This is a genomic window from Levilactobacillus namurensis DSM 19117, from assembly GCF_001434785.1.
Classification (GTDB): domain Bacteria; phylum Bacillota; class Bacilli; order Lactobacillales; family Lactobacillaceae; genus Levilactobacillus; species Levilactobacillus namurensis.
This window is the reverse complement of sequence record NZ_AZDT01000011.1, coordinates 1-45,598: the sequence shown is the minus strand read 5'-3', so window position 1 is coordinate 45,598 and position 45,598 is coordinate 1. Positions and strand designations below refer to the sequence as shown.

General features: G+C 51.5%; 48 protein-coding genes, 1 other RNA gene, 1 pseudogene and 1 riboswitch. Of the genes and pseudogenes, 34 read left to right on the top strand and 16 right to left on the bottom strand.

What is annotated here, in order from left to right; genetic code table 11:
* Window positions 1-120 precede the first annotated feature (120 nt).
* Window positions 121-1,524: an APC family permease gene (locus tag FD30_RS02810; protein WP_056943809.1), complete on the top strand. Its 1,404-nt coding sequence runs from the start codon at window positions 121-123 to the stop codon at window positions 1,522-1,524.
* 50 nt (window positions 1,525-1,574) lie between these two features.
* On the opposite strand, the gene yeiL is transcribed toward FD30_RS02810, so the two are convergent.
* The gene (gene yeiL / locus FD30_RS02805) at window positions 1,575-2,252 is read right to left on the bottom strand and encodes a transcriptional regulator YeiL (RefSeq protein WP_056943808.1); all 678 of its coding nucleotides are present in this window, start codon (window positions 2,250-2,252) and stop codon (window positions 1,575-1,577) included.
* A 104-nt stretch (window positions 2,253-2,356) separates the two neighbouring features.
* Here yeiL and rihB point away from each other — a divergent pair, with 104 nt between their 5' ends.
* Both rihB and FD30_RS02795 read left to right on the top strand, forming a co-directional pair.
* Window positions 2,357-3,286 carry a ribosylpyrimidine nucleosidase gene (rihB, locus tag FD30_RS02800; RefSeq protein WP_056943807.1) on the top strand — a complete coding sequence of 310 codons (930 nt, stop codon included), beginning with the start codon at window positions 2,357-2,359 and terminating at the stop codon, window positions 3,284-3,286.
* A gap of 104 nt (window positions 3,287-3,390) precedes the next feature.
* Window positions 3,391-4,209 carry a Cof-type HAD-IIB family hydrolase gene (locus FD30_RS02795; RefSeq protein ID WP_056943806.1) on the top strand — a complete coding sequence of 273 codons (819 nt, stop codon included), beginning with the start codon at window positions 3,391-3,393 and terminating at the stop codon, window positions 4,207-4,209.
* 139 nt (window positions 4,210-4,348) lie between these two features.
* Here FD30_RS02795 and FD30_RS02790 read toward each other — a convergent pair whose 3' ends face one another.
* Entirely contained in the window at window positions 4,349-4,750 is a 402-nt protein-coding gene (locus FD30_RS02790) for an aggregation-promoting factor C-terminal-like domain-containing protein (RefSeq protein ID WP_024746358.1), read from the bottom strand.
* 241 nt (window positions 4,751-4,991) lie between these two features.
* On the opposite strand from FD30_RS02790, the gene nudC reads away from it, so the two are divergent.
* Complete coding sequence (nudC, locus tag FD30_RS02785; RefSeq protein WP_056943805.1) at window positions 4,992-5,813, top strand: NAD(+) diphosphatase; 822 nt, start codon at window positions 4,992-4,994, stop codon at window positions 5,811-5,813.
* A 94-nt stretch (window positions 5,814-5,907) separates the two neighbouring features.
* Here the strand turns inward: nudC and FD30_RS02780 are convergent, their stop codons facing one another.
* A complete protein-coding gene (locus FD30_RS02780; protein WP_056943804.1) occupies window positions 5,908-7,248 on the bottom strand; it encodes an amidohydrolase family protein in 1,341 nt (446 codons plus the stop codon).
* Window positions 7,249-7,477: 229 nt separating this feature from the next.
* Between FD30_RS02780 and FD30_RS02775 the strand changes: the two genes are divergently transcribed.
* On the top strand, window positions 7,478-7,960 hold the full coding sequence (locus FD30_RS02775) for a GNAT family N-acetyltransferase (protein ID WP_056943803.1): 483 nt from the start codon (window positions 7,478-7,480) through the stop codon (window positions 7,958-7,960).
* A gap of 401 nt (window positions 7,961-8,361) precedes the next feature.
* Here the strand turns inward: FD30_RS02775 and FD30_RS02770 are convergent, their stop codons facing one another.
* Both FD30_RS02770 and recU read right to left on the bottom strand, forming a co-directional pair.
* Window positions 8,362-10,686, bottom strand: a complete 2,325-nt coding sequence (locus FD30_RS02770; protein WP_056943802.1) for a transglycosylase domain-containing protein — start codon at window positions 10,684-10,686, stop codon at window positions 8,362-8,364.
* 40 nt (window positions 10,687-10,726) lie between these two features.
* Window positions 10,727-11,332, bottom strand: a complete 606-nt coding sequence (gene recU / locus FD30_RS02765; RefSeq protein WP_056943801.1) for a Holliday junction resolvase RecU — start codon at window positions 11,330-11,332, stop codon at window positions 10,727-10,729.
* Window positions 11,333-11,520: 188 nt separating this feature from the next.
* On the opposite strand from recU, the gene FD30_RS02760 reads away from it, so the two are divergent.
* The 5 genes from FD30_RS02760 to FD30_RS02745 all read left to right on the top strand — a co-directional run bounded on the left by FD30_RS02760 (window position 11,521) and on the right by FD30_RS02745 (window position 14,632).
* On the top strand, window positions 11,521-12,090 hold the full coding sequence (locus FD30_RS02760; RefSeq protein ID WP_024746352.1) for an SLOG family protein: 570 nt from the start codon (window positions 11,521-11,523) through the stop codon (window positions 12,088-12,090).
* Window positions 12,091-12,144: 54 nt separating this feature from the next.
* Complete coding sequence (gene gpsB / locus FD30_RS02755; RefSeq protein WP_024746351.1) at window positions 12,145-12,498, top strand: cell division regulator GpsB; 354 nt, start codon at window positions 12,145-12,147, stop codon at window positions 12,496-12,498.
* 20 nt (window positions 12,499-12,518) lie between these two features.
* An RNA gene (gene rnpB, locus FD30_RS11395) (RNase P RNA component class B) lies at window positions 12,519-12,892 on the top strand.
* A 212-nt stretch (window positions 12,893-13,104) separates the two neighbouring features.
* Window positions 13,105-14,262 (top strand): THUMP domain-containing class I SAM-dependent RNA methyltransferase, encoded by a 1,158-nt coding sequence (locus tag FD30_RS02750; RefSeq protein ID WP_056943800.1) that lies wholly within the window; start codon window positions 13,105-13,107, stop codon window positions 14,260-14,262.
* A complete protein-coding gene (locus FD30_RS02745) occupies window positions 14,255-14,632 on the top strand; it encodes an HIT family protein (RefSeq protein WP_056943799.1) in 378 nt (125 codons plus the stop codon). Before FD30_RS02750 ends, FD30_RS02745 begins: the two co-directional genes overlap by 8 nt.
* Window positions 14,633-14,693: 61 nt before the next feature.
* Here the strand turns inward: FD30_RS02745 and FD30_RS02740 are convergent, their stop codons facing one another.
* Window positions 14,694-15,503 (bottom strand): alpha/beta fold hydrolase, encoded by an 810-nt coding sequence (locus FD30_RS02740; RefSeq protein WP_056943798.1) that lies wholly within the window; start codon window positions 15,501-15,503, stop codon window positions 14,694-14,696.
* Window positions 15,504-15,815: 312 nt separating this feature from the next.
* Between FD30_RS02740 and FD30_RS02735 the strand changes: the two genes are divergently transcribed.
* The 4 genes from FD30_RS02735 (at window position 15,816) to FD30_RS02720 (ending at window position 18,518) form a co-directional block, all read left to right on the top strand.
* Window positions 15,816-17,144 (top strand): ammonium transporter, encoded by a 1,329-nt coding sequence (locus FD30_RS02735; protein WP_056943797.1) that lies wholly within the window; start codon window positions 15,816-15,818, stop codon window positions 17,142-17,144.
* A 125-nt stretch (window positions 17,145-17,269) separates the two neighbouring features.
* Entirely contained in the window at window positions 17,270-17,455 is a 186-nt protein-coding gene (locus FD30_RS02730) for a hypothetical protein (RefSeq protein ID WP_024746346.1), read from the top strand.
* Between the two features lie 108 nt (window positions 17,456-17,563).
* Window positions 17,564-18,037, top strand: coding sequence for an 8-oxo-dGTP diphosphatase (locus tag FD30_RS02725; RefSeq protein ID WP_056943796.1), 474 nt, complete (start codon window positions 17,564-17,566; stop codon window positions 18,035-18,037).
* Window positions 18,038-18,176: 139 nt separating this feature from the next.
* On the top strand, window positions 18,177-18,518 hold the full coding sequence (locus FD30_RS02720; RefSeq protein ID WP_034544796.1) for a hypothetical protein: 342 nt from the start codon (window positions 18,177-18,179) through the stop codon (window positions 18,516-18,518).
* Window positions 18,519-18,599: 81 nt separating this feature from the next.
* Here the strand turns inward: FD30_RS02720 and FD30_RS02715 are convergent, their stop codons facing one another.
* Window positions 18,600-19,265 carry a CPBP family intramembrane glutamic endopeptidase gene (locus tag FD30_RS02715; protein ID WP_056943795.1) on the bottom strand — a complete coding sequence of 222 codons (666 nt, stop codon included), beginning with the start codon at window positions 19,263-19,265 and terminating at the stop codon, window positions 18,600-18,602.
* Window positions 19,266-19,456: 191 nt separating this feature from the next.
* Here FD30_RS02715 and FD30_RS02710 point away from each other — a divergent pair, with 191 nt between their 5' ends.
* From FD30_RS02710 to FD30_RS02700, 3 genes are all read left to right on the top strand, one after another.
* On the top strand, window positions 19,457-20,023 hold the full coding sequence (locus tag FD30_RS02710) for a TetR/AcrR family transcriptional regulator (RefSeq protein WP_082604779.1): 567 nt from the start codon (window positions 19,457-19,459) through the stop codon (window positions 20,021-20,023).
* Window positions 20,024-20,124: 101 nt separating this feature from the next.
* Complete coding sequence (locus tag FD30_RS02705; protein WP_024746342.1) at window positions 20,125-20,727, top strand: nitroreductase family protein; 603 nt, start codon at window positions 20,125-20,127, stop codon at window positions 20,725-20,727.
* A 144-nt stretch (window positions 20,728-20,871) separates the two neighbouring features.
* The gene (locus tag FD30_RS02700) at window positions 20,872-21,996 is read left to right on the top strand and encodes an NAD(P)/FAD-dependent oxidoreductase (protein WP_056943794.1); all 1,125 of its coding nucleotides are present in this window, start codon (window positions 20,872-20,874) and stop codon (window positions 21,994-21,996) included.
* Here FD30_RS02700 and FD30_RS02695 read toward each other — a convergent pair.
* On the bottom strand, window positions 21,972-22,379 hold the full coding sequence (locus FD30_RS02695; protein ID WP_056943793.1) for a ribonuclease HI family protein: 408 nt from the start codon (window positions 22,377-22,379) through the stop codon (window positions 21,972-21,974). The two genes, FD30_RS02700 and FD30_RS02695, sit on opposite strands and share 25 nt — an antisense overlap.
* A 38-nt stretch (window positions 22,380-22,417) precedes the next feature.
* Here FD30_RS02695 and FD30_RS02690 point away from each other — a divergent pair, with 38 nt between their 5' ends.
* Both FD30_RS02690 and FD30_RS02685 read left to right on the top strand, forming a co-directional pair.
* Entirely contained in the window at window positions 22,418-22,837 is a 420-nt protein-coding gene (locus FD30_RS02690; protein WP_056943792.1) for an EbsA family protein, read from the top strand.
* Window positions 22,837-24,495: a formate--tetrahydrofolate ligase gene (locus FD30_RS02685; protein WP_056943791.1), complete on the top strand. Its 1,659-nt coding sequence runs from the start codon at window positions 22,837-22,839 to the stop codon at window positions 24,493-24,495. The genes FD30_RS02690 and FD30_RS02685 overlap by 1 nt, the downstream gene beginning before the upstream one ends.
* 91 nt (window positions 24,496-24,586) lie before the next feature.
* Here the strand turns inward: FD30_RS02685 and FD30_RS02680 are convergent, their stop codons facing one another.
* Window positions 24,587-24,814 (bottom strand): hypothetical protein, encoded by a 228-nt coding sequence (locus tag FD30_RS02680; protein ID WP_056943790.1) that lies wholly within the window; start codon window positions 24,812-24,814, stop codon window positions 24,587-24,589.
* A 153-nt stretch (window positions 24,815-24,967) separates the two neighbouring features.
* On the opposite strand from FD30_RS02680, the gene lspA reads away from it, so the two are divergent.
* The 5 genes from lspA (at window position 24,968) to FD30_RS02655 (ending at window position 30,706) form a co-directional block, all read left to right on the top strand.
* Window positions 24,968-25,441 carry a signal peptidase II gene (gene lspA / locus FD30_RS02675; RefSeq protein WP_024746336.1) on the top strand — a complete coding sequence of 158 codons (474 nt, stop codon included), beginning with the start codon at window positions 24,968-24,970 and terminating at the stop codon, window positions 25,439-25,441.
* Window positions 25,431-26,354, top strand: a complete 924-nt coding sequence (locus FD30_RS02670) for an RluA family pseudouridine synthase (protein ID WP_056943789.1) — start codon at window positions 25,431-25,433, stop codon at window positions 26,352-26,354. Before lspA ends, FD30_RS02670 begins: the two co-directional genes overlap by 11 nt.
* Window positions 26,355-26,488: 134 nt before the next feature.
* Window positions 26,489-27,025 carry a bifunctional pyr operon transcriptional regulator/uracil phosphoribosyltransferase PyrR gene (gene pyrR, locus FD30_RS02665; protein ID WP_024746334.1) on the top strand — a complete coding sequence of 179 codons (537 nt, stop codon included), beginning with the start codon at window positions 26,489-26,491 and terminating at the stop codon, window positions 27,023-27,025.
* Between the two features lie 33 nt (window positions 27,026-27,058).
* A complete protein-coding gene (locus FD30_RS02660) occupies window positions 27,059-28,132 on the top strand; it encodes a carbamoyl phosphate synthase small subunit (RefSeq protein WP_024746333.1) in 1,074 nt (357 codons plus the stop codon).
* Window positions 28,133-28,135: 3 nt separating this feature from the next.
* Window positions 28,136-30,706 (top strand): carbamoyl phosphate synthase preATP-grasp domain-containing protein, encoded by a 2,571-nt coding sequence (locus tag FD30_RS02655; protein ID WP_056943788.1) that lies wholly within the window; start codon window positions 28,136-28,138, stop codon window positions 30,704-30,706.
* 100 nt (window positions 30,707-30,806) lie between these two features.
* Here the strand turns inward: FD30_RS02655 and FD30_RS02650 are convergent, their stop codons facing one another.
* The gene (locus tag FD30_RS02650; protein WP_056943787.1) at window positions 30,807-32,522 is read right to left on the bottom strand and encodes an NFACT RNA binding domain-containing protein; all 1,716 of its coding nucleotides are present in this window, start codon (window positions 32,520-32,522) and stop codon (window positions 30,807-30,809) included.
* Window positions 32,523-32,719: 197 nt separating this feature from the next.
* Here FD30_RS02650 and FD30_RS02645 point away from each other — a divergent pair, with 197 nt between their 5' ends.
* From FD30_RS02645 to ribH, 9 genes are all read left to right on the top strand, one after another.
* Window positions 32,720-33,154, top strand: a complete 435-nt coding sequence (locus tag FD30_RS02645; RefSeq protein WP_024746330.1) for a MarR family winged helix-turn-helix transcriptional regulator — start codon at window positions 32,720-32,722, stop codon at window positions 33,152-33,154.
* A gap of 16 nt (window positions 33,155-33,170) precedes the next feature.
* Complete coding sequence (locus FD30_RS02640; protein WP_056943786.1) at window positions 33,171-34,457, top strand: alkaline phosphatase family protein; 1,287 nt, start codon at window positions 33,171-33,173, stop codon at window positions 34,455-34,457.
* Between the two features lie 10 nt (window positions 34,458-34,467).
* On the top strand, window positions 34,468-35,715 hold the full coding sequence (locus tag FD30_RS02635; RefSeq protein ID WP_056943785.1) for an MFS transporter: 1,248 nt from the start codon (window positions 34,468-34,470) through the stop codon (window positions 35,713-35,715).
* Between the two features lie 63 nt (window positions 35,716-35,778).
* Complete coding sequence (locus FD30_RS02630; protein WP_056943784.1) at window positions 35,779-36,645, top strand: DegV family protein; 867 nt, start codon at window positions 35,779-35,781, stop codon at window positions 36,643-36,645.
* A 442-nt stretch (window positions 36,646-37,087) separates the two neighbouring features.
* Complete coding sequence (locus FD30_RS02625) at window positions 37,088-37,519, top strand: GtrA family protein (protein WP_024746326.1); 432 nt, start codon at window positions 37,088-37,090, stop codon at window positions 37,517-37,519.
* 227 nt (window positions 37,520-37,746) lie between these two features.
* Window positions 37,747-37,884, top strand: a riboswitch (FMN riboswitch).
* A gap of 116 nt (window positions 37,885-38,000) precedes the next feature.
* On the top strand, window positions 38,001-39,080 hold the full coding sequence (gene ribD, locus FD30_RS02620) for a bifunctional diaminohydroxyphosphoribosylaminopyrimidine deaminase/5-amino-6-(5-phosphoribosylamino)uracil reductase RibD (protein WP_225426471.1): 1,080 nt from the start codon (window positions 38,001-38,003) through the stop codon (window positions 39,078-39,080).
* Window positions 39,061-39,657, top strand: coding sequence for a riboflavin synthase (locus FD30_RS02615; RefSeq protein WP_056943783.1), 597 nt, complete (start codon window positions 39,061-39,063; stop codon window positions 39,655-39,657). Before ribD ends, FD30_RS02615 begins: the two co-directional genes overlap by 20 nt.
* On the top strand, window positions 39,654-40,862 hold the full coding sequence (locus tag FD30_RS02610; protein WP_056943782.1) for a bifunctional 3,4-dihydroxy-2-butanone-4-phosphate synthase/GTP cyclohydrolase II: 1,209 nt from the start codon (window positions 39,654-39,656) through the stop codon (window positions 40,860-40,862). The genes FD30_RS02615 and FD30_RS02610 overlap by 4 nt, the downstream gene beginning before the upstream one ends.
* A 5-nt stretch (window positions 40,863-40,867) precedes the next feature.
* Window positions 40,868-41,335, top strand: coding sequence for a 6,7-dimethyl-8-ribityllumazine synthase (gene ribH, locus FD30_RS02605; protein WP_056943781.1), 468 nt, complete (start codon window positions 40,868-40,870; stop codon window positions 41,333-41,335).
* Window positions 41,336-41,382: 47 nt separating this feature from the next.
* Here the strand turns inward: ribH and FD30_RS02600 are convergent, their stop codons facing one another.
* The 4 genes from FD30_RS02600 to FD30_RS02585 all read right to left on the bottom strand — a co-directional run bounded on the left by FD30_RS02600 (window position 41,383) and on the right by FD30_RS02585 (window position 44,173).
* Window positions 41,383-41,904 carry a VanZ family protein gene (locus tag FD30_RS02600; RefSeq protein WP_056943780.1) on the bottom strand — a complete coding sequence of 174 codons (522 nt, stop codon included), beginning with the start codon at window positions 41,902-41,904 and terminating at the stop codon, window positions 41,383-41,385.
* A 226-nt stretch (window positions 41,905-42,130) separates the two neighbouring features.
* Window positions 42,131-43,174 (bottom strand): AI-2E family transporter, encoded by a 1,044-nt coding sequence (locus FD30_RS02595; RefSeq protein ID WP_056943779.1) that lies wholly within the window; start codon window positions 43,172-43,174, stop codon window positions 42,131-42,133.
* 118 nt (window positions 43,175-43,292) lie between these two features.
* A complete protein-coding gene (locus FD30_RS02590; RefSeq protein ID WP_056943778.1) occupies window positions 43,293-43,742 on the bottom strand; it encodes a DUF3021 domain-containing protein in 450 nt (149 codons plus the stop codon).
* Entirely contained in the window at window positions 43,739-44,173 is a 435-nt protein-coding gene (locus FD30_RS02585) for a LytTR family DNA-binding domain-containing protein (RefSeq protein WP_056943777.1), read from the bottom strand. Before FD30_RS02585 ends, FD30_RS02590 begins: the two co-directional genes overlap by 4 nt.
* A 232-nt stretch (window positions 44,174-44,405) precedes the next feature.
* Here FD30_RS02585 and FD30_RS02580 point away from each other — a divergent pair, with 232 nt between their 5' ends.
* Complete coding sequence (locus FD30_RS02580) at window positions 44,406-44,633, top strand: hypothetical protein (RefSeq protein WP_056943776.1); 228 nt, start codon at window positions 44,406-44,408, stop codon at window positions 44,631-44,633.
* A gap of 85 nt (window positions 44,634-44,718) precedes the next feature.
* Here the strand turns inward: FD30_RS02580 and FD30_RS02575 are convergent, their stop codons facing one another.
* Window positions 44,719-45,192, bottom strand: a complete 474-nt coding sequence (locus tag FD30_RS02575; RefSeq protein WP_056943775.1) for an HIT family protein — start codon at window positions 45,190-45,192, stop codon at window positions 44,719-44,721.
* A pseudogene (locus FD30_RS02570) lies at window positions 45,185-45,538 on the bottom strand (cytidine deaminase family protein); the annotation flags it as partial. The gene FD30_RS02575 and the pseudogene FD30_RS02570, both read right to left, overlap by 8 nt.
* Window positions 45,539-45,598: the final 60 nt, after the last annotated feature.

The window sequence follows — 45,598 nt, the reverse complement described above, 5'->3', positions numbered from 1 at the left end:
GTTTTTGAAAAACATGAAAACTGACGACTTTTTTGAAAGGTATGAATAATTCAGGACAATTAAATTAGATTAAGGTTAGAAAATTGGACATTGAAAATTTTGCAAATCGGGAGGCCAAGTATGAAAGATATCTTTAAAAAGGAGTCAGTCAGCACCTATTTAAAAGCTGATTCACGGTTAACCAAAACCTTACGGGCCCGGGATTTGGTGGCGTTAGGAATCGGTGCGGTCATTGGAACTGGGATTTTCATTCTGCCCGGACATGAAGCTGCGTTGCACGCGGGTCCCGCGGTGGCCATCGCGTTTCTGTTAGCGGCCTTGGTGTCTGGAATCGTGGGCATGGCCTACGCGGAGTTCTCATCAGCGATGCCGGTGGCGGGGTCGGCCTATTCATTCGGGTCAGTCATCTACGGTGAAGTGGTAGGCTGGATCCTGGGCTGGGCCTTGATTCTCGAGTACTTCCTAGCGGTTTCTGCGGAAGCGACCGGATTTGCGGCGTACTTCAATAACAACATCCTGGCAGCCATGGGTATTAACCTCCCCAAGACCCTGCAAGCGGGTCCCATGGAGGGCGGGGTAATCAACCTGTCCGCTACGTTAATTGTGTTGGTCATTGCGTTGATTATCGCGCAAGGGGCGAATTTGTCGAAGAAGGTCGAGAACTTCGCGGTCGTGGTGAAAGTAGCCATTATTATTTTATTTATTGTGGTTGGGGCATTTTATATTAAGACCGAAAACTACGTGCCGTTTTACCCTAAGCAGTTCCGGACCACACCGTTTGGTTTAGGGGGCATTTCGACCGCTGCGGCGACCGTATTCTTTGCCTTTATTGGGTTTGATGCCCTCGCAGCCAATTCCGCAGAAACCATCGAGCCCGAAAAAAACGTGGTTCGGGGAATCTTGGGCACGGTCTTGGTTTCGGTGATCCTGTACGTCGCGTTCTCGTTTGTTTTGACCGGAATCGTTAACTATAAGCAATTGAACGTGGACGATCCTGCGGCTTACGCGCTACAGCTGATTCACTTGAACACCTGGAATAAGCTGATTACTATCGGGGCTTTGATTGGGATTTTTACGGCTATGATTACCATGTTCTTCGGGGGATCACGCTTGGTCTACGCTTTAGGGCGAGATGGATTGTTACCCGCTAAGATGGGAAAGATCAGTTATAAACATGTCGTTCCGTTAAACGCCATCATTGTTGCGACCATTGTGCAAGCCTTCTTTGCGGGATTGGTCCCCTTGACCCAGTTGGCTTCCCTGATTAATGCCGGAACTTTACTGGCCTTTGCCTTTATTTCCTTTGGCGTTATTCCGTTACGGCGACGGCATGATTTGCCGAATAAGGGCTTTAAAATGCCATGGTATCCCTTCTTGCCTATTTTGGCTGGTCTCTCCAGTCTATACTTTATTGTGATGCTGCCGAACATCACGAAGGTCTCAGTGGGACTGTGGTTACTGTTAGGTCTCGTGATTTATTTTGTTTATGGCTTGAAACACTCCAAGCTGCAACAGAGTGCTTAATTGTGTTAAGCGTCATTGTTACCAAAATTATCGGTGACGCTGGCGCTTTTTTAGGAATGTTGGACATCGTAAGCAAGAGATCGAAGGTATTGGTGATTAATGATGTGGTATCCAGGATGCGTTCGGGTTAAGCTACCATCCTTAACTAGTTGGGAAAAGACATAGAGTAAATGCCGATAAGAAACGCCTAGGTATTCAGCCACCTGGGTGTTTTTTTCGGTATATTGGTCATTATGCGCCGTCAACAAGATAAAAGCCGCTAGTCGTTGGACTAAGGGAAAACTTTGATTTCGGGTAGCTGTTTGGATATTTCGATAATTTTTATGTACAAAGTATTGGCAAAGTTGTTGAAGAAAGTGTGAGTCCTGAAGGAGTCTTTGGCGATAGGGCGCTACAGGTAATCGAAAGCACCAGCAGTCGCTCAGAGCAGTGACCGTAAAGGTGTAAGTAGGTTGGTGATCAATAAATTCCATCTCACCAATGAAACAAGGTGTTGTAAAGAAATCAATTAGCGCGATTTTGCCATTGGCTAGGGTGGTTGTTAGTTTAGTACGCCCCCGGGCTAAGTACCATAAAGTATCGGCTGCTTTGCCTTGTGTCACGACTTGGTCCCCTGCAGAAATCAGGACTAGGTCCGCTTTAGTCGCTAGATTTGTTGAGAATTGATGATTGAATTGGCTAGTGGTTGCTAGTTGCTGAATTAATGTGGTGTTTTTTAATTGGTGCATCATTTTAGCCTCCTAGGTGAGAAATCTCATACTTAGTATAGCAAACGGTTTCATATAATAGATGTTGTTAAAGTTAGTTGTGAATTTTATAGGAGGTTAGGCAGATGACACCACGAAAAATTATTTTGGACTGTGATCCTGGACATGATGATGCGATTGCTTTATTGATGGCGGCGGCTCACCCAGCAATTGAGCTATTAGGCGTGACGATTGTGGCGGGAAATCAGACGTTAGAAAAAACAGTTCGTAATGGGTTGAATGTTGCACAGTTACTGGGGATTTCAACTAAATTTTATGCAGGAATGCCTCAGCCATTGGTTCGACAACAGGTGGTAGCTGGAAACGTTCATGGTGAGACGGGGTTAGACGGTCCAACTTTTGATCCGTTACAGCGACAGGTGGAGTCCAAAAATGCGATTCAGTTTATTATTGAGACTTTAATGGCAAGTGATGGTGACATTACATTAGTGCCTACAGGGCCGTTAACGAATATTGCTGTAGCGATGCGGTTAGAACCCCGCATTATTCCTAAAGTTAAAGAAATTGTGTTAATGGGTGGTGCTTATGGTACAGGAAACTTTACCCCGTCTGCAGAATTTAATATCTTTGCTGATCCTGAAGCGGCGTATGATGTCTTTAAATCGGGTGCTCCAATAACCATGATGGGACTTGATTTAACGAATCAAACAATCTGTACAGAAGATATTATTAAACGAATGGCCGCTGTCGGGAACGTTGCAGGAACCCTATTCAGCGATTTGATGAGTTTTACGTTAAAAACTCAGTTTGAGGCCTTTGGCTTAAAGGCTGGTCCGGTGCATGATGCAACTACGATTGGTTACCTTATTAATCCAAAAATGTTTCAAGTTAAGCCCATGTACGTTACGGTTGATATTAATCGGGGACCATCGTATGGACGAACGGTGTGTGATGAACATCATGTGCTGGAACATCAGCCGAATGCAAATGTTGGTATTTCCATTGATACGAATCGGTTTTGGGATTTAGTTGAATTCTGCCTACGAAAGTATTGAGTAAGATGGTCAGGGAATTTTTCCCTGACCATTTTTGGCATAGACCAGTTTATTTGAACCAGTGAGCTATGGTATAGTGGAACTATTCAGATGAGAAGGGACGGATGACGGTGTATAAAATCATCACCAGCGACTTAGACGAAACGCTTTTACGACAGGACGGGAGTATTTCACCGGCTAACGTTGAGGCGATTAAGCGGGCAACCCAGCGTGGGGTCAAGTTCGTTCCTAACACGGGGCGGAGCTTTCTCAGTGTGCAGAACCTTTTAAAGCAATTGCACTTGTATCAGCAACCTAATCAATACGTGGTGTCCTATAACGGTGGCGTGGTGGTCGAGAACCAGGGGAACCAAGTCGTGGTGAGCAATGCGATGCCGTATGATGAGGCAGCGCAAGTCTTCGCCATTATGCGTCAGTTCGATGTCGATATTCACGTTTATACGTTAGATCATCTCTATATTGATCGCTTAAGAGCGGATGACCAAGCTTACTTGGCGACTCGCGGTGTGCAGTTCACCGAAATGGTTGGCGATTTCACGCAGTTCAAGAATCAGCAGATTATGAAGGTCATCTGCATGAACCCTGATTTGAAAGTCCGGCAGGCAGTCTATCAGGCCGTGACCCAAGCGTTTACCCAGATCAACTGCACTTATTCGTCGGGCATCTACATGGAAGTGAATCATGCGGGGGTCGATAAGGGCAATGCCATCTTAGCGTTAGGACGTAAATTAGGGGTGACTGCCGCGGAGATCATCGCCATCGGGGACAATGCCAATGACCTGGGGATGTTGACCAAGGTGGGGATGCCTGTCTCGGTAGCTAATGGCATCCCGGAAGTTCAACGGGTGGCCAAGTTGGTGACGCCACACGACTATGAACGTGGTGTGGCAGATGCGATTGAACAGTTGGTATTGAGCGACTAGTGAGAAAGATTTCCCATTGCTGGGGAATCTTTTTTAGTTCATGGCGAAGAGGTTCTACCGAATATTAATGGCCATCGAAATTACGACAAAAAAATACCGTTCTCTAGGAGAACGGCGGGAAAATGATTTGAATTAAGCATTAGTACCAGTGGTGGCTCTGCCAGAACTTCTTAGCCTTGGTCCAGGAACCATACCGACCAGCAACGTACTTGTTGGCCATCTTTTCTTGGTTAACGGGGGAATAGTTCCCGTGTAGGTAGGCCTTTAAAAGTTGGTAACGGCCGTAACAGGAACCGTTGGATGCCGTGTAGCTGTAACGAGATTCACGATAGGCAATCCACTTTTTAGCAGCCTTTTGTTTCTTAGATAATGAAGCATTGATTTTAGCGATTTGTTTTTTCTGACGCGCGGATACTTTACTCGACGCTTGCGCCGTGGTTTCGACTTGAGGCATTACGCTGGTCGCCACGTCGGTGACCATTCCGAATGAAAAGCCAAACAGTAGTAACGCCGCAGCGATTTTCAGTTTAAGTTTTGACATCTTTTTAAATAACTCCCTTTGGTTTATCATCAGTGAGTAGCATACTAGATGAGTATGACAAAGAGATTACTAACTAATTACTAGGGTATTAAATAGCTGTCACACGCCGTAAAATTAGGCTAAACGGGGGATAAATTCAAGGAAATCCCGAAAAAGCGAACAATAGTTTTAGACAAATGTCCTTAATTGGCTAAATGATACGTTAGGGTTAAGGACCTAAGCTAAAAGGAGATGGGCATCAGTGTTTCAAGATATTCAACCAAAATTTTTGGATAATCACTATTCACGGCGCCGTCAGCCAACCCAAGATGACGTTGTCGTACTGTACCGGAACCACCAGGTCGTGACCTGTTCGGGTCAGTTGCCGACCTATCAGAAGATTGCGGCGGACTGGGAGTTTCCCCTAGCGGCCTACACGTACCTGCTGACCATCGATCAGACGGCCTTTTACCTGTTGACGGCGCCGGCGACGCTGCCTGTGGGGTACAGCTTTACACCGGTTAAACGCTTGGAGCATCTGGTTCCCCAGTGGCTGGGGTTTGGCGCAGCGACCGCGGCTCAGTTGGGGGAATGGTATGCGAATAACCGGTTCTGTGGCCACTGCGGTCACGGAATGGTCGCGGATAAGCAGGAACGGGCCTTACGGTGTCCGAATTGCCACCGAATCGTATTCCCGACCATTGCGCCGGCCATCATTGTAGGCGTGACGCAGGGTAACCGTATCCTGATGACCAAGTTCTTGCGAGGCTACCAGAAGTACGCCTTGATTTCAGGTTACGCGGAGATTGGGGAGACGTTGGAGGACACGGTTCGACGTGAAGTCCAAGAAGAAGTAGGCTTGACCGTACATCACTTACAGTACTTTGGGAGCCAGCCCTGGGCATTCTCGGGGTCGTTATTGGTCGGCTACTTCGCGGAGCTGGACCAAGACTTACCGATCCACTTGGAAAAAGACGAGTTGTCGCAGGCCAAGTGGTTCTCCCGGGAGAAGATTCCCCACGATGATAGTACGTCGAGTCTCACGTGGTCGATGATTGAGGCTTTCCGCAACCACCAAGTTTAAGCGTACGTGAATTTAAGTAAACGGCCACCTTTCCTGGTACGGAGAGGTGGCCGTTTAAACGTGAGTGCGTAAAAGCTCTAGGGCAGTGTAGCGACTAACCGATGACTTGGCGGCCGCGAACGAATACAGTGGCGATTTCCGCGGGGGTGGTTTGGTACATCAGGCGTTCGAAGACACTGTGAGCGTCGTTGGGCATTAGAGTTCCCAAGCGATCCGTGACAATCTGCAAGTCGGCAGCGAAGCCGGCGCGTAGTTGTCCGGTCTGGAGGTTTAGTCCCTTAGCCCCGCCCTTAGTGGCCAGGTAGAAAGCCGTGGTCGCAGAGATACGGCCCGTTCCCCGTCCCCGTTGTGCCGGTGCTACTTGAGCGTCAACACCATCTTGTAACTGTTGCGAAGACATCACGGCTTGTTGCAGGTTACGGTAGAGACTGGGGGTGAAGCCACCGGACAAATCACTACCTAAGCCCACGTTGACCTGGTGGTTGAGGGCTTGTTGGACGGGGAATACGGCGTTACCGAAGTAGCAATTTGAGATGGGGCAATGGGCCACAGTCGTTTGTCGGTCGGCGAAGAGGGTCAAGTCGTCGGCATTCAGCTGAGTACCATGGGCCATCACGGAGCGTGGCGTCAGGAGTTGGAACTGGTCTAAAACGGCCGCATCGCGCTGATGATAGGTCAATTCCGCGTACTGTTCTTCCCAGTTGCTTTCACTGCAGTGCGATTGAATCGGCAGATCATTACGGTGGGCTAAGCCCCCTAACCCACGTAGAGTTTCGACCGTACAGCTAGGGACGAACCGGGGCGTGATGACGGGGGTCAGTGCGGCGCCAGTGGTTTTAGCCAGGCACTGTAGCTGAACGATGAAACGCTCCGTGGTTTGCAGGGCTTCTTGGGAGGAGGTTTGGCGGTAAGTGGCGGGGGTTTGGTCAGGATTGTCCATCGCTAATTGGCCGATGAAGCCCCGTTGTCCCTGTTGGGCACATTGGCGGGCCAGGGCTAAGTTGGCGTCGAGATGGAGGGTACCGAAGTACATGGCGGTTGTGGTGCCATTACGGAGTAGTTCATGAACCAGATGGTGGTAGACCTTGGTCGCGTAGGTAGTGTCCGCAAACTTGGCTTCTAAGGGAAACGTATAGGTGTTGAGCCACTGGTCTAATGGTCGATCCAGCGCTAATCCGGCTTGGGGCCACTGAGGCGCGTGGACATGGAGGTCGATAAAGCCCGGGAGAATGTACTGATTATGGGGCAGCTGCCAGAGGTGATCTAAGCGTTGAGCAGTCTGCTGAACGTCCGAATAGTCGGTATCCGTTGCGCGAACGATACGGGCAATCGTTCCCGTCGAGTCAATACAGACTAAGGCTTGGCGGAGAAATGTGAATTCGGTGGGCGAGACGGGCGTAAACAGAGAACCTTGGATAACCAGTTCGGAAGACATGGACTGGACCACCTTTCAGAAAAATTGTTTAGGCTTAACCTAGCATGTTCCCTAGAGCCTGTAAACGGACTCTGAGGAAGAACCAAGTTAAAACGATTTAACGTGCACTTTTAAAGAAAAATTGCTGTAGAAATTGCGTGTTGTGGGGAGATGCCGACGACGTAACCAGTGGGCATTCACGAGCAGTTGTGGTACGCTAATTGAGCGATTAAAGAACGGGGGTCGTAAGATGCAGATTAGAGAGATTCAGGCAACTGATAATGCCGCCATAAAGAAAATTTTACAAGATGACTTGCGAGCGGCGGATTTAGCGATTCCGGGAGCCGCATATTTTGATAAGAATCTTGACCACTTGAGCGACTATTACGCTGCCGCTCCAGACCGAAAATATTGGGTGGTGGTGAATGCGCAAGGAGAAGTAGTCGGCGGTGCCGGTTGTGCCGCGTACGATGCGTCACAACGAATCGCTGAGTTACAGAAGCTCTACCTGCGTCGTGATGCTCAGGGGTATGGTCTCAGTTACCAGCTCATTGCGCGGGTCGAGGCGTTTGCGCGACAGGCTGGTTATCGCACGCTTTACCTTGAAACGCACCATCGATTGGCCGCTGCGGTCCACGTCTACCAGAAACTAGGATTTACACGGTTACCGGGTCCCCTGAAGACGGCGGTGCATACCGCCATGGATCAGTTTTATCAAAAGACCTTAATCTAGAAGCGTGTAGGGCGGGTGAACGGAACGGGTTTAACCGCCTTTTTGGTGCGGTGAGTTGGAGTCACTGGAGATAGCTTAATGAAAAAGGATGGCATGCTCCTCAGATGGGCTGACAACCTAGTTAAGATTTTGCCACCAAGGGGTGAGGGTAGGTTGAGTGGGCGAGATAAACGGCCGTTAGTAGCATTCGGTTAATCGGAGATTAAAAAGAAGTAAACGCATAAAAATTACTTTAACTTAACGCACACAAAACAACCACCACTACCACTACTCACACCTAAACTGGCCTCACACCAAACTAGTCACTAGCAGGTCAGCCCCGGGTTCAGGGGCCACCGGAGCACGCAAAAAAGATGCCCATCGCCGGTTTCCCGAGTTGGGCATCTTTTTAAGACTAAGCTTTAACTGTTGGTATCGTTGGAAACAGTATGATTATTATCACTGTCTGTAGTGGAACTAGCCGCGGACGAAGAAGCCTCCGTCGTACTGGTAGCGGATGAGTCATCATTACCATCACCACCGGCTGGTTTCTGTTCCGTACTTGAAGATTCCTTTGACGTGCTGTTCTCCGTGGTTGACGTATTGTTCCGGGAACTGCTATTGGTTGTGACTTGACCGTTGCTGCTATAGGCAGAAGAGCTCGTGGTATTGGTTGAGCTGTACTGACTGGTCGTGGTCCCATCGGTAACCGTTCCGGGATGGCCCGTGACGTAGTATTCCGTCTTCCCGTTTTGCCGGGTCTCGGTGACGTCGCTAGGGACTGTCCAGTCGGAGTTGGTACTCTTAGAGGCCAAGTAGCTCATTTCGTACTTATAGATCTCTTGTGCAATGGTCGTCTGGGTCTCACTGACATAGTGGCCCGTTTCAAATTGTTTATCGTACCCGGTCCAAACGGAAACGGAATAGTTCTTGGTGTATCCCGTAAACCAGGAATCCATGGTAGCGCCATCCGGAACCTTGTTCACGTAATCGTCAGGGTAGGAGTCCGTCCCGGTCTTTCCGGCTTGGTACAACCCAGAAATCGCAGCTGAACGTCCAGAACCGCTTGATTCCGTCATAACGTCTTTCATCATATCCGTCAGCATGAACGCCGTTGCTGTCGACATAGCACGTTTCCCAGTCGACGCGTAGTTGTGGGCTTTTCCGTCCTGAGTGACGACCTTAGATACCAGGTAAGGCTTGTAGTAGGTTCCACCGTTGGCAAAAGCCCCGTATGCGGCAGCTTCCTGCTCGGAGGAGATGTACAACCCAATCCCATTTTGCAGGGTCAACTTCTTGTCAAACGTCATACCCAAGCCCTTTAGGAAGGTCGTCGCTTTACTGATTCCTACGTTTTGTAAAGTCCGTACCGCTGGGATGTTCCGTGATTCATAAAGGGCCTTCCGCATGGTGATGGTCCCTTGATACTTTTTATCCCAGTCGTATAGGCTCTTATCCGTGCCGGGGTAGGTAAAGGCCGTATCCTTCACGGGTTCGTAAGTGGGGTAGTTGAGGTATTGAATGGCTGGACCGTAGTCCATCAAGGGCTTAGCCGTCGATGCGCTAGACCGATCCGTTTGAACGGCCCGGTTCAATCCGAAGGTAACCTTGCCCGTCTTCCGACCACCAATCATCGCGACCACTTTCCCGTTGTTGGGGTTAACAATGGTTGACCCGACTTGGAACTTGTTAGACGGAAAGGCCACGTAATTATTGGTGTTTACGATATCGTACAACTTCCTTTGGGCACCCATATCTAAGTTGGTGTAAACTTTTAGTCCGCCACGGGTCGTGTTATACCCCTTAGACCGTAGTTCCTGGTAGACCTGTTTCAAATAAGCATCTACGACTTTAGTGGTCTTCGCGTTCACGTTAGTTGTGGCGGCGTGATTCTTAACCAAACCAGTCGAAACGCTGGTCGCCTCAGCTTCTTGAGCTTGCGCGGACGTAATCACATCGTTTTTAGCCATGGCTTGTAAGACCAGGTCCCGCCGTTGCTTAGCGTATTGTGGATAGTGGATTGGATCGTAATTGCTTGGTGATTGGGGCATCCCAGCTAACTGGGCCAGTTGCGCCAAGTTTAACTGACTTAACTTCTTCCCATAGTAGTATTGGGCGGCCGTTTGCATACCGTAAACCCCGTTCCCCATGTAGACCTTGTTAATGTAATATTCTAGAATCTGGTCCTTGGAATAGTTGTGATCAACCTTCAAAGCCAACCAGGCTTCTTGCGCCTTACGCTTCAAAGTCCGGTCAGAGGCCGCTGTTGAAAAGACCGACAACTTGACCAACTGCTGCGTTAGCGTACTCCCACCTTGCATACCCAGTGAAGAACCACTGATGTTGGCAAAGGCGGCTCCAACGATCCGCACTGGATCGATTCCGCTATTCTTATAGAACCGGCGATCTTCGGTCGAGACCACAGCCTTCTTGAGCAAGACTGGGATTTGATCGGATTTAACGTAAGTCCGGTTTTGAGCGCCTAGTCGAGAAATGACTTTACCGTTGGCATCGTAGACCCGAGTCGAAGCATCACTTGAGAGGGCGCTTTGAGTAATCTTAGGCGCGCTTTGGGCATAGTAGAAGAACAGCCCTGCACCGGCCAAGATTCCCAGTACGATCACCGCAACGATGACGTAAAGGATTCGGCGAAAAGTTCGCCAGCCATTGTGCGGTCTTTGGGGACCCGTTGAACGGTCGGCATTGCGACTCATGCGGGTTTCCCGCGTGTTATTGTTACTAGACATGGTAATCTCCTTTGCAATTTAAACGTGATCAGCTCAATGATTAGGCTAGTAGCTGATCCACGGCCGTTAGATAAGGAACTAGCGGCTGAATTTGCGGGGGCAACAGGTACCCGTGGTCGACGATTTCTTGATAGGGAATCGACTTACGACCACCGGATACTTGTGCGTCCCAAAAGGTGAACAACTCGGCGGCGGGGTAGAGATAAATCTCGTCGTGAGCAACAAATTTAATGATGGCAAAACAAATACCACCCTGAGCGGTACAGGCCCGTAAGTGGTCGATCTGATGTTGATGGAAGTTCTTCAGGGGAAACGACGTTTTATTGCGCGTTTCCTTCGCATCAAAATCAAGATAATGTCCCCGATAGACGCCATTATAGTCGGTCGTAGATGCCGTACTAAAGTAAGCTTCTTTAATCACTGCGGCGCTACGCTTAGGATAATCGACTTTAACGATCTTGATCGGGGTAGGTTTCTTATGAACGACCGCGAGACCCTGAGTTTCGTAGTATACATTACTTTCATTGAGTGCCTCTTCCAAGGACATTCCCCGTTTACCGTAGTTAGTATAGGTACTCGAGAAGTGGGGGTGTTGCTTGGTCGCAGGCGCTCGGTAGGCATGCCCATTGGGATACCGGATGGTCATGGTGCCTCACACTCCTTCAGGCTGGTCGGCCCAGTTAAAATCATTATACCAAGGTCACCCCAAAATAAAAACTCCTAAACCCAATCGATACGCGCTCAACGAATAAAAAAGTTGGCATATCGATTGCCCGGCCACTTCTTTTTCGCTACACTAAAGGTAGCGTTTCTACATTAGAGGAGGGTGATGTGGTGAGTCGGTTATGGCTTACGGGGTACCGTAGTTACGAACTAGGTGTCTTTGGTGATCAAGATCCTAAGTTGCTCGTGATCAAGGAGACACTGAAGAAGCTGCTGATCGATAAAATTGAAAATGGCACGGACTGGTTAATTACTGGTGGCCAACTAGGGGTTGAGCAATGGGCAGCCGAAGTGGGGGTGTCCCTTAAAGCGGATTATCCTGAGCTTAACGTGGCCATGATGACGCCTTTCGCGGATTTCGGTCATAACTGGAACGAAACCAATCAGGCCAAGTATCTGCAAATTGCCAGTCGGGTTGATTTTCATCAGTCGGTTAGTGCACAACCCTATCACGGGCCCCAACAATTAAGAAACTATCAAGAATTTATGTTAAGTCACACGGACGAGGCCGTCTTGGTTTATGATTTAGAAGTACCGGGCAAGCCTAAGTATGATTATCAAGCCATTGACCGGTTTCAGGAGCGCCACTCGTACCCCCTTACATTGATTGACATGGATTGGTTACAAGAGAGCGCCAACGAATATCAAGAAAATTTGAAAAATAGTTCCCAATTTGATTAAAAACTGGTATTATATTAATTGCCGGTTCGATAAGACAACGAGGTGTAGAGATCAATGGAAAACGTTAATTTTACTCCTAAGGAGATTTTACAAAAGCAATTCCGCCAAAAGATGCGGGGTTACGATCCAGACGACGTTGACAGCTTCTTAGACAACGTTATCAAGGATTACGACACTTTTGTTAAAGAGAATCAACGGCTTCAAGACGAAAACGAACGGTTATTGGCAAAAGTCGACGAATTAACCAAGCAGGTTCAAGTCGGCGGGAGTCAACCGCAAGCCGCAGCAGCCAATCCGGCATCTTCAAATGTCACCAATATGGATATTTTGAAGCGGCTCTCCAACTTGGAACGGCACGTTTTCGGTTCACAACTAGATAATGATCCAAACGAGTCACATCGTTTGTAAAATTATATTTTGACGGTGTAGATCCTGGGTAATTGCGGTCGGCTTATGTCGGCTGAGGAAAGTCCATTCTCGCACAGGCTGCGATGCCTGTAGTGTTCGTGGTCGGTGAAAAAATAAGCCGGCGGACGTGCTTGCACGTTACGGCGGAGGAAAACGGCTAAGGCTTCGGCTATGTCCGAGTACTCCTGAAAGTGCCACAGTGACGATACGGTTAGGGAAACCTAATCGGTGGAACGCGGTAAACCCCTCGAGCGGGAAACCCAAACTTTGGTAGGGGAGCTTCACGTATGGAATTGAACGACGCGTGGGGCAGACAGAGATGTCTGAGATAGATGATTACCGCCACAACATGGTTGCCTGAATGATGTTGTGGTACAAAACATGGCTTACAGGGATCTGCACTTAGTCAGGTGGTGAGGGCTTCGGCTCTCACTTTTTTTATGCATTAAAACGCGTCTTTTAACCTTTTCGCCGTTAGCAGATGTTATGATAGACTACAGATAGTGCTCCTCGAAATAGCCCAAAGTTATGGCTTCGTGAATGACTATGCGATAACTAGTCAGGCATGCATCGAGAGTTTCCGAACTAAATCAACAGGAGGACAACATGGAAAAATTTCATTTATACGCAGCAACTGCCGCCGGGGTCGAGGCCTTAGCGGGTCGCGAACTTCGCGAGATGGGCTACCAGACCCAAGTTGAAAATGGTCGTATCCGCTTCGACGGCACCATTGAAGACATCTTGAAAACCAACCTTTGGTTACGGACGGCTGATCGTATTCGAATTATCGTGGCCGAATTTGACGCCCGGACCTTCGATGAGTTATTTAACGCAACTCAAGCGGTCGCATGGGACCAATTTCTCCCCATGGACGCAGTCTTCCCCGTTGAAGGGCGCTCACAAAAGTCCCAGTTGCATAGTGTTCCCGACGCACAAGCAATCGTTAAAAAAGCGGTCGCGACTAAGCTGGCGGCCATTTATCACCGACGGACGCGGTTACCAGAAACCGGAGCCACGTACCCGTTGGAAGTCATCATTAATAAGAATCACGTTCTCTTAACCTTAGACACAACGGGCCCTAGTCTCTTCAAACGGGGCTACCGGGTCGGTAAGGGGGGCGCGCCTATCAAGGAAAACATGGCTGCGGCCCTGATTGCGCTGACCAGCTGGCACACCGATATGCCGTTCGTTGACCCAGTCTGCGGATCCGGTACGATTCCGATCGAAGCGGCCATGATTGGACGTAACTTGGCTCCCGGTTATAACCGCGACTTCCTTTGCGAGACTTGGGACTGGATCCCTAACGAACTCAGTCGGCAGGTGCGCGCGGAAGCTGATGCCCAGGCAGACTATGACACGCCCCTCCAAATCTTCGGTAGTGACATTGATGGCCACATGATTGCCATTGCCAAGCGAAACGCCGAGGAGGCGGGCCTTTCACAGGATATCACGTTCAAGCAATTGGCGGTTCAGGACTTCACCACGGAACTGCATCACGGTGTCATCGTTGCGAACCCGCCTTACGGAGAACGGTTAAGTGACCAAGCCGGGGTACGCGAACTCTACCGACAGATGGGACAGGTCTTCAAGCCCCTCACGGATTGGTCGAAGTACATCTTAACGGCTGACCTTGAATTCGAACACTTCTACGGCCAAAAAGCCACTAAGAAGCGGAAACTCTATAACGGGGCGTTGCGGACAGACTACTTCCAATTCTGGGCACAACGGCGGCCTCGTACCAAGGCGGCGAGTCAACGTGATTAAGTCAGATTGCGTCTTTTGCCAAAAAGACGATCTTATCATGGAAAACGACTTGGCCAAAGCGTTCTGGGATTTACATCCAGTGCGACGGGGGCACCTATTAATTGTCCCCAAGCAACACTACGCCACTTTTTTTGAGATTCCGGGCGACACCCTGGCGGCCATGAATGACTTGTTAGATCAGGCCAAAACCTACTTAGACCGGACTTACCATCCGGCTGGGTATAACATTGGCGTTAATACTGGGGCGGCGGCTGGTCAGACTGTCATGCACGCCCACGTTCATTTGATTCCACGGTACCCTGGAGACGTTAAGGATCCCCGGGGCGGTATCCGCAAGATGATTCCAGCAGCGGTGCGGCGGCATCGTTAAGCTCAAGTTTACTAAAATCCTCCTCATCGACTTCGCGTTGAAGCCGGTGGGAAGGATTTATTTAGTGCCGTATAAGAATGGCGTGAGTGACTAGTTCTGGGCGTTCCTCGGGGAGCCAATGCCCGCCGTTGACCACCATGAAATGATAGGGTGCCGCGATGAAGTCTGCCGTCTTCTTAGCTGCGGCTGCGCCTAGAAAAGCGTCGTGTTGCCCCCAAATGAAAACTGTTGGGACGTGAATCTGGTCGTCCGGTGTCGCGGGTTGATCTCGTAAAAATAACGCGCGGTACCAGTTTAGTGGCCCCGTTAACTTGGCTGGCCGCTGGAACTTTTGGCTGAGTCGGTCGGCTTCGGTAGCGTTTAGCCCCGAGCGCAGCAAGAATCGTCGCAGGTACTGTGCCACCACGCGCTCCGGGAGCTGAGGGACTTGAAAAAGACCCACGTATGCACTACGGAAAAGTTGGTTGCTGTGCCGGTAAGCCCACAACATCGCCTTAGGGTGCGGGGTGGCAATGACGGTCAGCTGCTTAATACGTTGCGGATACCATTGAGCAATCTTCCAAGCCAGTTGTCCGCCCCAGTCGTGGCCGACCAGGTGGACACGTTGGAGCTGTAACGTATCTAACAAGCCAATGATATCAGCGGCCAGATGATCGGTCCGGTAGGCGGTACGCGCTACAGGACTAGCCTGTGGGGTGTAGCCACGCATTTCTGGAATAATGGTTCGGTATCCCGCCGCTACTAACCGCTGACTTACGGCGTGCCAGCTTTGGCCATCTTCGGGAAAACCGTGTAAAAGCACGATGGGGTCTCCCGTCCCGAACTCATGGTAGGTGAGGCGCAAGCCAACGCGTTGATAGGTCTTTAACATCTTTGAATCTCCCTCCTAGTGTCCTTTCCATTTTACACGTTTCCATAACGTGAGTCAGTTTACGAATGGAGGACGCTCAACTTTTGGTTTTGAATTGCCGTTAGTGCAGGGACTTGCTATGATAAGTCTTGTCCAGAAGACATTGGCCACTCCCTTTAACCAGGAGTGGCTGTTTTAATTTCTGCTGGATGGATGTGGTCTGGGATTTAGTTCGGTTATTAGCGTAAGCAACGTCTGAGAGGCCGCCAAGTTAACTTCGATTGCTAAACTATGTTAGGATTTCTAACATAAAAGAGCGGAGAGGGCGGTTGCATGAATTTAGCAAATACGGCGTTTGTACTCATTGCCAGTATTTTGGTGCTCTTTATGACACCGGGATTGGCATTCTTCTACGGTGGTCTGGTCACGGCTAAAAACGTGGTCAATACGATGTTGTCGGTCTTTATCATGACGGGAGTCGCCATCCTCTTATGGATTAGTCTAGGCTACACGATGGCCTTTTCTGGTGACATCCTGGGTGTCGTGGGAAATCTCAAGCATGTCTTTATGGCCGGAATTAACCTGGCCAGTCTGACACCCACTAAGATTCCGGTGGGGGTCTACTCGTTATTTCAAATGATGTTTGCGATTATCACACCAGCCCTGTTTGTGGGGGCCATCGTCGGTCGGATTCGCTTCAAGTTCTTACTGGCGTTTCTGGCGGCGTGGTCCATCTTGATCTATTATCCGATGGTCCACTTGGTCTGGAGTCCCACTGGTTGGCTAGCGAAACTGGGAGTCCTAGACTTCGCCGGTGGAACGGTCGTACACATTAACGCGGGGGTAACGGCGTTGGTTCTGTCAGTCTGGCTGGGTCGGCGGTTAAAAGTCGATAGCCAGCATCACTATAACCTGCCTTGGGTCCTGCTAGGAACCGCTATTTTGTGGATTGGCTGGTACGGATTTAATGCGGGTAGTGCGTTAGCCATTAACAGCGTTGCCGTTCAGGCGGCATTGACCAGTACCATCGCAACGGGGACCGCGATGGTGGTCTGGATGGGACTCGATATCTGGACCACAGGCAAACCAACCCTGGTCGGTGTCTGCACTGGGACCCTTTGCGGGTTGGTGGGCATCACACCAGCGGCCGGTTACGTCACCCTATTAGGGTCCATCGCGATTGGTGGCCTCGCTGCTATCACCAGCTTTTGCTTCGTCAACGTCTTGAAGCCGAAGTTGGGCGTCGATGATGCCCTAGATGCCTTCGGGTGTCATGGGGTCAGCGGGATCGTCGGCAGTATCCTCACCGGTGTCTTTGCGACTAAGAGCGTGAACTCGGCGGTAACCACCAACGGGTTGGCCTACGGTGGCGGGTTCCACTTACTAGGTATCCAGTTACTGGCCACGGCATTCACCATCATTTTCGTTGCGGCCATGGGGTGCCTGCTGATCTATCTCTTACGACTCGTAATGCCAATGCGGGTCAATGCGACCGAGGAGAAGCTGGGACTGGATCAGGGCGAACATGGCGAACGGGCCGACTACACGATTGGGCTCAGTGAACGGCTGAGCACCTACACGGCCGACCAAGAACGCTACGCCAACGAGTTCAAAGGTCAACTCCAGCACTTACAGCATCACTCGTCAACTCATTCGGTCTAGACCCGAAAAGTTAGTCGATTTGCTTAAGATTCTCTCATGGGTTTGCGTTGACCGTGAATCCTTGCTATCCTATAAAACGTGGTAGGGGCCACATGATCTTAATTTGAAATTCTGGGGGAATAATAATGACAAAAGATGGGTTAACGTTAATCATACTTGTCGTTTTGGCGGTCTGCCTGCTGAGCTTAGTTCTGATGAAGTCCCTCTTATGGGCCATCGGCTTTCCAGCAGCGTTTGCCTTACTGGGGATCGCCTGCTATGGCGTTGAAGCGATGATAACGAAAAATAAACAACACCAAACTAACGCTTAGAGCAGCGTTGGGCAGACTAAAGGCGGCCAGTGAGCCGTCTTTTTGTGTTCACTGGTTACTAGGTGCGGTACAATAAACCTTAATACCTAATCGTAAGGAGGAACCGCTATGCACGCCCCACAACCCATTGAATTAGTGACCATGATGCTCATCGAAGAGCCGACCACGCACCAGGTCTTGGTCGAAAATAAACGCAACGTTCCTTGGAAGGCTGGTCACAGTTTTCCGGGAGGACACGTTAAAGTTGGTGAAAGTAGCTTAACGGCTGCGATTCGAGAGGTCCGTGAAGAAACGGGGATTATGGTTCACACTGCGCAGTTCTGCGGTACTTGTGAATGGTTCGATCCCGATAGCGATCGCCGAAAGTTGGGGTTGCTCTATCGCAGTGCGGACTTTGATGGGACTCCCCGTGACAGTAACGAGGGGCGCGTTTATTGGCTGGACCGTTCAGTGTTAACGGTTGCGAATAGTGCCGAGAGTCTGTTCACCTTGCTGAAAGTCTTTGACGGCGAAGCTACGGCCGTGGTCAGTCCTGTCTGGGATGGGCCTCTGAAAGTAGACACCGGTCATGATCAGCAGTAATGCGTCAGTCGCTGTTCACCGCGGATAACGGTGTGCTTAATCCGGCTACCCAGCAGGGTTAAGCCTATTTTATTATTGAAAGCGGTTACAAATTGGCGTAAACTAAACGTAAGGGAGAGAGATCTAAGGAGTGATAATCGTGAAATCAACGGTCCAAACCCAACGCTGGTACGGTTACTTCTTTATGGGCATTAGTGGTGTCGCGGCACTGCTGGCTCTGGGGTTAACGATGCCAGTTATGGAACACGCATTGTTGTTGACCACTGCTTTAGCACTTTTAGTTTATGGCTTCACGTACCAACCTCATGTTAGTCGTGGTTGGTGGCGCGTCTTACTCGGTATTAGTTTAGTCGTTATGGCGGTTGACCTGATTATGGTCCTGACCGTTGCGGCAGAATTTGTTCCGGCTCTCTTTAGTTTCGCCTTACCGTTTGCCTTTTTAAGCGTCTTGTTAGGCTTCTTGCGTCGGCGAGTTGCTTAAGATCCAACGATAAAAAACATTCACCTCTTTTAAGTGAGAGGTGAATGTTTTTTTCGCATAAATTCTTTTGCGATTAAACCACTACGCAAAGAGGGTCACAAGAATATCCCAGGTCATGTGCACGGCGATGCCCGGCCATAGGGAACGGCTCTTGGCGTACAACCAGCCGAAGATGGCACCCAAGATGGCCACAGAAACCAGGTTGCTGATCCAAGTTAAAGGACTCATCGGGGGAACCGTCGTCAGGTAACGGGGAATGTGCATCGCCGCAAAAGCAATGGCTTGTAAAGCATTTGCCCACGCAAACGAGAAGTGTTTCAGTAGGGCGTTAAAGACATAGCCGCGAAACATCATCTCTTCTGTGATCCCGACAACCAGGAAGTACCGTCCCCAGTATTCCGGCAAAAAGGTGTGGGCAACGCGAAGCCCGTGGTGGACTAGCCAGAATTGGGCTAGTAGGTAAACCACCATAACCGCCCAAATGACGTAACCCGCCGTAAAGGACCAGTTAGGATGCCACTGTTTTTGCGGATCGACTGCCAGAGATTGGGGACCGGCCTGGCGAATCAGCCACCAGGCACACCCGCACCAAACGAACAACTTGATGCCATCAAGAACGATTTCTTGGGGCCAGCCCGTTAAGTGGTGTTCAATCGGGACGTTGATCAGCGATTGAACCCCTAACCAGATCACCCAAAAGATGATGACCTGGATAAATAATCGACGTTTTGAAAGTGTATTTGCCATGAATCATACTCTTTTCTCAGTTATTTTAAGTCTAATTCCATTGTAAGCCTAAGAACTGGCGTGGCGTGTAAAAAAAGCGTAAAGTCGTTTAATTTAAACACTATGTTATCATCGTTTACATTCAATGTATACAATGATAACATAAGGGCTGAAATAGCTTTAAATAACGCATTCTCAAGGAGGGATTAGCGATGCGTCGTCAGCCCTATCACCGTAAAAATTTAGCCGCCGCCATCCGGCAACATGGCCGGGAAGTCCTCGAGACTCAGGGGGCCGCACAGCTTTCTTTACGCCAATTAGCAAAGTTTTTGGACGTGACGCCCGCCGCCATCTACCGGCACTACCCGGACAAGGCCGCGTTACTCGCGCAACTGCATCAAGATATCTTAGCCGACGTTACGGATCAGTTAGCCCAGGGAATCTTAACGTCACCCGATGCCCAGACCATGCTTACGCGTTTCGTCACCAATTTACTGACTTACGCGAAGGCTCATCCCCAAGCCATTGCATTTGCCCTGACGGCGTCGTGGCCGGTTCCCCAGAGCCTACAGACGGTGCTGGCACTATACGCCACTCAGCATCACCTGACCGGTGTGTCTCCCCAAGCCGTTGCCGCCGTGTGGACCTTCTTGTTAGGCGTCTTAGTACAACCTCAACAACCGCTGACCGTTGACTGGACGGTTAGCGCTTTAAAAAAATTAGTCGCGATTCCTACATTAAAGGCGTCTGATTCGAACGAAACCACCGACAACTTTTAATGAAAATCGCTTTACTTTCTAAAAGTAAGTGATAAACTAGGACTCAGCGTTAATTAGTCGCAACTTAGCCAGACAAACTTTACAAGTGAGGTAAATTATCTATGAAAACCCAATTAATCGATTTAATGAAACAACGTCGCAGCATTTACGCATTAGGCCGGAACGTCACGGCAACTCAAGCTGAACTGATCGACTTGATCGAAGACGCCATCAAGCAGGCCCCAACGCCGTTTAATAACCAGACCACGCGTGCTGTGATCTTGTTCGGCGACTCCCACGAAAAGCTCTGGGACATCGTGATCAACCGGTTGAAGCAAGAAGTTCCTGACGAAGCTGCCTTCGCCAAGACGACCGCTAAGATCAACGCCTTCAAGTCCGCCTTCGGAACCGTCTTATTCTTCACGGAATCCAAGACGGTCAAGGAATTTGAAGACAACTTCCCACTCTACGCGGACAACTTCCAAGACTGGTCCGAACAAGCGCAAGGGAACGCCCAATTTGCGGTTTGGACGGCCTTAGCTGAAAACGAGATTGGTGCTAATCTCCAACACTACAACCCACTGATCGATGACCAAGTTCGCGAAGCCTTCAACTTACCAGCTAGCTGGAAGCTCCGGGCCGAAATGGACTTTGGGTCCATCGAATCCCCAGCCGGCGACAAGGACTTCATGGCTGATGATGACCGGTTCTTAGTCTTCAAATAAAACTTAACTTAAGAAATAGCCCCCGACGCCCGTAAATCCACGGTGTCGGGGGCTATTTGCGTCTTAAATACTAAGTCTGGGGCCAGAAGATATGCTAGAATGAAAGCGAAGCATGCACCTGATAACTTAGGGGGTCAGCATCTCATGGAAAAACGAATTGCAATTATCGGTGGCGGTATCGTGGGCGCCACCGCAGCTTATTATCTCAGCACGTTACCCGGTCATCCCAACGTTCAAGTGACGCTGTTCGATTCTGGTACGGGACAAGCCTCGAAAGCCGCAGCGGGCATCATTTCCCCGTGGCTATCCAAACGGCGGAACCAGCAGTGGTATCGGCTGGCTAAAGATGGCGCAGACTTGTATCCTCAGTTGATTCACGATGCCCACTTAGGCACCGACGTGTATCAGCAGACGGGGACCATCGTCACGCGTGAAGTCCCAACCGACCTTGAGGCCTTAGCCGACTTAGCCGTTAAACGCCAAGCAACCGCCGCAGGGATGGGGCGGATTACCACACTGTCGGCGCAAGAGGTCCAACAACGGGTGCCACTCTTAACCGCACCACAACCCGGCGTCTTCCTAAGTGGCGGCGCCCGGGTTGACGGGGCTGCGTTGGTCAACGCGCTGTTAACCCGAGCCAGTGAGCAAAATCTCACCGTTCGCCACGAAGCCGTAACGCTGACGCCTGACGAACGGGTCGTCTCCTCACTAGGCGCCCGGCAATTCGACCGGGTGATCGTAGCCGCCGGAGCTTGGACCAAAGACCTGCTGGCCACCTTAGGCGTTACCGCCCGGGTTCGACCGCAAAAGGGTCAGCTGATTGAACTGGCGGTTAAGGACTACCCATTACAAGAAAACATGCCAGTCGTGATGCCGGAAGGTGAACGCGACTTTATTCCGTTTGGTCACGGCCACCTGATTGTGGGGGCCACGCATGAAGACGATAAAGGCTTTGATTTAACGCCCGATGCGGACGTCACGGAAGACCTCCTGGCGAGTGCCCAACGGTTGGTCGCGAACGTGACAGCTGCCAATATTACGACTGTGCGGGTAGGGACCCGGGCTTACACCGATGATTTTGCGCCGTTCTTTGGCCCGATTCCCGACCACGAGCGCTTCCTAGTTGCTTCGGGACTGGGCTCCTCGGGGCTGACCACCGGACCACAGATTGGTCGCTTACTAGCCGGATCTGCTTTATATGGTGGAACACCGGACTGGAGCGAATACGAAAAGCCGTTAACCACTTACTTAACCTCTTCTCTCGCATGAAGGGCTTGATTTGCCAAGGTATGGGCTCCTCGATTCTGCTTTTCCGGGACCCATTCCGTTAAGACCAATTGAAAGGAGGCTTGGGCCGCCAATAACCGATCGAGTTCAACTTGATAATGCTTGGCATACCGTTTGGCGAGACTCTGGCTGACGATTTGACTGTCCGTGTGAAAGAGCACGCTGGCCGTTGCGACCGCGTCCCCCAAGTGGGTGCGTAGCCGTTGAAAGGCTAGGGTCGCCACTTCAAACTCAGCGGTATGATTATCAGTGGCGGCCAACGCCACTTTTTGTTGGGTCTGCTGATGATCATGCACGATTAGGATGCCACCGGCGCTAAGCCCCGTCTGGGGTTGGGTCGCTGCATCCGTATATAATGAATACACTAGAAATCACTCCAATTTTTAACGAGGTGTTTACGATAATGATAACCCAGGAACGTCGCTTTTTGTACCAACCCAATCCCGTTAGCAGCATTATCAACTGGAGTTGGACGTTCATGTTCTTGTTCATGGGCGCCATCTTCTGGCTGGAAGTGACCCATTTCAACTGGATCACCCTCAGCTTCTTCATTGCCTTTGCCTTTCTGTGCTGGCTCGAGATTCACTTCCGCAACATCACCATGGCGAACCAAGTCTTGACGGTCAGCACCGTCCTGAATCACCGCAACCTGGTGATTCCACTTCACCAGATCAGCCACGTTTCCCTATCCCGTTACCGGTTAGGAATCGTTGCTCAGGGCCGCATCTATCAATTCCTGTTACCTAAGAACTCGGCCATCGAGTTGGCCAGTCTGATTACCGAAGCCATTAGCACCACTGACACCAAGGGGGAGAACCGTTAATGAGTACTGATATTGAGATTTCACAAGCGACACCACTAGAACCCATCGAAAAAATTGCGGGGAAGGTGGGGTTAACCCCCGACCAGATCGAGCCGTACGGCCACACTAAGGCAAAAATTACCCTGCCGCTCAAGGGAACGCACCAAGCCGGGAAGCTGATCCTGGTCACGTCAATCAATCCCACTCCCGCGGGTGAGGGAAAATCAACGGTCCTGATTGGTCTGGGGGATGGCCTGAACCGACTGGGCCACAAGACTGTCTTGGCTCTGCGGGAACCCTCACTAGGCCCCGTCATGGGCTTAAAGGGCGGCGCGACTGGCGGCGGTCACGCACAAGTCGTTCCGATGGAAGACATTAACCTGCACTTCACCGGGGACATGCACGCGTTGACCGAAGCGCACGACACGCTTGCGGCTTTGATCGATAACCACATCCAACAGGGAAACGCACTGCACCTAGACCCCCGGCAAATCGTTTGGAAGCGGGTCTTAGATATCAACGACCGGGCCCTACGTCAAACGGTGATTGGCTTGGGTGGTCGGACCTCTGGTGTACCACGTCAGGACGGCTTCGATATCACCGTAGCGAGCGAACTGATGGCGGTCCTTTGCTTGAGCGAAGACTTAACCGACCTCAAGCGACGGGTCAACCGTATCCTTATCGGCTATAACACCGATAAGGAACCCGTGACGGTCGGTGATTTAAAGGTCGGCGGGGCCATCACGTTACTGTTAAAGGACGCCATCAAGCCGAACTTGGTTCAAACGTTAGAGCACAACCCCGCGATCATTCACGGGGGACCGTTTGCCAACATCGCTCATGGCTGTAACTCCGTGTTAGCGACCCAGACTGCTTTGCAGTTGGGCGACTACGCGGTCACCGAAGCCGGTTTCGGAGCCGACCTAGGGGGCGAGAAGTTCATGGACATCAACGTGCCTGCCGTGGGTCAGGCACCGGACGCGGTGGTCATCGTGGCCACGGTCCGGGCGTTGAAGTACAACGGCGGCGTTAAGCGGGCCGACTTGGAGACCGAAAACTTAGCGGCACTCCAAAAGGGTAGCGCTAACCTGATTCGCCACATTCACAGTATGCAGCAATACGGCATCCCCGCCGTGGTGGCCATCAACCGGTTCACCAGTGATACCGACGCCGAAGTGGCCTTGCTGACGAAAATCGTGCAAGACTTAGGCGTTGCGGTCGCCACCACGACCGAATGGGCCGACGGGGGCGCCGGTGCCGAAGAGCTGGCTCGCCAAGTTGTCACCGCGGCTAACCAACCCAGTACCTTCAAGCCATTGGTTCCCGCTGGCTCCGACCTGATGACTCAGATGACGGCGATTACGCAGAAGATTTACGGGGGCGCTAAGGTTGAATTATCCGGAAAAGCCCAACGTCAGCTGAAGAAATTCCACGAACGCGGCTGGGATACGTTACCGGTCTGCATGGCGAAGACGCAATATTCACTGACCGACGACGCTAAGCAACTGGGGGCCCCTAAAGACTTTACGATCCACGTCCGGGAGTTCTCACCACGTTTAGGCGCTGGCTTCGTGGTGGCCTTGACAGGTAACGTCTTGACCATGCCGGGGTTACCAAAGCATCCCGCTGCTTTGGATATGGACATCGCTGCCGATGGGACGATTACCGGCTTGTTCTAAGCTGATAACCGTACATTAAGACAAAACAAAGACCCCCTAAGACTGGTTACCAAGTCCAATCTTAGGGGGGTCTTTCTTGCAGAAGACTGCTTTAGTGTTCCTTCTTAACGGCATGGTGATAATCCCATAGGGTCTCACAAATCGACACAAAATCGTCCTTGGTCAGCGCGTGGCCTTCTTGGTGTTCCATCAGGCCTAGGGCGGCCAAAATCATCGCACTCGGGGTCTGCCCGGCCGCCATGTTCGAGTCGACGTGGGTCTCACCAGCGGTGTCACTGTAAATTTTAATCTGGGTTTCTGCGGAATTTTCTGCTGCCATCCTTTTTCCCTCCTGAGTCAAGACTGTTTTCATTATAGCATGTCCCATCTAAGGGCGTTTTGCGTAAAATCCGTCGGCAATTAACCGTCAGCGCGGGTTTTCTGGTATACTTTTCTCCAAGTGAACTTTATAGGAAAGGTGTTTTTAAATACAATGCTGATTGCAGATTCAATTCTCATCATCATTCTGGTGCTACTCGACCAATGGATCAAGCACGCCGTCGTGGCCAATATCGCACTAGGGGGGCAGCATCCCGTCATCAACGGGGTCTTCTCGTTGACCCACCTGCAAAACGATGGGGCCGCCTGGAGCATTCTCCAGGGGCAGATGTGGCTCTTTACTGTGATTGCCCTAGTCGCCTTAGTGGTGATGGGGGTCTTCTTCTGGCGTTACCGGAACCAACGCGAACATTGGATCGAAGAATTAGGACTGGCGTTGATGATGGGCGGGACGATCGGAAACTTTATCGACCGGGCCTTCCAGGGATACGTCGTGGATATGTTCCAATTAGACTTTATCAATTTTCCCATCTTCAACTTTGCGGATAGTTGCTTGACGGTCGGCGTCATTTTAATCATGATCGGCGTCTTTCTAGCTGATCAACGGGAGGCACACCATGGAAATTAAGGAATTTACGGTCGATCAAAAATTACGCCTCGATAAACTGGTTGCGGTCGAGGAACCCACCATTTCGCGCTCACAGGCCAAAGCAGGGATCGAAGCGGGAAACATTACAGTGGACGGTAACGTCGTTAAGCCTAAGGATATCGCCGAATTAGGGGCTACGGTACACATTGCCCTACCAGATCCCGAACCGTTAGATTTGACCCCAGAAAACATCCCCTTAGATATCGTCTATGAGGACGACGACGTGATAGTGGTCAACAAGCCTCAAGGCATGGTGGTCCATCCCGCACCGGGGCACCCCAACCATACGCTGGTCAACGCGCTGCTGTACCACAGCCCACTCTCAACGATCAACGGTAAGTTCCGGCCGGGCATTGTCCACCGGATCGACAAAGATACGTCGGGCCTGCTAATGGTGGCCAAGAACGACCACGCCCACCAAAGTCTGTCTGCGCAGCTACAAGCCAAGACGAACCTCCGCGAATACGTGGCCATCGTTCACGGAAACTTTAAGGAAGATCAAGGTATCGTCCGGGCACCACTGGGCCGGTCACCTAAGGACCGTAAGAAGCAGGCGGTCGTCGCCGATGGCCGTCCCGCCGTGACACACTTTAGGGTCCTGGAACGGTACGGCGACTACACGCTGATTGCTTGCCGGTTAGAGACCGGCCGAACGCACCAGATTCGGGTGCACCTGGCCTACATTGGTCATCCCGTAGCGGGCGATCCGCTGTACGGGCCCAAGAAGACGCTCAAGGGCGCCGGCCAGTTCTTACACGCACGTGAATTGGGCTTTAAGCAACCCACCACGGGGAAAGAACTGGTCTTTACGGCGCCGGTGCCGCCCATCTTCGCAGCGACGATCGAGAAACTGCGGAAACAAGCGGGGTTGCCGGTTGACAAAGCAATTTAGTTTTTTTATGCTAAACGTAATCATTAAACGGGTTTGCCAGTAATCAGGCGGGCGGGTTTCTTCACCATGTTGCCGAAGAAATCTGCCCGTTTTGACTAACCCCAGCTGATATAAACTTCGAGGAGGAAATGAACATGCCAAAGGTAGTTGTCGACGCAATGGCGATGCAACGGGCACTGACCCGAATTACATACGAAATCATTGAACGTAATAAAGGGGTCGACGATTTGGTCATCCTAGGAATCAAAACCCGGGGCGTCTACTTGGCTCAGCGCATCGCGAGTCGCTTGCAGCAACTGGAAAACGTCACCGTTCCCGTTGGCGCGCTGGACGTGACCCCGTTCCGCGACGATATCGACCATGATTCTGAAAATGATGATCCGAAGGTTTCAGCCGCGGATATCGATTTTAGTGTGGAACAAAAAAAGGTGATTCTGGTCGATGACGTGCTATACACGGGCCGGACGATCCGAGCCGCTATGAGTGCCATCATGGCCCTGGGGCGGCCCAAGAGCATCAACCTGGCTGTATTAGTGGACCGTGGTCATCGGGAATTACCGATTCGTGCGGACTTTGTCGGAAAAAACATCCCCAGTTCTCAACGTGAGCGTATCAAGGTTTCCGTGACGGAAATCGATGATCGTGACGCCGTTGAGATTATCAAAGCCTAAAACACTGCGAACTGATAAAGGGGCCGATTTTGCATGGCAAAACGTTATTTGATTCTAGAAGACGGCTCTGCGTACGCTGGTGAAGGATTTGGGGCCGGCGCAACCACGAGCGGTGAAGTCATATTTAATTTAAACTTACTCGGCTATCAAGAAACGATTACCGACCAAATCTATCACAACCAGATCATTATTTTTGCCCAACCGGCCATTGGCAACGTGGGCATCAACCACGATAGTTACGAATCGATTCTTCCGACCGCTAAGGGAATGGTGGTCCGGGACCTCACGAACATCTCGACGAACCGGTTATCTAAGCTGTCCTTAGATGAATTCTTACGTCAACACAACATTCCCGGAATCAGTGGGATCGATACCCGTCACTTGATTCGCAAACTCCGAACGGCCGGGCCCATGAAGGGCAGTATCGTCGATGTCGCGGACGCGCACGCGTTCGACCAATTGAACGCGACCGTGTTAACGAACCGTCAGGTGGACCAAGTCGCCACCCCCAAGCCGTATCCCAACCCGGATACGGGGAAAAACGTGGTGGTCATCGACTTTGGCTTGAAGCACGGAATCTTGCGGCAGCTTTCCGAGCGACGCTGCAACGTCACCGTGTTGCCTTGGACGGCGAGTGCCCAAGACGTCTTGAACCTGGACCCGGATGGCGTCTTACTCTCCACGGGACCCGGGTCGCCGTTAGACTTAGGGACAGGGGTTCTGGACATGATTCGCGAAGTACAAGCGGAGATTCCGCTCTTTGCAATTGGCCTGGGCCACGAACTCTTTGCGCTGGCCAACGGCGCAAAATTAACACCGTTGCCCGTCGAATATCACGGTAGTGGTCATCCCATTCGCCGAATCATTACCAACGATATTCTATACGCGACTCAGGGGCAGGGGTATGCGGTCGTGGCGAAGTCCATTGACCGGGACCGGTTGATCACGACCTACGTCGATTTGATCAACGGGACCGTGCAAGGGCTGCGGCACCGAGATTTTCCCGCCTTTTCGGTCCAATTCTTTGCGGACGGCGCACCAGGCCCCCACGAAAGCCGGGACCTATTCGATGAATTCATGGAAGCGATGACGTCACGGGAGGGATAAGACTTGCAGAGCTTGACTAATTTACAGAAGGTCTTAATCATCGGCAGTGGGCCCACTGAGATCGGTCATGAGACCGAATTGGACAGCGCCACTGTTCAGATTCTGACCCAATTTAAGAAGCACGGCGTCCGAACGCTGGTCATCGACAACAACCCGTTTTCGGTCGCCTTAGAAGAGATTCAACCCACCAATATGTATATCCAAGCCGTCACGACGCCTAACGTGCGGCACATTTTAGAAAAGGATCATCCCGACGCCTTGATTGCGACGTTAGGGGGCTTGCAGGGAATTCGAATCGCCCAAGAGCTCCTCGAAAACGGCGATCTGGGGCGCTACGGGGTGACCCTGTTAGGCATGCCAACGTCAACGTTACGCCAGATCAATAATCCGGCGGACCTCAACGCGACACTCAAGGAAATCCACGAACCTGTGATCGAAGCCCAGGTCGTCCAGACCACGGACGAAGCGCTGGGGTTAGTCGAAAATATCGGGTTCCCGTTGATCGTTAAGCCCGTGGCCCCCCGGGTAGATACCAACCGGACGATCTGCGAAAACGTCGACGACATGCTGACGGCGCTTAACCAGGGGTTCCAACAATCCCGTTTTGACCAATGCACCTTGGAACGAAGTGTCGTGGGGTACAAGGAAGTCGAGATGGTGGCGATTCGGGACGCCGCCGACACCGAGCTTCTGATCAGTGGTCTGGAGAACGTTGACCCCATCGGAATCCACTCAGGGGATTCCATCGTGGTTACACCACCACAGACCCTCACAGACCGGGAGTACCAGGACCTACGCGACGCCACGTTTAGAATTGCGACGGAGTTTGGCATCATTGGCGTTTTACACGTCAGTTTTGCGTTAAACCCCGCTAACCAACACTTCTACGTGACCAAACTCGCACCGTACTTTACGCGAGGCGTTTCCCTGGCCGCCCGGACCGTGGGTTACCCCGTGTCACTCGTGACCGGCGCCTTAATGCTAGGGCAACGACTGGTCGACGTGAAGCTCCCCAGCCAATTTACCAAGCAAACGGCCGTGATGGAGCCGACTAGCGACCACGTGACGGTCCGCATTCCCCTGTGGCCGTTTCAGGAAGTGCCCGACGCTGACCAGCACTTGGATACGGCCATGAAAGCCGTGGGATCAACGATTGGTATCGGCCGTTCCGTCGAAGAGGCCATGTTGAAGTCCGTCCGGAGTTCGCAATTTTCACCCCGGGACGTCCTGCCCTCCGTCAGCAATCTGACCGACGGGGAACTGATCAGTCAGCTGATTCATCCCTTAGCTAACCGCATCTTGGTGCTGATCGAAGCCCTACGGCGGGGGTACTCGCCGGATGAACTGAGCGAATTGACCAAGATCGATGCCTTTTACTTCGTTAAGTTGCAGCATCTCTTGACCATCGAACGGCAGATTCAAGAGCATCCCCGTGACGTAGAAGTCCTTCAACGGGCCCGGTACTACGGCTTTGGGGACGGGATGATCGCCCGTATCTGGGATACCGACACCGCGACGATTCGTCAACTGTCGGCAGAAGCCCACATCCAACCAACCTATAAAATGATCGAGCCTACCGCCGGCGAGTTCCCGGAAGCGCTTAGCGGCTACTACAGTACGTTTGAGTACGAAAACGAGAGTCGCGCGTTAGGGGACCGGACCGCCTTAGTCCTTGGACGGGGCGGTAACCAGTTGGGCCCGAATTCCGCGGCTGAATACTTTACCACGGAAATGCTCAAACAACTCAAGCGGGCGGGGTACCATACGATTCTGATGAATACCAACCCTAACGCTATCGGTATCGCTCCGGAATTCTCGGACAAGCAATACGTGGATCCCATTCAATTGGGGGACGTCCTCAACGTGATTCAGGTCGAGCATCCCGATATCGTAATCGTGCCAGGGAACCGACATTACCTAACGCGGGAGTTGAAGAAACTCGACTTGAACCTGCACGTTTTACCGCCGGATCAAGAAACGGGGGAGCCGGCGCCCAAGATGGCTACGATTGGTGTAAGCCTATTCGTACATCAGCAGCAAAAGGTGGCCGTCGGGGTCATGGATATGATTGCCCCCGGCATGAACAAGGCACTCTCCCAAGTCACGGCTTTCCGGATGCCCGCCGAATTGCCTAAGGCCAAACGCAACAATCTGGTCGAGCAGGCCAAGCAAGCCGTTAGCGAACGGCAGTTAACGGGGATGGTCCAAGTCCTCTTCGCGCCGAAGGGGGATACCAAGCAGCTGGAAGTCGTGGGGGTCCGCCCAACCCGGTTGACCGAAATGGCCTTCTTGAGCAAGGTCACGGGGATCAACTGGGTCCGCATGTTGACCCGGCAGCACATCCAAACACTGGATGCGGCCGAGTTGGCTAAGATTACGGTCGACATTAACAGTACGCGGGTCGCTCTGATGAACGCAGCCTTCCCGTTCCGTCAATTACACGTCTTGAACCGGCCGGGATCGACCGACCAAGAAGTGGGGGCGACGATTGCGTTTGGGTCCAGCGAAGCGTTGACCTTAAGCAACTTGAGCGATACAGAAGAGTTAGATCAAATTATTAACCGTACGATTTAACATATCTCCGCAACTTCGGAGCTTTTAAATTAGTTGTGCTTACCAAAAAGGGCACCATCAATCTTCCTGATGGTGCCCTTTTTAAACTTGTATCTGCCAATTAAGGGTTGTTCGCCGCTAATTGATCAACGATTTTAGCTTCCGGCGTGACGAAAACGGTCTTTTGCCCTGTAAAGATGACAAATCCTGGCTTAGCGCCATTGGGTTTGTGGATCCGCTTAACGGGCACATAATCGACCGGTACCGTACTTGAGTCCCGTGCCTTGGAGAAGTAGGCTGCCAGGTTCGCTGCCTCTAAAATCGTGTCTTCACTAGGATCAGCAGCGTGAATAATCACGTGTGACCCCGGCATATCTTTAACGTGCAACCAGATGTCCGTCCGCTTGGCCGTGTGTAACGTGAGCTTATCGTTCTGCAGGTTATTCTTCCCCACAGAAATCTTGGTTCCATCGCTAGCGGTAAAGCGGTCTGGTTGACTGATCTTCTGTTTTCGCTGCTTCTTGGCCTTCTTCATATGGTCATGGTCGCGCAGGTAGCCACCTTGCTTCAGCTCCAACTTAATGTCGATGAGGTCCTTAGGGGCGGCCAGCTCGATTTGGGCCATAATGTTTTCGAAGTAGTCAATGTTCGCCTTGGTTTGGGCCAGTTGTTCCGTCACGTAAACCACCGCGTTCTTCGCCTTCTGGTACCGCTTGAAGTACTTCTGAGCGTTTTGGTTAGGAGACAGCTGGTTGGACAACGCAATCTTTAAGGGTTTTTCGTTATCGTAGAAGTTCGGCAGGCTCACAGACGTTTCGCCTCGCTTGACCTGGTAGAGGTACGTGGTCAGAACTTCCCCCTTAATCCGGTATTCGTCCGCATTCTCCGTCTCCGCCATGGTCCGTTGTAGCTTCTTGTACTTGTTGCGGTTCTTTTTCAGCTCGTTGCGAACGACGCGAATCAAGACGCTTCCCTGCTGTTGGACCCGGTCACGCTCAGCTTTATCCTGATAATACGTGTCCAAGAGGCTGCTAAGGGTGGTCGCGGACTGATTCTGTCCATCCGTGGGGTAAGGGAAGGCGGTGAAGCTAGTCTTGCCCTTCGCCGAGATAGCTAAACTGGGTTGCGGGGTGTCGAACTTGGCAAAGAAGGCCGTGAAGTGGGCCGCGACGTCGCCCGGCTCATGCAAATCCGTGGCGAGGGCCGCCGCCGTATCTTTGCCCAGCCCTTGATACTGATGCTGTAACGTCGTAGCCAAGACATCGCGATTAGGATAGTCTCGAACCGTTTTCGCCAGGTCGGGACGCGGACCCACAAAGGGGTTATCCAGGTCTTGTTTTGGCGGAGTGATGTACAACGCTCCTGGTAAGAGGAGGCGGTAGCGGTTCTGGTCGGACCCCACGTGTTTAATGGCGTCGAGAATCTTACCACTACCTTGATCCACCAAGATGACGTTACTGTGCCGCGCCATGATTTCAATAATCAGGTGGAGTTCTTGCTGGTCTCCCAGTTCGTTACGGGAGGTGAAGTGGAGGTGGACCACCCGGTCATTGGCCGCTTGGGTCACGTCCTTCAGGATGGCCCCTTGCAGGTACTTCCGTAGAATCATGGTAAAGTTCGTGGGTACTGGCGGATTAACGTACGGAATGGTCGTAATTTGAATTCGCGCATAGGTTGGGTTCGCAGATAACAGAACGGGATAGTTATGCCCGTTAGCCCGAATCGTCAGAACGATTTCGTTGGCGTAGGGCTGATTGATCTTGCTGACCCGACCCGTCGCCACCGTTTGACTGAGCTCGTGGACCATTGCATGGGTGAAAGAACCGTCAAAGGACATGGAATCACACCTTTCAATTTAAAATTTATCTTCGTTAAAAAAAGACAACACAATTTAAATTATAACGATTGCCCCGGTGATGTGCAAAGAAGTTTTCTCACGACTTAGGCAACTTCAAATTGCGACCGAATCCCGCAATTCGCGCTTGTGACCAGCAAGCATGTCGTTGTATAATGCAACTAAAGGAGTGAGGCCCGTTGAAATCAAGTTTAGCAGCGTTAATGACGGTCACTAAAGCCGAACAGACCCTCTTACGCCGACTGACCAAAGCCCACCATTTAACGGTCGCCGAATGGCAACTGTTGGACCATATTGGTGGGGGTGCCAACACCCAAGAGAGTCTAGCCGAAGCGACTCGGCTGGACACCTCTACTTTAAGTCGGCAACTAAAAGGATTGGTGACCAAGGAATTGATTAGCAAGAAAGCCGTTGGTCGGGATAAACGGCAGTTGATTTATACCGTGACGGATCAGGGGGCCGTCACCGCTTCGGCGATGAATCGCGACTTTGAAGACTTAGCCGATCAGATTTTTGAACATTGGTCAGACGATGAACGCAATCTTTTACAGATCCTGTTGAACCGACTTGCTAAAAGCATGGATCGTCAACGCACCTTTTCAGAACATTCTTAGTAAGGAGTGACTCACCATTCAATCACGTTTAATTGTTATCTCGCTAGACGCTCTAGGGAGTCGAGACCTCGATGAACACCTGGACGATTTGCCGAATTTACGCCGACTGCTGGCCACCGGAACTCGGGTCAAGCGGGTGCGGGGTATCTATCCCACACTAACTTATCCCTCCCATACCACCATTATCACGGGGCAGTATCCGCGAGAACACGGAATCGTGAACAACACCAAACGACAACCCCAACGCCAGTCTCCCGATTGGTATTGGTACCAGCGCGACGTTAAAGTCCCAACGCTGTACGACTTAGTTCGGCAGCAGCACCAAAAGACGGCTGCCTTTCTATGGCCCGTCACGGCGGGAAGCAAGATCACCTATAACTTAGCCGAGATTTTCCCCAACCGCATCTGGACAAACCAGGTTCTGGTATCCCTTAAGGCTAGCAGTCCGGCGTTTCTGTTACGCATGAATCAAAAGTACGGCCACCTACGCCGTGGGATTCAACAGCCGGAATTAGACGACTTCATCACAGCGTGTGCGGTTGACACGATTACCCATAAAAAGCCGCAATTAACCCTTGTCCACCTGGTTGACATGGACAGCATGCGCCACCGGTACGGTGTACGGTCACCGCAAGCCATGGCTGCCTTACGCCGTTTGGATAAGCGGGTGGGTCAATTAATCGATGCTACGATTGAAGCGGGGACCTTTGCGGCGACCAACTTTGCGATTCTGGGCGACCACTACCAGATCAACGTGGACCACATGATTCACTTGAACCAAGCCTTCGCCCAACGGGGATGGTTAACCGCCACGAAAGAGGGCACGGTGAAGAACGACTGGCACGTCTGGGCCAAGACCTGTGACGGGTGTACCTACGTTTACACGCGCAACTTCGCGGACAACCAGGCGCTTAAGACCTTACTGGAACAGACCGAAGGGGTCGAACGGGTCATTTCCGGTGACGCGGCAGCTAGTCGGGGCGCCGACCCGCAGTGTCAGTGGCTGGTCGAAGCCCAAGCGGGATATTACTTTACGGATGAGACCCGCCGACCAGCGGTGGTGGAAGCCGTCGACCCCGAGGCCCTGGGGCAACCCGACCGGTACCACGGCGTTCACGGATATGATCCCGATAAGCCGGATTATTTCACCACGCTGGTACTTTCGGGACCAGCGATTAAGTCGGGGCACGTTATCGATACCGCTGAGTTGGTCGATGAAGCGCCAACGTTTGCACACTTGTTAGGTGTTCATTTCCCTGAACCCTTACCAGGGCACGCGTTAACGGATGCCTTTAAGGATTAGGAGTGTGCACATGAAGTTAAACAAAGAACAGTGGAGTTGGGTCTTCTATGATTGGGCGAATTCCGGCTACGGCATTATCGTCACCACGGCGGTATTACCCATCTACTTTAAAACCATCGCGCAAGCTAACGGGGTCACCGCCGCCAACGCCACGGCCTTTTGGGGCTATGCCAACAGTATCGGGACACTACTGGTCGCTTTACTGGCGCCGTTTCTGGGGGCACTGGCAGATTACCAAGGATTCAAGAAACGTCTCCTAGTGGGCTTCACCACGCTGGGGATGCTGATGACGTTAGGTCTAGCGGTACTGCCGACAACCCAATGGCGCTGGCTACTAGTGATCTACGTGTTATCCGTTTTAGGCTATTCTGGCGGGAACCTCTTCTACGATAGTTTCTTGACCGACGTAAGTACCGACAGCCAGATGGATAAGATTTCTAGTACGGGGTATGGTTTTGGCTACCTGGGCGGGGTCATCGCGTTTATCCTGTTCATGGTCCTCGAATTCACCCACGGCTTTGGTCACCTGTCTAGTCTTGCTGTGGCTCGGTGGGGCTTTGCACTAGCCGCTATCTGGTGGGTCATCTTCTTCATCCCGTTAGTCCGTAACGTTCGGCAACGTCACGCGCTGACCACCACGACCCGGCCACTGCGTCAAAGCTGGTCTCGTGTCTGGCAAACGATTCGACATTTACGGCAACACAAGTACTTAGCCTGGTTTTTGGTCGCCTACTTCTGCTACATCGACGGGGTCGACACCATCTTCACCATGGCGACGTCGATTGGCCTCGACATTGGGATTACCAGTACGACCCTAATCATGGTGCTTCTGGTGGTTCAACTGGTGGCCTTTCCGTGCTCACTGTTTTACGGGTGGTTAGCCGCAAAGACCAGTACGCGTACGGGGATTCTAGTGGCCATCGTGGTCTACCTCTTGATCTGCTTGGACGCGTTACGCCTCCACACCGCCGCGGACTTTTGGCTGTTGGCCGTATTGGTCGGAACCAGTCAGGGTGGTATTCAGGATCTTTCGCGATCCTACTTCGGTCGAATCGTCCCAAAGGAACGTTCCAGTGAATTCTTTGGGTTCTACAATATCCTAGGTAAATTTTCGGCCGTGCTGGGTCCCGTCCTAGTTGGCGTGGTCACCCAGATCACCGGACAATCCCGAATTGGGGCAGCTTCATTGTCCATTCTCTTTATTCTCGGGTTAGTTATTTTTGGGACGCTTCCGCACGATGCCACAGACAATTCCTAGTGGTTTCTAGGTTTTTATGGTATTCTGGTTGTTACAATGAATGAAAGAAGTAGGTGTAAGAACATGAAGATTGCTGTGGTCACCGATAGTACCAGCTATTTGTCCGCAGAAGAGGTCGAGCGGTATCATATCCATGTCGTGCCCATTCCAGTGATCATCGATGGGCGCTCTTATGACGAAGGCGTTGATATCTCCACGGGTGAATTCTACGATTGGTTGCGTAACTCCAAGTCTTTTCCAAGTACGTCGCAACCGCCATTGGGTGAGATGATCAATCTCTACAACCAATTGGCCGACGAAGGTTACGATACGGTTATCAGTATCCACCTTGCCAGCACCATCTCGGGGTTTGTCAATCAACTTAAAAATATCGCACCCACGATTGAAAATATCCGGGTCATCCCGTACGATTCTCAGATTACGGTCAAGCTAATGGGGTATCTGGCCATTGAAGCTTCGCGGATGGCGGACAAGGGGGCGACCCCCGAAGAGATCATTGCGCGTCTGGACGACTTACGGTCCACGATCGGTGAATACTTCGTGGTGGACGACCTCCAAAATCTGGTGCGTGGGGGACGCTTATCCAACGCTTCAGCCTTCATTGGCAGTGTTCTGCGAATCAAGCCGCTGTTGACGTTTGATGATGACACCCACGAAATCGTGGCCTTTGAAAAAGTCCGGTCACGCAAGAAAGCCTTAGCCCGAGTGGAACAGCTCTTTGTGGAAGCCCAGGCCAAGGTCGATTACCCGCTGCTGGCGTTAGTGATCGATGCCAACGATCCCGAGGGTGGGCAGAACTGGGCAGATAAGATTTCCGCGCAGTATCCTGATCTGCCGATTGAACGATCCTACTTTGGTCCCGTTATCGGGGCCCATCTAGGGGAAAAAGCGTTAGCGCTAGCCTGGCTGAAAGACTACGAACGCGCTTAGTTCCGGTGATCAATGCTATTATCTTATGAAAATTATTCAATCAGTCGACGTATCGGAGATTTCCGGTACATCGGCTTTTTTCGTTAGCTTGAACCCCATCCAGGCAGTGGCTCAACCGGAACTTAAGTTGAATTTTTGTGTCGGCAAGCGTCATCGGTTGCCTGTCGTTTCCTGGTGACCGCTTTTTATGGTCAATTCTTAACTTTTGGTCCCCAGTCTTCAGGCGTATAATTGAGTACGCGGTCGCGTCCTGGACGACAGGGATACGTGGGGGGACCGACTGATTGACCCAAAGATTCAGTTCTGCCGACCAGTAAACCTACCCACTTTCATTTTTTTCAACAACGGGGAATCAAACTTGCCTTTTGGTCCGGGGTTCGCTATAACTGCTAATAAGGACGATTAGAGGTCGGGATTTTTAACTCAGGGGGATACACACGCAATGAAACGACTCATACAACTTTTTGATCACTATAAAGACGTCATTGCTTATCTGTTTTTCGGGGGGATGACGACCCTGGTCAACATGGTGGTCTTCTTCATCACCAACGATTTATGGCACTGGAATTACCAGGTGGGGAACGCCATGGCCTGGTTCCTCTCGGTGCTCTTTGCTTACTTGACTAACCGGGTGTGGGTCTTCCATTCCCACTTTACAACGTTTCGAGCCTTAGAACAGGAAACCGTTAAGTTCTTTGGCGCCCGGGCGGCCACGTTGGTGATTGACGCCGGCATCATGTGGATTGGAATCTCTTTGCTTCAGCAAAACGCCATGTTGACCAAGTTGGTCGACCAAGTCGTGGTGGTCGTTGCCAACTACTTCTTAAGCAAATGGTTCGTCTTCCGTAAAGCGAAAGCCATGGTTAAGGATTAATGCTCACCAAAATGGCGCCTTCCTAGGGAGGCGCCATTTTTGATGAACATTTTTTTAACCGTCGCCGGTTCGATTATGGTCCTACCCGCAAATTTTTTAGACACGTGCCGAACCCCGCTGGCCGGGGCATCCCGGCAACTGATCATCCGCTAGATCAAGGGACCAACTTTTCAGAATGACTTGCAAGATGTTAAAAGATGTTGTAGGGTAAAACCTGTTAACTGAATAGATTTCTTCGGGGCAGGGTGCAATTCCCGACCGACGGTGACAACGGCAACGACCGTTGAAGTCCGTGACCCGCTTCACGCGGTGGACCCAGTGAGAGTCTGGGACCGACAGTATAGTCTGGATGGGAGAAGAAACAACTGGTTTATTTCACACCGTTAGTGGCGGCTTTTTTGGCAACCACTCACTCGATGGGATCTTATTTAGCTTTCAAATTTTTGCCCCGCAAATCATTTTGCGGGGCTTTTTTTGTGGGGTGAGTTTGATCAACGATTCAGTTTATTTAGCCATGGCAGCCGACCAAGCCCGGTTAGGTCAGGGACATACCTGGACGAACCCGGTCGTCGGTGCCGTCATTGTCAAGCACCATCAAGTCTTAGCACGGGGGTACCATCACCGTTTTGGAGAACCCCATGCGGAAATTGACGCTTTGAACCACCTGGCCGACCTTGACCAGGCCCGAGGCGCCACCATCTATGTCACGTTAGAACCCTGCAGCCACTATGGTAAGACCCCGCCGTGCGCGGATCGCTTGATTCAGGTGGGGATTCAGCGCGTGGTCATTGGCCAACTGGACCCTAATCCGTTAGTGGCCGGCCGCGGCGTCGCTAAACTCAAGGCTGCGGGCGTCCAAGTCACCGTTCTGGGGACCACCAGTGCACTGAATAAGGCGTACAACTTCTTTTACCAGCACCACCGACCGTTCGTCACGGTCAAGTACGCGATGAGCATTGACGGCAAATTAAACGCCACCGGTCCTCAACGGACACACCTGACCAGTCAAGCCGCCTACCATGATAGCCAGGCTCTGCGCGCCACACAACAGGCCATCTTGATTGGCGAGCATACCGTTCAACAGGATAATCCCCAGCTAACGGTGCGCACGCAACCTGTAGATTTTGCACCTTGGCGGATCGTCCTGATGCAAGACGCCGACCAACTGGCGGAGACAGCGGCCATCTTACAGACGCCGTCCCCGGTATACCTCTTGGTCCGCCAGCCCAGTCAGCGGCAATGGCCAGATTTCGTTCACGTCGTGGTCCAACCGGAGTGGACGCCGCAACAGATCTTAGACTGGCTGACCACGCAGGGCATCCAATCCTTGTTGATCGAGGGGGGCAGCCAGGTCCAAGCCACTTGGTTGGCTTCCGGCGCCGTGGATCAGCTGATCACGTACCTAGCGCCTTTGACTTTAGGTGGCACTGGCTTACCCGTCGCCCAAGGCGTTCCCGGAGCCGTTCAACGGTCATGGGAACTGGTCCAAACCCAAGCTTTACAGCCGGACATTAAGCTCACGTATAGGAGGTCTGCGGATTATGTTTACCGGAATCATTAAGGGACAGGGGACCGTTGCTCGAAGCGTTCGTACCGCTACCCAGCAACGGTTGACCATCCATACCCCGTTAGCGCACCGCTGGCACAGCCAGATTGGCGATAGCCTCGCCATCAACGGCGTCTGCTTAACCATTATTGCCATGACCGACCAAGACTTCACGGTAGACGTTATGCCCGAAACCTATCACCGAACGACGCTGGGCGACCAAGCCATCGGTGATGCAGTCAACTTAGAACCGGCACTGCGCGTCGGGGATCGGTTAGGCGGTCACCTGGTCTTAGGGCACGTCGATACGGTTGCCCAGCTGGTCGACCGAACACCGGACACCAACGCCGAGATCCTCACCTTCGAGTACCCGACGACCTACTACGCCGAATTAGCGGAGAAGGGGTCCGTCACACTCGATGGCGTCAGTCTGACCCTGGTGACGGTCTCTCCAACCCAGTTCAGTGTCAGTCTAATCCCCCAGACCCTCCACGAGACCAGCCTGGGACGGCGTCAACTGGGTGACAACGTGAACTTAGAAACCGATGTTTTAGCTAAATATTTATTGCATCAACGGGAGGCAAAATCATGAAAAATCTAGATACACCCATCGAAACGGCGCTGAAGCAGCTTAAAGCTGGCGGATTAGTCGTGGTCATGGACGATGAAGACCGCGAAGCCGAAGGGGACTTAGTCGGCCTCGCCGAGTTCGCGACCCCCGAGACCGTCAATACCATGGTCACCCATGCGCGGGGACTCTTATGTGCGCCCATGGCACCTGCCGTGGCCACTCGGCTAGGGTTACACCCCATGGTCGCCCACGGGACCGACGCGTTCGGCACGGCCTTTACCGTGAGTGCAGATGCCACCACGACCAGTACGGGAATCTCCGCCTTTGACCGGGCGGATACCCTCCAGCAATTAGCGGATCCTCAATCTCAGCCGGCGGCCTTTTACCATCCCGGCCACGTCTTTCCCCTGATTGCCCAGGAGCACGGTGTTCTCGCACGGGGCGGTCATACGGAAGCCGCCGTTGATCTTGCACGCCTGGCGGGCGCGCAACCCGTAGCTTACATCTGCGAGGTCCTTCAAAAATCCGGAAAGATGGCGCGGCGGCCCCAGCTGAAGGCCTTGGCTGAGGGGATGCAGCTTCCCTTGATCTCAATCCAACAGATTCGGGATTACCGGTACCGGCACGCCATTGACGTGGTCACACCAATCCCGGCCGTAGCACTGCCTACGCAGCACGGTGACTTCCAGTTAGAGGCTTTCACCACGCATGACGGGGCCCAACCAGCACTCCTGTTGTCTAAGGGGCCCATCACGCCCAACCAGCCACTCCTGTTACGGGTCCACTCGGAGTGCTTGACCGGTGACGTCTTCGGTTCCAAGCGATGCGACTGTGGCGAACAGCTCAGCATGGCTATGGACCGGATCCAGCAAAATGGTTCTGGCGCCGTACTCTACCTGCGCCAAGAGGGGCGGGGAATCGGCCTGATCAACAAGCTCAAGGCCTACCACCTTCAGGAAAACGGCTTGGACACCGTCGAAGCCAATCAAGAATTAGGCTTCCAACCCGACGAACGCCATTATGGCCTGGTTGCGGCGATTCTGCACTTAAAGCACATCACACAGGTCCGGTTATTGACCAACAACCCGGACAAGGTCGACCAACTGACCAATTTGGGACTGGACGTGCTCCAGCGTGTTCCCCTCGAAACGCAACCTTTACCGGAAAATCGCCGGTATTTAGCCACTAAAAAAGCAAAGTTCCATCACCAACTCAAGGAGGTTTAATTCAAATGACGCAAACAAACACATCCCTTAAAACCCGTCGAATCGGTATCGTAGTCGCCCAATTCAACCAGGTCGTGACCGACCGTCTTCTGGCGGGTGCACAAGAGGCCTTAGAACAGGCGGGCATCTCCCGGGACCGGCAACTCGTAGTCAGTGTCCCCGGTGCCTTCGAGCTCGCTCGGACGGCCAAGCTCATGGCTGACCAACACCAGGTCGACGGCATCATCGCTTTAGGCGCGGTCATTCGCGGTGCGACCAGCCATTACGACTATGTCTGTGCCGAAACGGCCCACGGGTTAGCCGAAGTGTCCCTAAATGGTCCGGTCCCCGTGATGTTCGGGGTCTTGACCACCGATGACCTTTACCAAGCCTTAGATCGTGCTGGTGGTAAGGTCGGTAACAAGGGTCGCGACTGTGCGGCTGGCGTGTTGACCATGCTGGACGTCCAAGACCAGTTAACCGCTGCTAAATAAAAAACACCCACAACTGTCGGTCATCAGTCGTGAGTGTTCAGCCAGGGTTAACTCATGGAAACGCGAGTTAGTTTCTGCTGGTGCGTTGTTTGTAAGTGCTGTAGGGCCAAGGCCACTAAACCGCCCACCAGGACGCCCAACGCGTTGGCCAGGACGTCGTTGATATCACTGCTCCGGTTGATCAACCAGTGGTGGGACAAGATGTACTGCGCGATTTCAATAAAACTCCCAACACTCAGTCCCAGGAAGCCGACGCCCCAAAGTGACAGGGAAGGCCAGAAGTGTTTAAACAGAAAGCCCAACGGTAGGGTCATCAAAATATTTTCAAAAAAGCCGAGGTTCCAGACATCGAGTTGCGTCAGATTCACTCGCCCGATACCAGCGGGCATGATATAAACGGCAGTACCAGAGAAGGACAGTGGGGTGAAGACGATGGCCCCAAGTCCGGTCAGATAGGCCAAAGTCCCGAGGGCTATCCAACGATGTCGCCGGTTAGTCATTGTTAACAATATCATGAGTCCAACTAAACTCGCCGTCAATGCAATCAGTACTAAGGGTTCCCAACGCATTCAACCACCTCCATCATTATTTTTGGTTCAGCGGGTAACTTGGTGCTAGCTTACCGCGAAATCGGGACTAGTGGGGGATTATCCGCGGAGCTTAACGTTTTCTTCGGGGCCTTAGGAAAATCATAAGGGTATCCTCATACTCTGGTCACATTCATCGACTGAAGAAGCCATTTGCATCGTCAAAAGCAGCTCCTCAATCTCAACTGGATTGGGGAGCTGCTTTTTCTTAATGACCGTTAGACTGTGTAACTCGGGGATGTCCCGTTTTTAGGTTTACGTCAAAGACTTGCAGGAAGAAAGCGACTAATGGTACGCCGACGATCAAGCCCCAAGCCCCAAAAATCTGTTCACTAACAATTAACGTGATAAAGGTGACAAAGATGGGCAGGTTGGTGGCGTTGGCCATTAACCGGGGATGCAGGAAGTAGGATTCGAACATGTGAATCAAGGCCACCAGCACCAGGACCGCCAGGAGCCGCCAGAGACCGCCCGTCATAAAGGCGATGATCGATAAGGGAATCAGGGAAATCAATACCCCGGCCACCGGAATCAGTCCTAAGAAGAAGACCATGATGCCTAAGATGAGTAGACTCGGCATATGCAGGATCCAGAGTCCCAGGACCATTAAGGCGGTATTGATCGTGCAAATGATCAATTGGGTCTCGATAACGGTGCCGAAGATCTGAACGAAGCTAGCGATGAGGTTCCCCATGGGTACGAAGAGTCGCGCAAAGCGGCTTTGGGTAAACGCATGGACGAACCGTTGTAACTGCGCCTTAGTCAAGTTAAAGATGAAGCTAAAGAAGAAGGCTAACACGATGGTCTCTACGCCGGAACTAAAGCGGGACAATTTCCCGATTCCCGACGTGAGGAGGGTTTTCCCATTGCTGATAACGGAAGCGTTTTGCGATAAGTCTTCCATCAACTTCTTAGCCGAACTTTCTAGTTGTGGATAGGTTTGAATCAGTTGGTCTAGCGCGCGGGGCAGATTCGACGCCTCGCTGACCAGCGGCGGAATGATCTGGGCGAAAGCCGCCACTAGAATTCCTAAGAACAATAAGTACACCAGAATCGTAATCAGCCAGTGATGCAAGGGCGTGTGGCGCTCGATTCCCATAATGGCAGCGTTGCCTAAGTAGATAAAGATGATGGTGAACAGGGCCAGGGAAAGAAAGCCCCGGGCAAACCAGGCAATCAAAATTAACAGCACCAAAGCTAAGTAGTAAGCTGTCAATGGATTTTGCCAAAGTCGTTTAACACTTGTGAACATGAAACGCCTCCTTAAAAGGTTATGACATTAGTCTACGCTAGGGAGACAACGTTGTAAATTAAGTCTCAATCAGGCTGAGCTCGTAACTGGCTTAACAGTCCTTAGATGAGTTCACGAATTATCCCCGTTTGATACGCTCGTTAATCTTAGCAATCTGGTGACGGTCTCTCACAACGTTTATCAGCCACATGAGCAAGTAGATGAGTAGAAACGTGATGGTGAACGTGCTGAGAGACTTGAGGGTCATTGGAACCCAGCCCGCCAACATGGCTAACGGCGTAAATCCTAGATAGTAGATCCAAAAATTAACAATGGTGCATTTGAGAAGCGACCAGTTCTTGATTTTAAAAATAAGCGCCCCTAGGCTGAACACCACCCCAATAGCGGCCCATAAGATTAGCGAAATGAGGACCGCGTTTAAAGGATGGGTGAAGTGTGCCATGAATTGCGGCGATGACGGGTAGTATTGAACGGTCCCATACCCGTAATTAAACATCAGGGAAATCACTAGGCCCAAGACGATACCCAACGCCATCCCCCGAACAACATTTTTTAAGGCCTTTTTCATATGCCTAATTTCTCCTTTAAGTTTTTGATTTTTCGCCGAGACATCTGAACCCGTTGTTGATTGGTCATGAGGACGTCGATTTTCCCGTTGCCTAACAACTCCAAGTGATCAATCTTTTGGTAATTGATCACCGTTCCCCGCGAAGCTTCAATGAATTCGGCCGGCAATTGATCGATAACGTGAGCCAGTCGGGCATGGTAAGCGTAAGTTTTGTCCGCCGTATCGACCTGAATCCGGTTACCAACCGCTTGCAAGACAACGATATCGGCGCAAGCGACCGGATTAATTTCATTATCTTGATAGCACCATAAGACTTCATTTTTCTGATTCAATTGCGTGATGATAGTCGCTAAGTGGTCGGTCAGTTCTCGTAACCAAAAGTCGGCATGGTCAGCTTTTAGCTTCGGATCAATGTGAAAATTAATTTTCATTAGCCGACAACCTCCCTCCGCATTAGAAATAGTACCACGTCCCTTGAACAGAAACGTTCAGTAAGCGTCTAATGGTCCTTTTTGAACGTTGAGTGGCTCAAGTTAGACGATGAATGGGCCCGAATAATCACTAAAATCAAATCGGATGCAGGTGGATATCAACCAGTAGCGCCTAGCTTTCACTAAGAAGTTTTGCGCTAAGTTTGTCGTCGTGGCTTTAGGGGCAACCCCGGTGACCTATAAGCCGCAATTCCTAGCCATGAATGAACTTAGTTTTCTGGGCTCTGCTATCTATACCGCTGCGGACATCAAGAAAGCTATTCACAATATTACGAATCTCGATAATCACTTTCCGGAAATCGTTTCGGTTCATTACCCGTTGGAACAGACACAAGCCGCCTTTGAAAGAGCGAATACTGATAAAGAAGCGGTTAAGGTCGTCATTGACGTTAATGACTAATTCGAACAGCAAAAGACTTAACAAACACTAACCCCCTAAGACTGACTATCCAATCTTAGGGGGTTAGGTTTATCTGCGAGTGATTTTAGGCCAAATGTTGGTCCAAATAGCATTTAAGCTGTTGGCGTAAAGCGGCATGTTTTGCTGGTTGGTAAGCCGTTTCGGGATCATGCCAATTTTCTGCGGGATACTGCCAAACGGGCATTTTTTGTCGTTCAGGCGGTTCCCAAGCGTACCTAGGGAAAATGTGCGCATGTAAAAACTCATCCGTGTTGCCTAAAATATCATAATTAATTCGTTGGGGATGACAGACTGCTAACAGGGCATCCCCAACGTAAGCCATGCTGGTTAAAAAGTCGGCGCGTTCAGACCATGACAGTTCATTTAATGAGCCGACTTGCCGTTTGGGTAACAAGACACAGTACCCCGGTAAGAATTGCACATCCCCCAGGGCGACAAAGCCGCCTGGTAACGCAGTCAGCACCATCGGGTTCGTTCCGGCTAGGGCGCTTTCGATTCGGTGAGTTTGCCAAAATGGGGTGGCTCTTTCCTTAGGCATCCGTCTTCACGCTGCCCCACCAATTGGGGAAAATCTCGCCTAGAGTCACCGTCTGGCGATGTGCATAGTCGACCATGATTTCCGTTTGCGCGTTTTTTTCGGAGAACTCCATTAACGTTTCCCGGCAGACACCGCACGGCATGCCACTCATGCCCGTTGGGGCGGCGTCGCGAAAGGCAATGATGCGCTGAACCTCGGTTTCACCACTAGTCGTGTACATGTTTAATAGCGCAACCCGTTCGGCACATAGGTTCATGGTGCCACAGAGGCCCTCAATGCAAAATCCCGTAAAGATTTTGCCAGACTTACTTTGTAAAGCACAGACCACGTTATGCGCGTAAAGAAAGTCGTTCCTGAATTATTCACCAGAAACTCCAAAATCCCCATCAAACACATGATTCAAGTG

Coding starts and splice junctions, on each gene's coding strand:
- ribH (WP_056943781.1), top strand. CDS start 40,868: ATGACGCAAACAAACACATCCCTTAAAACCCGTCGAATCGGTATCGTA.
- FD30_RS02610 (WP_056943782.1), top strand. CDS start 39,654: ATGAAAAATCTAGATACACCCATCGAAACGGCGCTGAAGCAGCTTAAA.
- recU (WP_056943801.1), bottom strand. CDS start 11,332: ATGACCATCCGGTATCCCAATGGGCATGCCTACCGAGCGCCTGCGACC.
- FD30_RS02775 (WP_056943803.1), top strand. CDS start 7,478: ATGCAGATTAGAGAGATTCAGGCAACTGATAATGCCGCCATAAAGAAA.
- FD30_RS02710 (WP_082604779.1), top strand. CDS start 19,457: ATGCGTCGTCAGCCCTATCACCGTAAAAATTTAGCCGCCGCCATCCGG.
- FD30_RS02780 (WP_056943804.1), bottom strand. CDS start 7,248: ATGTCTTCCGAACTGGTTATCCAAGGTTCTCTGTTTACGCCCGTCTCG.
- FD30_RS02625 (WP_024746326.1), top strand. CDS start 37,088: ATGAAACGACTCATACAACTTTTTGATCACTATAAAGACGTCATTGCT.
- FD30_RS02790 (WP_024746358.1), bottom strand. CDS start 4,750: ATGTCAAAACTTAAACTGAAAATCGCTGCGGCGTTACTACTGTTTGGC.
- FD30_RS02750 (WP_056943800.1), top strand. CDS start 13,105: ATGGAAAAATTTCATTTATACGCAGCAACTGCCGCCGGGGTCGAGGCC.
- FD30_RS02595 (WP_056943779.1), bottom strand. CDS start 43,174: ATGTTCACAAGTGTTAAACGACTTTGGCAAAATCCATTGACAGCTTAC.
- FD30_RS02690 (WP_056943792.1), top strand. CDS start 22,418: ATGATAACCCAGGAACGTCGCTTTTTGTACCAACCCAATCCCGTTAGC.
- FD30_RS02660 (WP_024746333.1), top strand. CDS start 27,059: ATGGCAAAACGTTATTTGATTCTAGAAGACGGCTCTGCGTACGCTGGT.
- FD30_RS02670 (WP_056943789.1), top strand. CDS start 25,431: ATGGAAATTAAGGAATTTACGGTCGATCAAAAATTACGCCTCGATAAA.
- FD30_RS02600 (WP_056943780.1), bottom strand. CDS start 41,904: ATGCGTTGGGAACCCTTAGTACTGATTGCATTGACGGCGAGTTTAGTT.
- FD30_RS02810 (WP_056943809.1), top strand. CDS start 121: ATGAAAGATATCTTTAAAAAGGAGTCAGTCAGCACCTATTTAAAAGCT.
- lspA (WP_024746336.1), top strand. CDS start 24,968: ATGCTGATTGCAGATTCAATTCTCATCATCATTCTGGTGCTACTCGAC.
- FD30_RS02635 (WP_056943785.1), top strand. CDS start 34,468: ATGAAGTTAAACAAAGAACAGTGGAGTTGGGTCTTCTATGATTGGGCG.
- FD30_RS02730 (WP_024746346.1), top strand. CDS start 17,270: ATGACAAAAGATGGGTTAACGTTAATCATACTTGTCGTTTTGGCGGTC.
- FD30_RS02680 (WP_056943790.1), bottom strand. CDS start 24,814: ATGGCAGCAGAAAATTCCGCAGAAACCCAGATTAAAATTTACAGTGAC.
- FD30_RS02735 (WP_056943797.1), top strand. CDS start 15,816: ATGAATTTAGCAAATACGGCGTTTGTACTCATTGCCAGTATTTTGGTG.
- FD30_RS02575 (WP_056943775.1), bottom strand. CDS start 45,192: ATGCCTAAGGAAAGAGCCACCCCATTTTGGCAAACTCACCGAATCGAA.
- rihB (WP_056943807.1), top strand. CDS start 2,357: ATGACACCACGAAAAATTATTTTGGACTGTGATCCTGGACATGATGAT.
- FD30_RS02770 (WP_056943802.1), bottom strand. CDS start 10,686: ATGTCTAGTAACAATAACACGCGGGAAACCCGCATGAGTCGCAATGCC.
- FD30_RS02590 (WP_056943778.1), bottom strand. CDS start 43,742: ATGAAAAAGGCCTTAAAAAATGTTGTTCGGGGGATGGCGTTGGGTATC.
- FD30_RS02615 (WP_056943783.1), top strand. CDS start 39,061: ATGTTTACCGGAATCATTAAGGGACAGGGGACCGTTGCTCGAAGCGTT.
- FD30_RS02740 (WP_056943798.1), bottom strand. CDS start 15,503: ATGTTAAAGACCTATCAACGCGTTGGCTTGCGCCTCACCTACCATGAG.
- FD30_RS02585 (WP_056943777.1), bottom strand. CDS start 44,173: ATGAAAATTAATTTTCACATTGATCCGAAGCTAAAAGCTGACCATGCC.
- FD30_RS02650 (WP_056943787.1), bottom strand. CDS start 32,522: ATGTCCTTTGACGGTTCTTTCACCCATGCAATGGTCCACGAGCTCAGT.
- FD30_RS02795 (WP_056943806.1), top strand. CDS start 3,391: ATGACGGTGTATAAAATCATCACCAGCGACTTAGACGAAACGCTTTTA.
- FD30_RS02725 (WP_056943796.1), top strand. CDS start 17,564: ATGCACGCCCCACAACCCATTGAATTAGTGACCATGATGCTCATCGAA.
- FD30_RS02685 (WP_056943791.1), top strand. CDS start 22,837: ATGAGTACTGATATTGAGATTTCACAAGCGACACCACTAGAACCCATC.
- yeiL (WP_056943808.1), bottom strand. CDS start 2,252: ATGCACCAATTAAAAAACACCACATTAATTCAGCAACTAGCAACCACT.
- FD30_RS02715 (WP_056943795.1), bottom strand. CDS start 19,265: ATGGCAAATACACTTTCAAAACGTCGATTATTTATCCAGGTCATCATC.
- FD30_RS02705 (WP_024746342.1), top strand. CDS start 20,125: ATGAAAACCCAATTAATCGATTTAATGAAACAACGTCGCAGCATTTAC.
- pyrR (WP_024746334.1), top strand. CDS start 26,489: ATGCCAAAGGTAGTTGTCGACGCAATGGCGATGCAACGGGCACTGACC.
- FD30_RS02700 (WP_056943794.1), top strand. CDS start 20,872: ATGGAAAAACGAATTGCAATTATCGGTGGCGGTATCGTGGGCGCCACC.
- FD30_RS02630 (WP_056943784.1), top strand. CDS start 35,779: ATGAAGATTGCTGTGGTCACCGATAGTACCAGCTATTTGTCCGCAGAA.
- gpsB (WP_024746351.1), top strand. CDS start 12,145: ATGGAAAACGTTAATTTTACTCCTAAGGAGATTTTACAAAAGCAATTC.